This window comes from Burkholderia alba (assembly GCF_034721475.1).
Classification (GTDB): domain Bacteria; phylum Pseudomonadota; class Gammaproteobacteria; order Burkholderiales; family Burkholderiaceae; genus Burkholderia; species Burkholderia alba.
Window position 1 is genome coordinate 1 of record NZ_JAWJWL010000009.1, and the last position, 52,994, is coordinate 52,994.

Here is a 52,994-nt window from a genome sequence, read left to right on the forward strand (position 1 = left end):
GTCGCCGGATTGACGATGTCGCGCCATTCGGTGCTGGCCGACTCGACGAATTCGCCGTCGATCAGCAGCTTGACCGTCGGCACGCTCTGCCCCGCGTGGGGCGTCGGGATTGCGTTCATCGTGCAACTCTCCTTGGAGTGGCTGCCGTGCGCGGCACGCGGGCGGCAAGCCGGTTCATGTCGGGTAGCGCCCGGGGCCGCCTCGGCCCCGGTCACTTCGATTCGGCGGCGAAATCCTCTTCCCAGTACTCGCCGGGCATCCGCGCCGACGCATCGTCGCCGCGCTCGAGTTCGCGGCGGCGCAGCTCGACGCGGCGGATCTTGCCGGAGATCGTCTTCGGCAGTTCCGCGAACTGCAGCCGGCGGATCCGCTTGTACGGCGCCAGCTTCTCGCGCGAGAAGCGGAAGATCTCGCGCGCCAGCGCCTCGCTCGGCTCGTAGCCGTCGCGCAGCATGATGAAAGTCTTCGGCACCGACAGCCGCAGCGGGTCCGGGCTCGGCACGACGGCGGCCTCCGCGATCGCCTCGTGCTCGATCAGCACGCTTTCCAGCTCGAACGGGCTCAGCCGGTAGTCGGACGACTTGAACACGTCGTCCGCGCGGCCGATGTACACGTAGTAGCCGTCGTCGCGCCGCATCGCGATGTCCGACGTGCGGTAGTGGCCGTCGCGCATCGCGTGCGCGGTCGCCTCGGGATTGTTCGCATAGCCGTTCATCAGTCCCACCGGGCGCGGCACGTCCGCGCCGACCGGCAGCGCCACCTCGCCTTCGGCGGACGGCGTCCCGTCGGGATCGAGCAGCACGATCCGGTAGCCCGGCATCGGCCGCCCCATCGCGCCGGCCACCACCGGCTGCCCCGGCGAATTGCCGATCAGGCAGGTGGTCTCGGTCTGGCCGTAGCCGTCGCGGATCGTCACGTCCCACGCCTTCTTCACGCGTTCGATGATCTCGGGATTGAGCGGTTCGCCCGCGCCGACGATCTCGCGCAGCTTCACGTCGAACGACGCGAGCGGCTGCTGCACCAGCATCCGCCACACGGTCGGCGGCGCGCACATCGTCGTGATCCGATGGCGGACCAGCGCATCGAGCACGACCTTCGGCTCGAAGCGCGCGTAATTGAACGCGAACACGCACGCCTGCGCATTCCACGGCGCGTAGAAGCAGCTCCACGCATGCTTCGCCCAGCCCGGCGAGCTGATGTTCCAGTGGATATCGTCGGGCTGCAGCCCGACCCAGTACATCGTCGTCAGGTTGCCGACCGGGTAGGTGCGATGCGTATGCTCGACGAGCTTGGGCTTCGACGTCGTGCCCGACGTGAAGTACAGCAGCATCGGATCGCTTGCGCGGGTGACGCCGTCGGGTTCGAATTCGGCGGAGGCGGCGTAGCCGTCGTTCAGCGTGAGCCAGCCATCGAGCGGCGCGCCCGCGACGATCTTCGTCAGCGCGAGGCCGGGCTGCTCGAACTTCGCCGTTTCGTTGTCGTCGACGATCGCGAACTGCGCGCCGCCGATCTGCACGCGGTCGCGCACGTCGTCGGCGGACAGCTGGGTGGTCGCGGGCAACACCACCGCGCCGAGCTTCATCGCGGCCAGCATCGCGTCCCACAGCTCGACCCGGTTCGGCAGCATCAGCAGGATCCGGTCGCCGCGCCGCACGCCGATGCCGCGCAGGTAGTTCGCGATCCGCGCGGACCGCGCCGCCATCTGCGCGAACGAGTACTGCGCGCCGCTGCCGTCGGCTTCGACGATCCACAACGCCGGCCGGTCGTTGCCGCGCGCCATCGGGTCGAAATAGTCGAGCGCCCAGTTGAATTCGTCGAGCGCCGGCCACTGGAACTCGCGGTACGCGGTGTCGTAGTCGCGGCGGTGACGCAGCAGGAAATCGCGTGCGCCGAGGAAAGCCTGTGCCGTCATCGTGTCGTCTCCATCCATGTTGCGCGAGCGCGGATCGCGGCCGGGCGCGCGGCAGCGGTCAAAGCTGCCGCGCGATCACCATCCTCTGCACTTCGCTGGTCCCCTCGTAGATCTGGGTGATGCGCGCGTCGCGATAGTGGCGCTCGACTTCGTAGTCGACGAGGTAGCCGTAACCGCCGTGAATCTGGATCGCATCCGAGCATACGGCCTCCGCCATCTCCGACGCGAACAGCTTCGCCTGCGACGCTTCGGACAGGCACGGCAGCCCGGCCGTGCGCAGCCGCGCCGCGTGATGCACCAGCAGCCGCGCTGCGTTGATCCGGGTCGCCATGTCGGCGAGCTTCTCCGCGATCGCCTGATGGCCGGTGAGCGGCTTGCCGAACTGCACGCGTTCGCCCGCATAGCGGCGCGCCCGGTCGAACGCCGCGCGCGCGATGCCCACCGCCTGCGCGGCGATGCCGATACGGCCGCCCTCGAGATTCGACAGCGCGATCTTCAGCCCCTCGCCGCGCGCGCCGAGCAGGTTCGCCTCCGGAATCGCGCAATTCTCGAACGTGATCGGGCAGGTGTCGGACGCGCGGATGCCCATCTTCTTCTCCGGCTTGCCGACGATGAAGCCGGGCGTGCCGGCCGGCACCAGGAACGCGGAGATGCCGCGCTTGCCCTGCTCCGGATCGGTCATGGCAAAAACGATCGCGAGACCGGCCCGCGCGCCGTTCGTCACGAACTGCTTGCTGCCGTTCAGGATCCAGCTGCCGTCGCGCAGTTCCGCGCGGGTCCGCAGGTTGTGCGCCTCGGAGCCGGCCTGCGGCTCGGTCAGGCAGAACGCCCCGATCGTCTTGCCGGCCGCCAGATCGCGCAGCCAGCGCTCCTGCTGCGCGTAGCTGCCGAAATGCAGCAGCGGCCCGCAGCCGACCGAGTTGTGCACGCTCATCATCGTCGCGCACGACGCGCAGCCCGCCGCGACTTCCTCGAGCGCGAGCGCATAGGCGACGTAGTCGGTATAGGAGCCGCCCCATTCGGCCGGCACGATCATGCCGAGCAGGCCCAGTTCGCCCATCTGCGCGACGATCTCGTCGGGCAGGTGCGAGTCGCGGTCCCACTGCGCGGCGTTCGGCGCGAGCACATCGGCGGAAAACGCCCGGGCGGCGTCGCGGATCATCCGTTGATCTTCGGTATAGAGATCGTCCATGGCCAAGCGTGTCTCCTGGGCGGCCGCGCGAGTGCGGCGCCATCATCTGTCAATACGTAAAGTGTAGGCAACGTAGGGGTTCTGTTCGATGCTCGCTCCGCTCAATTACACTGATCGTTTTTGCCACAACCGCGCCGCGCGCAGCTTGACGATGAACAACGAGGAAAAAGGGACGGTCTCGATCGCGCTGGTCGAGACGAGCGTTGCGCTGGCGCGCCGCCGAGGTATCGACGGCGCGGCGCTCCTCGCGCAGGCGGGCATCGCGCCCGCTCTGCTCGCGGCGCCCAAGGCGCGCGTATCGGCCCGCCAGTACGGCGCGCTGTGGAACGCGATCGCCCGCGCGCTCGACGACGAATTCTTCGGCCAGGATCCGCACCCGATGCGCTGCGGCAGCTTCATCGCGATGAGCCAGGCGGCGCTCGGCGCGCGCACCGGCATCCGCGCGCTCGCCCGCGCGGTGAATTTCATGCACTGCGTGCTCGACGACCTGCACGCGGAAATCGACGCGGATCCGCATCGCGTGCGGCTGCGCTTCGTGCATCGCCACGGCGCGCGCACGCCGGAGATGTTCACCTACGCGACCTATTTCATCATCGTCTACGGCTTGACCTGCTGGCTGATCGGGCGGCGCATCCCGCTGCTGCACGCGAGCTTCCGCTGCGACGAGCCGCCGGCCGCGCACGAGTACCAGCTGATGTTCTGCGACGACATGCGCTTCAACCAGCCCGCGTCGTACGTCGACTTCGAACCGGATTTCGCCGGACTGCCGGTCGTGCAAACCGCCAAGACGTTGAAACCGTTCCTGCGCGAGGCGCCGGCGAGCTTCATCGTCAAGTACCGCAACCCCGACGCGCTCGCCGGCCGCGTGCGCGCCGTGCTGCGCGGGCTGCCGCCCGCCGGCTGGCCGACCGCCGACGCGCTCGCGGCGAAGCTGCACGTGGCGGAGGCGACGCTGCGGCGCAAGCTCCGCCAGGAAGGGCTGTCGTACCAGTCGATCAAGGATGCGCTGCGGCGCGAACTCGCGTTCGACGCGCTCGCGGAACCGGGCCGAACCGTCGCCGACATCGCCGCCGCGCTCGGCTTCGCCGAACCGAGCGCGTTCTACCGCGCATTCCGCAAATGGAGCGGCATGAGCCCCGCCGACTACCGGCAGCGAACGACCGGCTTCGCGCTTTCGCCCGAAAGCACCTAATCTTTAAGCACCGGGCAACGCCCTTTCTTCGGTTCGTCCGACGCGGCTGCGGCGCCGCAACATCGCGTCGCGACCGCCCTGGACGCCGCGATGCGTTCCAATCGTCCTCCGTCGTGGCCGCCGTTGCTGCACCACGGCACGCAGCGCCACAGCAGGCTTCCCGCACGGCTCGCGCGAGCGGTGCTGTTGCTGCTGGGCCTGTTCGCGGTGTGCGCGGCGCTGGCCGCGCCCGCGCCGATCGTCGTGATCCCCGTCAACGGCGCGATCGGCCCCGCGAGCGCCGATTTCGTCGTGCGCGGCCTCGCCCGCGCCGAGCGCGAGCATGCGCAGCTCGCGGTGATCCAGCTCGACACGCCGGGCGGCCTCGATACGTCGATGCGGCAGATCATCAAGGCCATCCTCGCGTCGCCGGTGCCGGTCGCATCGTTCATCGCGCCGAGCGGCGCGCGCGCGGCCAGCGCGGGCACCTACATCGTGTCCGCGAGCCACATCGCGGCAATGGCGCCCGGCACCAATCTCGGCGCGGCGTCGCCGATCCAGATCGGCAGCGGCGGCGGCCCGATGCCCGGCGCCGCGCCCGGGGCCGCCGGCCCCGCATCGGGCGCGCTGCCCGCCGACACCGCCTCGACCGAAGCCCGCAAGGCCACGCACGACGCCGCCGCGTACCTGCGCGGCCTCGCCCAACTGCGCGGCCGCAATGCCGACTGGGCCGAACGCGCGGTGCGCGAGGCGGTCAGCCTGCCCGCCGCCGATGCGCGCGCGCTCCACGTCGTCGACCTGATCGCGACCGACACCGGCGACCTGCTCCGGCAATTGAACGGCCGCGGCGTCGCGACCGCGTCGGGCCTGCACCGGCTCGACACCGCCGGCGCGCCGCTCGACCGGCAGGAAGCCGACTGGCGCAACCGCTTCCTGTCGGTGATCACCGATCCGAGCGTCGCGCTGATCCTGCTGACGATCGGCATGTACGGCCTGTTCTTCGAATTCGCGAATCCGGGCTTCGTGCTGCCCGGCGTCGCGGGCGCGATCTGCCTGCTCACCGGGCTGTTCGCGCTGCAACTGCTGCCGGTGAACTACGCGGGCCTCGCGCTCGTGGTGCTCGGCCTCGGCTTCCTGATCGCCGAGGCGTTCCTGCCGACTTTCGGCGTGCTGGGCGTCGGCGGGATCGTCGCGTTCGCGATGGGCGCGCTGATGCTGATCGACACCGACGTGCCCGGCTACGGCGTTCCGTGGCAACTGATCGCGGCGCTGTCCGCGGCGGGCGCGCTGCTCGTGCTCGGTGTGTCGAGCGTCGCGCTGCGCGCCCGGCGACGCCCCGTGGTGGCGGGCGCCGAAGCGATGGTCGGCAGCATCGGCGAGGTGCTCGACGACGGTCTGCTGCCCGACCAGCCCGCGAGCGGCTCGCCGGCGGGCAGCCCGGACGCGCCGTCGGCGGCGGGCTGGGCGCTGGTGCACGGCGAACGCTGGCGGGTCGCCAGCACCGCGCCCGTGGCGGCCGGCCACCGGGTGCGGGTCACCGGCCGGCACGGCCTCACGTTGACCGTCGCGCCGCTGTACGACCCGGTCCATCCGCATGGAGATCCATCATGATCGGCTTCTCGTTCGGCTTCGGCAGCTTGCTGTTCCTGCTCGCGCTCATCCTGATCGCGTCGTCGATCCGGATCTTTCGCGAATACGAGCGCGGCGTGGTGTTCATGCTGGGGCGCTTCTGGAAGGTCAAGGGGCCGGGGCTCGTGCTGATCATCCCGATCGTCCAGCAAGTGGTGCGGATCGACCTGCGCACCATCGTGTTCGACGTGCCGCCGCAGGACGTGATCACGCGCGACAACGTGTCGGTGAAGGTGAACGCAGTGGTGTATTTCCGGGTCGTCGATCCGGAGAAGGCGGTGATCCAGGTCGCGCGCTTCTTCGAGGCGACCAGCCAGCTCGCGCAGACGACGCTGCGCTCGGTGCTCGGCAAGCACGAACTCGACGCGCTGCTCGCGGAGCGCGAGAAGTTGAATGCCGACATCCAGAAAGCGCTCGACGCGCAGACCGACGCGTGGGGCATCAAGGTGTCGATGGTCGAGATCAAGCATGTCGACATCAACGAGACGATGATCCGCGCGATCGCGCGCCAGGCCGAGGCGGAGCGCGAACGGCGCGCGAAGGTGATCCACGCGGAAGGCGAACTGCAGGCTTCCGAGCAGCTGCTGCAGGCGGCCCAGCGGCTTGCGCTGCAGCCGCAGGCGATGCTCTGGCTCACTCATTTATAATCAAAGACATAAGTGTCTTTGTCTAACTTGGTGCGTAAACATTGAGCAGGCCCTGGCGCGGGTTTGCGGGCCGTTCGGAGCGCAAGTTAGACAGGAAAAACCGCTAATCCGCTCGCTCGACCAGACTCTTTCGCCAATCCCCAATGAACCCAAACCGCGGCGCCGGAACTGGCTCCGAGAACCAGAAGTCAGTACGTGGCGCGACGTTCGGCGCGAGGAACCAATACGCGTGCCCATCGGCATCAATCGCCCACCAGCGTGCGCTCTTCGGTGCTTTCATCCAGTCGACCTGCGGCGCATCCATACAGAATCTCCGATAAGACAATAGGAAAGGTCATGTCCGCATGGTACACACCGACTTCGGGGCATATTTGCCCAGCAAGAAATGCGGTAGCATGTCTCACCCCACCCTCCCAGGAGCGAGACCGATGCCGGTTCAATGTCTATTCACGCTCAACAGCCAACGCACGTCCACCCTCAATTGCGCTGGCTTCGGCGGCGTTCTGGCTTTCTCTGGCAACAAGCAGTTTGTTGACCGCCCAGATTCAACCGACGTAGTGGGAGCCGGCGCGATCCCCAAGGGGCGCTACTACATCGTATCGCGACAGACTGGCGGCCGACTTGGCCCGCTTCGCGACTTCGCATTAGATATTTGGTCGAACAGCGAGCGCGCAACCTGGTTCGCGCTGTATCGCGCAGATGGAAAGATTGACGACGAGACGATCGAGAAAGGCGTGAAGCGGAGCGCCTTTCGCCTACACCCTAACGGTCGATGGGGCATTAGTGACGGATGTATTACCGTGACAACGCAGCAGCAATTTGATCAGCTTCGGACGTATCTGCTAAAACAGTCCACGGCGACGATTCCAGGCACCAGCATCCAATATTACGGAACCGTGGACGTGAGATGAAAACGCTCATCCGGCTCATTATTTCGATCTTCCTTACCATACCGGTATTCTTTGGGCTGTCTCGCATTGATCCGCTCGCGCGTTGGGTGGGAAGCGATCAAACATGGACCTTACTTACTCCAGTATTTCGCTTATTCGGCGCAACCGGCATCGAGGAGGAGGAAGATATATTGCTCGCCATTCTGCTCATGGTCAGCTTCATCATTGCCGCCGCCCTCGTTTGTGGTGCTGAGAGATATTTCAAGCGAAGATCGGAAACTTGAAAGGTCTGGAATCTGATTTCAATCGAACAATTTCAGAATACGCTTAACGTCCTTGCATGTTAGAGGCGGATGGACGCCGCTCATGCATGGACGGGCTTCATCGGAACGGGCTCGCGGAACGCTTTCACCAATTTATTGTTGGTGATCCCGTGCGCACAACGTGCAAGGTAAAACTGCGCCCAATATTTAAGCGGTGCGCGTCGGTGCAGAAGATCGGCCGCATGCTCACGATCCAGCCCTATTAAAGCATCGTTCAGGTAGGCTGAAATTTGAGAATCGAGAAGCTTCCGAGCCTCATCGAAGCTCTCAGTCTGCTCCGCGAGCGAAAAATCCAGGCACATCACAACCCATTGATCGCCATCTTTCCTTCCCAAGCAATGCAGAATGAGCTGGCTGGGTTTCATATAACAGCCAGCGCACGTCCACCCTCACCCATCCGTATCGACCTCGTACTGAGCCACACTCGGATCGTTCGGTAACTCTGCTTCGATGCTACACGTGTAAGCGCGCTTGCTCATAGCGCTCACCACCCGCTTGACGATCCAGTTGGTCGGGACGTTCGAATTGAACTCCGCAAGTATAAGTGGTCCCTCCGCCGTCAGATCAGGATGACCGGGGCATTCTGCGGTGAACTCAAATACCTCCCGCTTGCGCCGCTGCAACTCTGCCGTCGCCGCGGCGAGCGCTTCGGCCTGGTTCGTGAACCAATAGCGGATCCTCTTGACGGGCTCGCCCTGCCCAACCTTCACCTCATGCCGCTTGCCCTTGTGGGCCATGTGGTAATAGGCGGCCACGGTGCCCGCAGACTCGCGCGCCACTTCGTTGCACGTCCAATCGGTCAGATCGCTTTTACGCAGCGTCACCGTCGGCAGCTGAACCCCGCCGACCGTCTTCGCGTCGCCGCGACGAGCAAAGATCAGCTTGCCGCCCACGGGCTTCGCTATCGCATCGTACCGCTTGCCCAACCGCAGCAAGAGGTTGATGTCGGATTCCGCGTCCTGGTTGAGGTGCGGCAGTTGGACGCTTGCGAGCGATGCCGAAACGGATGCGGTCATGCCATGTTCTTTCGCCATCTTCGCCACCATGTCGCCGATCCGGGTACCGGACTTCCACGTGCGCGTCTTCTGCGTCTGGAAATCGGATTTCCCTTTCGGAGTCTCGGCATACACCGCCGCACGCGCACGAATCGTCATACGATCGGGCGGCCCGCCCATCCGTATTTCGTCGACCACGAACAGGCCTTTCCGGGTATTCTGCCCATCGTAGCCTAAAAACACCTGCAGTTCCGCACCCTTCCTGGGTTTCGTGATCGGCCGCTGCGGATCCTGATCGCTCAGTTCGATTTCCAGCGTATCGGACTGCTCGCCCGTCTCGTCTGTCAACGTAATTCCGATCAATCGATCCGCGATCGTCGCAGTCACATCAGCATCATTCGCCAAGATGTGAAACGTCGGCTGAATACCCAGCGCGCTCAATCCCATAGCTTGACACCTCGTACCGTCTGCGCAGCAGCAGCCTGCTCGGGTAGCACGATCATCACGCCGGCGGGAAGCACAGGGCCATGATCGGCCAGCCCTGGATTCACAGCGAGGATCGCTTCAACCTGGCCGCTGTCGGTCGCTCCGTAATACTTCCAGGCGATTTCGTCGACCATATCGCCGTCGCTCGTGGTGTAACGTGTCGCCATCAAAACAATTTCCCTATCGAACTTGTGATGCTACCGACGGCGTTGCCAGCGGCAGATTCGGCCGACGCGATCGCGCTCTGCGCCGACGTCACCAAGCCGCCGGGATTGAGCGCGCTCACGATCCCGGCCAGCAAGTTCATCGGGCCACCGTCGAACCGCCGAAGGCTGATCGTGAATTCCTGCTTACGCGGCTGGCCGAGCGCAGCGAACAGGCTCTGCCTCTCCTCGACGCCCTCAATAACCCAGCGCCCATAGACATTCCCGGCGCCGTCGACCAGCAACTGCGGTAGACGCTGCCCCGCCAGCACTCGAATTTTGTCGAGCTGCCCACCCCCACCGCGAAACCCCGGATAGATCACGCCTGGCAACGAAATTGTGTCGCCGCCGGGCCCAACATACTGCAATGCCGGATCCTGACCGATGCGGTCCTGCGCGACCCAGCGATATTCTGTTCGGCGATTCAGCTCCTGAAATGCCGCCGTGTTGAGGCCGAAAATATAGCTCCCCAGCATCATCATCGGCATGAAGCCCGTGACAAAGGAAGCCGCGTCCGACGCATTCGTGTTGATTCCCATGATCACCCCGCCATCGCCGGATCGTAAAGCATCCCGCGCTGCGAGACGCCTGCGCGTTCCTTTAGTTTGCGGTGGATACGCTCCGCCAGCGCGTCCGCATTTTCGCCAGGTTGTTGATGAACCTGAATCGTCGTCTGGCTATTGTCGTGAATCACCGTGCCGCCAGAGCCGCGCGCGCTCGCCATCGGGGGCGCGTCGCGCGGGCCGTTCGCCGGACGCCCAGCTGACGGCGAGGTATCCAGCGCGCCCCCGTCTCCCCCGCTCCCTGGATCCCCCCCACCGCTTGCGAATTCCTTGACCTTCGCCCACGCCACTCCGATCCAACTGAACTTGTCCTGAATCCAACCTACGAACGGCAAAAAATCAGCCTTGATGCCAGCCCACAGCCCCTTGAACCAAGGCTTCAGCTTGCCCCAATTTTCGTAGATCAGGTACGCAGACACGGCAAGCGCCGTAATCGCCAGTCCGATCGGGTTCAGCAACAACGCGCGGCCGACCCATAGCATCGACGAGCCAATGAAGCGCAATCCTATGCCGAACGCTTGAGCCGCAAAGCCGCCTGTCGACAGCCCGACCGATGCCATCACCGCCGCAGCACCGAACCGGATAATCGGGGCGATAAGGGACAACACACCGCCGCGAACAAGATTCGCCGCCAAGCCGAAAGCGAGCGTCGCAAAACGCAGGCCGACCAAGGCCCCGATCGTAAATTCGATGTTACGGGTCAGCTTGGGATGCGCCTCGACCCATGGGATCAACGTGTGGCTGACAAACTGGTTCGAGCGGTCGAGGATCGGAATCAACGCCTTTCCGAGCGGTTCGGCCGCTACGCCGATAAAGGTTTCGATCGAACCAGTCAGGGCCGTGAGCTTATTCGTTAAACTTCCCATCGATACCGAAATGCGCTGTTGAATCGATGCCTGTTCGTCTTCCGCCTTCAATGACGCTTGATACCCCGCGACACCCTTTCGCGAAATCAGTTCGGCCGGGCGGGCAGCCTCCTGCCCGAACAGCGCCTTCAACACCTGCGAACGCTGCTCGTCGCTCGCGATATTCTGCAACTTGCCGAGCTGCGCGACCATGTTATCGATACCGGCGAAGCTCCCCTTTTTATCGAAGAACTGCAATTCGATGCGGTTACGCTTGAGGATCGCCCCGACCTCGCGCATTTGCGGCGAATGCTTCTTAAGCGTCATCGACAGCGTGGCGATGCGCGTAAGCATCATGCCGAAATTCGTACCAAACGTGGAGCCGTCAATTCCGTTTTGAGCAGCCTGTCCCTGCAGGGCGTAGATCTTGCGGACTGCATCCGCGCCCTGAACCTTCAGACCGCCAAGGCTACCGCCGTAATACTTGGCTCCCAGCAACAAATCGTCAGGTTTCAAGCCGAAAGCGAAGCGCGCGCGCTGAGTCAGATCCGCCATGCGCCCTAGTTCGTGCTCTGAAAGCTGGAAGGATTCGCGCAGCTTCGCCGTCATTTCGGCAGCTGACTCGATCGGCATTTTCAAGACCACGCCGAGCTGGGCAGCGGCCGTCAATGCGCCGCCCGCGATCATCTCCGCGCTTACCCCGTTTTCCTTCAGCGCGATCGCGACGTTGTGGAAATCGGCCAGGGTACCCGGTAACACGTTATGCAATGCGATCGCCTGTTTACGGATTTCCTCGAACTGAACCGGCACTTGACCGCGTGAATCCAGCATCGCAACCTTGAGGTCCGTCTCCGCGTCGTTGATCTTCTGATAGGCGTGCAGCGCGCCAATGACGCCCCCGACCGAGGCGATTGTGCCAAGATGATGGCCGAACGGGATTTTCCCAAGCAGCGCTTCGCGCCGCTGCGCGTTCCTTTCGCGCGCGCGCTCGACCTCGAGCAAACGGGATTGGGCAAAGCGTAACCGGTCAGTCTGCTGGATGAGCGTGCTGTATTTCGCTTGCAGCCCCGTCACGTCCATCCCGGCTTTGCGGAACACATCGATGGACTTCCCCAACAGCCGCTGCCGCTTATCGAGTTCGCGAATGGAGTCGCCAATACTCGACAGCCCCTTGCTTGCGCTGGAAAACGCCGTGCGCAACCCACTCGACACTGCTCCGCCGATGGTGATAATCGCATTCAGACGTTTATTCGATGACATGGATCAGCTCTTTGGCAACCCGTCGAGCCACCACAGGAAGCGATGAACAGACATGGACAGGATCGACGCTTCCGACCAACCTGTATGGGACGCGAGCGACAACGTCCCGTCCCGCACGAATTTCTCGCTCAGTCGAGAAAACCCAGGAACGCCGCCTGCAGGCGCTGGTAATCGCGCAACCGAAGGCCGTGCAGGTCCGACGGCACAATCTCGCACAGATTGGCGAGCAAGGCCAATTCGCTTTCGCCTGCGCCCAGGTCACCGATGGCAAGCTGATCGGCGACCGTCGGCGCGCGCATCCGCAGTACGGCGGTCTTCGTACCCGACAGCTCGGCCGGATGCGACAGCGTAATGTCGACGTGGGTATCGCTATATTTCAGGTAATCGGGGATTTTCTTCGGGGCCGCCATCTTGCTTACTCCTGGGAATAGAAAAAATCAGAATTTGGTGCCGGCGCGACGATTACATGCCAATGGCTTTTCGGATCGCCGCCAACGTGTCGCTACCATTGATGATCTGCGTCATATTCAAGACATCGATTTCGTGAATGACTGAATCGCCGTGCTGTAGCTTGTAGTAATGCAGTGCCAGGGACACTTTCAGTTTCGGCAAATCCCCCGGCTTGCTGGCCCCCGGGTCAATTTCTTTGATTTTGCCGCGCATGGTATGGACAACCGCGGTCACCTTGCCATCGAACGACTCGAGCGCTTCACGCAAGATGAAGGGCACGGTATTGCCCTCCGTGACACCGAACAGTGCCAGCACATCTTTGTTATACGAGACCATCGTGAAGTCGGCGTTCAGTTTCTCCATGCCGAGCGTCACTTCGATCGGGGCGTTCATGCCACCGCCGCGAAAGTCCTCGTTCTTCTGCGTCAGCTTCGGCGCGTTGACTTCCTCGACCTCGGCTGCAAACCCCCGCCCGTCGACAAACAAGTTTAGATTTTTGCGAACATCTTTGGCGACCATGATCAGAAAATCTCCGCGATATAATCGTTAACCAAGTGACTGCGGAATGTGATTTCTTCGGCCGGGAAAACCGGTGTGAAATCAAAGTCGAAGAAAATCTTCCCAGCCGAAATATTTGCGGCCGTGTTAATGTCAGGATCGATCCAGCACTTGCCCCCGAGGATCGCTCCTTGTGCCTGAAGCCCCCGCAGGAAGTTACTGACGCCCTCAATCACTGCATCCACATATCCTTTCGTGATGCCTCGATCGACAGCCCATAAATGTGCCGCCTCGAGGCTGTCGTTGATGATGTCCGAAGTACGGGACACACACAAAAACGCCCACTTTGGGTCGCTCGACAACGTGCGGTTTCCCCAAAGACGAAACCCGCTATACCGGATGATTGTCGTGACGTTCTGGCTGTTGAGGATATTGGCGCGGCTATTCGAGTCTCCCATCGCGAAATCAATCGCGCGCCCGGTCCCCGTGCACCCATTCAGCGTATTGTTCGACGGCGACCACCACCAGCCGCGTACATTGTCGACATACGCAATCAGGCCCGCGACAGCCGCGCTCGACGGGCGCGTCACAGTGTCCCCTGTGCGCGCGTCTGTCGTCGTCCACCACGGGTCGACCAGATAGATCCGGCGATCGCCAAAATCGCCGGCATAGGCTTGTGCGTCGGCGTCGGTCGTACTCGGGCCGTCTGCAATGATATGAGCGCGCAGGCTTCGTGCAACGCTCAACATCGACGACACCACGGCATTAGCCGACGCCCCGACTGTCGCTTTGAATGTCGCGTCCGTCGTGCCAACGCCCGCCGCTGCCGGCAGCGAAAACGTCGCGCCTCCCTGGTAACCATAGCCAGGCGACGCCAACTGGACCGTCGTGACCTTTCCGCCGGCGACCGATGCGGTGGCCATTGCCCCCAACCCCGGCGCGTCCGTCGTCATCGTATACGTCCCATCCGTATAACCCGCTCCCGGATTGTCGATCACGATCGAATTGACCCCATCCGTGACACGCTGATGCGTGAACCCCGGTGCGATCAAGAGCCGCGGCTTGACGCCAAGTCGTGTCTGCGACGACAGAAATGCTCTCGACCCGGTGTAGCTGCCGTCCGCCGCGACACCACCGATGACGTTGGCGCGTTGCGTCGCGCTGTCAAGCGCTATGTCGACACGAACCACGACAACCGCAGCACCGATGCTCTGGAAGATGTCATCGACGGCCCCCGGCAACGTGCCATAGTCGAGCGTGCCAGCCGGCGCTTTAGACACCAGCTTCGCCGCCAGGCTTTGCGAGCCTGCAATCAGCACCGGCGTATTGAGCGGAAATACGGTTGGATCGGCGAAGGGCGCCGTTCCGACCAGTCCGATCACGCTTGCGGACGATACAGTAATGGCGCGCGTCCCATCGTCGATGTCGGTGGACTGCACGCCATGCAGAAAATCGGTAGTCATGTAAGAAGGTCCGTCAGCCGTTCATCGTGTCGCCTATACTCAACGCAAAATTCAGATCGTTCCTCTTGCGGTTTTACGGCCCCGATCAGTCGCGTGGTGCCTGCGGCCAGGTTGCGTTCGCTTGGGTCAAATCGACGGCCTTGACTGCCCGACTAAACGCAACCCACGCCTTGGCGAGGACAGTTTCCGCATCCGTCGCCTCACCGAGCGAAACTGCCATTTGCAGCGGCGCAAGTGCAACGCTCGCCTGCTGAAGCAACTGATCTCGCTTCGCCGTATTCATGGCAACGATTTGATCCTGAGTCGGCGGCAATGGGTCGAGCAGGATCGGTGTCAGATTGAGATCAAGCGCCATGCGCTTGCCCTCGGACTGCCCAGCAAGCAACATCTGCCACTGATCATCCGTAATCGCGACAGCCTGCACGCCGGCAGGAACCGGGCTGATCTCACCATCGTAAAAACCAATGATGTTGCGTTGGATGTCATATGCAGCGTATTTTTGTCCCATGTCAATTACCTACCGCGATGTATCGAAAAATATTGTTCGTCGGAGCTGTACCGCTTGCGCTAAACGTACACCCCGTCGCCGAAATTCCGGAAATCCCCCACGAGTAGTACGCATTCGCCATCCCGGTTGCATCGATCACACCCGTGACCTGGCGAAATCCACCGTTGGAAAATGCAATGGGGAAGGTGATCGCAGAACCATTGCCGGGAGACCATACGGCCCCCCACTGTAAGATCAGGCCACTGGGTAGCTTCTGATACCCGTTTGCGCCCAGAAGCGCGCCGAACGCGGCAGACTTACCCCATTGCAATGAACCGCTCATGATGTTCCACGCGTCCCCGCTCGATACCGCGATGGCCGAGTCGCCGCTACTGAGCACGGGCGTCATCGCGCCCGATTGCCCGAACATATAGATGACATCCTTGCCGGCCGGTATCAGCGTCGTCGTCAAACTCTGCATCCCGCTGTTCAGCGAAATGGCGGAGCCAACCGGCACGCTCCCGAGCGGCGGCAGCGTGCATACGACGGACTGCGTGGCGTTGAGATACAGCAGACAGCCAATCGCCGAGCCGTCCAGCTTGGGAGCCGGATCGGCGATAATCTTGAATGCGCTGAAACTCCCCAACGCACGCTGCACAAAGGCAGTGGTTGCCAAAATCGTCGTGTTGTTGCCTTGGGCTGCAGTCGGGGCTTGCGGCGAACCCGTAAACGCCGGCGAGTCCTTCTGGGCAAACTGGGCGAAGATCTCCGAAATCCGATTGAACAGATAGCGCGTGCGATTGGCGAGATTGACGGCCTGCATGTTCGCAATGCCGCCGACGCCGCCCAAGACAGGGTCTGTTTTCTCAATCTGATACACGCCGTTATCGAACTGATCGACTTCATTGATATTTGCCATTTACGAAACAATCCCGTAGTTGAATTTTCCGGCGTAGTCGATCGCCGCGTTATAGGTCGCAGCGACCCGATCGAATTCCAGCGCAATCAATACGCAACGCGCTGGAGCAGTGTTCGCTAGGATTCGCTTAACCTGATCCGCCTGTGTATTGGAAATTGGCCGTTCCAACCGAACCCGGTAATAGGCCCAGTTCCGGTCATCGGGTTCGCCGTAGGTTGCAACACCGTTGTGGGTAATCGCGCCGTCGTAATTGTTCGATGACTCGCCTTCCAGAATCACAGCACCGGGATAACCGGCGGACGACAACGCCAGTCTGATCGATTTCAAGGTCCCTTTCGTGCGGTGGACCGCGGCGCTTGACGCAATAACGGCGCGCTTGGTCGACTCGGTCCATTCGCTGTCCCATTCGTCCACGCCCAGCGCCCATGCCAACCACGGCAACAACGCGACATCACATGTCTGCGCATTCCACACGGTACGCGCTCTGATCGGCACGTCGCTAATGCGTGCGATCACCGACGCCAGCGCTTTTTCTTGACGCGTCGCGTTAGGAGGAAGCAACGAAACATCAGTCACTGCTCCCCCCGATGGTGACTGACAAGCTCGTACAGTACGACGCTTGAATCGGTGAAATCATCAGATTCGCGACCAGGCCAGGGGCTTGGAATGCCACATCTTCAACCCCTGCGACGCATAGGGCGCCATACCAACCCGCCAGAGAGACAGGGCGGCCGTTCTTATGCCGAGCGAGCGCATAGCCTGCGCCCGACGCATTGGCATTAGCGAGAACCGTCGTGGCGTCCGCCCCGTTGAGCAGTGTCAGCACGGCGGATATGCTGTATTCGACAATCTGGGCCGACTCAACCCGAACCGTATCGCATAGCGGTCGAACACTATCGGCATTGAGCACAAGTCGGACCGCCTGAATCGTCGCGTCGGGCGCCGCCCCATTCCCCGTGCGCGACAAAATCGAGACCAACACGGTCCCGCCGCTCGGCGTGGTCACGCTCACATCCAACACATCGCCCGACGCACTCTTGGCAAAATACTGATACGCGCCCATCGGACCGGCACAACTGAACCCTTGCATCGATAGTTGGATACGCGCTCGATACGGATCATCGTCTTCCATGACAGCAGGAGCGGGCGGGATCGTCGTATTGTCTTCGTGCTGGATCGTCAGGCGCGCACAGTCATAGTTCGCACCGATATTGTCGAGATCCTCTTTTTCCGCGTAGGCCAGCATGACGGCCGACGCGGAATCGTTCGCCCGCTGACGGAGTAGCATCTCGCGGCATGCACACACTTCGAGCACTTTATAGGCGGGATCGCTTTCGACCAATGCAGTGAATGACGGCTCGCGCTTTTGTAAATCTACGATCATGTCGACCAGAATCGCCTCGTAGTCGATAATCTCAACGACTGACGGCTTGGGTAGCTTCGACAGATCGATAGGTGTAAAAGAACCAGCCATCAGGATACCTTAATTCCCATGAGCTTTTCTTGCTTACCAGTCGGCACGTAGAGCCCCGTCAAATCCAGGGTAATCGATCCTGGCGCCGCGCTTGATGCGTAGACCCGTTGAATCTGAAACCGTGTTTCCCATCGCTGGATAGCATCGGCCGTCGCCACGAAGATCTTCAACAACGTCTCGCGATTCATCGGGGCGTCGATCAAATCGGGCAGATCACTACCGTAGTCACGGCGCATCACCCGCGCCCCCTTTCGGGTCGTGAGAATGTCTGTAATGCTCTGCCGAAGATGGAGCATGTCACCCAGGGCCTTCCCCGTCGTCGCGCTGATGCCGTTCATGGATCGATCACCACCAGCGAATCGCGTGGAAGAAGGCCGCGGCGGCAAAGAAGTACACGGCGACGAGCCCGGCGTAGTAGGCAACGCGCAATGACCTGTTTTCGCAGAAGAGTCTCATCGCTTCGAAAATTTCCTTGCTATATTTCCTTTCAAGCCGTCCTTCTGTCTCTATCAGAGGGTTGCGCTAGAAAACCCCAGCCGTTCGCCCGGTTTGGGGTTTTCGCTATTTAGCAATGTAAATATTTGCGCACGAAAAGCATCTTCTGGCTTTCATGAACAGAAAACCTCTTGCGGATTTACGGCTTGGCGTTGCTGGTCGGCGGGCCGTCGTGCTCGATGTGGTGATGGCCTTTCAGCGTGATGCCGTCGGCATCGACATCGCCATTCGCCACCTTGACGCCGCCCTGAATCGTGTTCGTGCCACCCTCGGTGCCGGCATTGCCCGCCACGCCCGAAAGCCACGACAGCAGTTTTTTGACGATGGCTTGCCCATCAAAGGTCGCTTGGTCGCCAACGTGCTCGAACTGTTGCGCCGTCAGCGTCGCTTTCCCATCCTGCAAGATCAGTGACGTACTGCCAACCTGAAGCGTGATGTTGCCCCCGGATGGGACGCTGATGAGATACGCATGCGCGGCTCGGTCATAACTGACGAGCGCCCCATCCTTGTATTTCCGCACATGCCGCTCCGGGTTGGTCTCGGGCATCGGCATCGCATCTTGCGCGATTCCGAACAGAACAAAGCCTTGCGCCTGTTCTCCAAACGGGGAGAACACCACCGCTTGCTCGCCGATCTCTGGCGCCCAGAATTCCGAATCATTGCCCGCCCGAGGCGAAAACCATGGCAGCCAGTCGGTTTCCAGGCTGCCCATCGCGACCATACAGCGCGGAGCGCGCGGGTCCGCCGCGTCCACCGCGGAAACCTGTCCGACCCGGATCATCAGCGCAAATCGGCGTGACAGTTCAGCCAGCGAATAGCTCAAGGTGTCACCTGATGATAATCAGATTCATGCGCGGGACCGATGTCAGGCGCGAAGCCCACGTAAACCGTATGTGGCGCGATGGTGTCGTCCGGCATCCATATGTCCGTACCGAAATAGGCGAGCTGAGACCATTCGACACGCCACACCTCGAACTGATCAAGGCCCGGTTCGAACGCGTCCTGATACGCACCGATCAAACGGGCTTCACCGACGGGTTGTCCGAATCGCTGGAATCGCAGAAAGGCGCTAAATTCGGCAGCAAGCTTGCGCACCCGCCGGCGCATATGTGGCGTGCGCAACCCGAGGATGATCCGTGCGACGACTCGCATTTTCATCGCCTGTTGCTCCGTGCCCGGATCCTCTGCGTCATCCCCGTCCATCTCTTCGATCTCGATCAAGCATGCCGGCGTCGTTAAGGGCTTGCGATCTTCGGGGTAGTCTTCCACGGTTTGGAAGATCGGAAACTGATTCTTGATCGCGGACACTACGGCGCTATGGTACGAATCTAGGTCGATTGCTGGGATCTGCGCCATTTCAGCTCATGCTCGAAGATTTGAAAGAAACGATCGAAAAACGCCGGTTCGACGAGTAACCGGTCCTCAATGAACGTGTCGGCCTTATCCTTGATGTCGAGCGCCTGTTTCTCGATAGGCAACCTAGCATTTCCCTTTCGCTTAAAAACGAATTTCTTTCCGTTCGGCGCCTTAGCAACGAAACCACCTTCGATGTAGAAGCGGCCCACGCTGACGCCTTTCGCGGTCTTCTGGGGCTCGCCCAAATAGATATAGGCGATCGGATCGAGACCGAAGAAAATCGAAATCTGGCTACCATTCGCGCCGCGAAGGACCGGGCGCATCTTGAGGCGGCGAAGCTGCAGAATCTGACGTTTAATTCCCAACTCTTTCGAGAGGCCGGCAATCGCCCGTCCACGTAGCCAACGACCCATCTTCGACAGGGTTGATGCGAGCGCCTGCCGTACCTGCCTCTCTGTCGCCTGTAGGTCGATCGCAATGCGTTCCAACCCTTGCGCGTCGATCTGGATGTCAACTAGGCTCATGGGATATACCTGTCGGTCTGCGGCGACAGCTCTAGTACCGCCAGACCGTTACCGTTCGGCTGCGGCCCGGTTCGCACATCGTATTTAACGCCGGACACCAGCGCGAAGCAACCGCGCGTCACGCCGGCGAGGTCAGTTTCCTTGCAAAGCACGTGCGGCAGCGTCGTATCGAACTGGAATTCCCCCGACGACTTACCGTTCTCGTAGGGGTCACTGAAAATCCCGTTGATCGTGCGTGTGGCGCCATCTTCGAACGTGACGCCGATCACCGATGCAAAACCGCCCTCGTCTTCCGATTCGAAGAATTCGTCCAGATATTCCCAAGACGGCGCGGGCATGATTACGCCTTCGCCGCATGCTCCGCCGCATCGGCGACAGCCTGCTCCTGTGTATCGAACGGTCCAGCGAACGCCTCGGGTTCACTCGAGTCATCCCCTTTGACCCACCCCCATTTTCCCTCACTATCCGATACGACATAACCGCTCGGTACACCGGGCGGTTGCAGCGGCGCGGTGGTCGGGGTAGTGCCCACGCCGCCAACCTCTTCAGGCGTCGCCAATTCCGCCTTGCCGCGGTTCAGCAAATCTTTCGCTTCGTGTTCCAGCAACTCAACGATTTCGCCGGGCTGGCAGATTTCGCCGGCGATCGCCAGGCAATGCGTCAGTTTCAGGAAAAATGTCTTGGGCGTACTCATATCTGTCAATGACTCCCGGTACGGTTTCAACAGGGCCGGGCTACTTCTCGGCCCATCTCGCTAGATCACTGACCGCCAGAGGCACCCGCCTTCCGACCCAACGTGAAGGACTGCACACGTCGCACCGCAAAATCCACGTCCTGGAATACGATGGTGCGAATGCGGCCCTTCGTACTGTTGGTGAACGGATCGACCTGCATTTCCAGACCGCCCCACATGCCGATAAGAAGATCAGCGAAATTCCCCATGAACACGTCGCCGGTAGCAATCTGGTTCGTGATGGCCGCGCCATAACCATTAACGGTGCCACCCGGTTCCCAGATCGTCGCCGCGCTCGCGCTGCCCGGGAACTTCAGGGTGGTTTTCGCGTAACCGCGGAATGCGGCGTTCGCGACGTAGGCCATCGTGTCCACGTCCGCGTTGTCCAACGCGACCGCTGTTTCCATCTGGACCAGCTCCGCGAATGTCGGGTCCGCACCCGCGAACGCGACCGCATGAATGCCTGTTACCTTGGAAATGCCCAGCGGCTGGTTCGCCGTGCCGGTACCGTAGTAGCCGGCCAGATCCAGCGTCAACGCGAGCGACGCGGCCAGGTCGTAGCGCAGCAGCGCTTCAGCATCCGGCGTGCCTTGCTTCAACAGCTTGCGCGTCACGTCACTGTACGCCGCGGCCGTCTTCGGCGACAACGCGATCTGACCGAAATCGATATTGTTTTCCGGTGCTGAATCGTCTTCGCCGATCCAGTATCCTTGACCCTTGGTGTTCTGCTTCGGAATATCGATGTTGCCGACTAGGCCACCCAGGACGCGCCCCATCTGCATGATCGTCGTCTTGTTGCGCAGGATGTCGATGAACGATGCGGCCAGCAGGTTCGTCGCGATCAGGTTCGAACCGGAGCTGCCAGCGCCCTGCTGTCCGTTCGTGCCGGCGCTGACAACGCGCGCGGCCATCGTGCCACCGATGGCGCTGCGCAGCACGTCTGCCGGGATCATGAACTTGTCGCCCGGCTTACCCGATTTGTCGCGTGCGGCTTCCGACGCCTCGAATTCGAACGCAGCGGCCTTGCGTGCGCCGATGTCGCTCGGGTCGGCCATCGCGCGAACAACCTTGATGAACGAATACTGCTCGCGTTCGCGATCGCTCAAACCCACGTCGGCGCTACGCGTCTGCTCATTGAGCGGCTGCGACGTGCGCTGATTCAGTTTCTCGAGCAAATGCGCTTGAAATGCTTCCGGCGTCTTGCCAGCGTCTCGGGCGAACGTCATTGCATCCTCGACCGCGCCGAATTTCTCCCCCATCTCGAGAATGGCGGCAACGCGCTTCTGGTTATTCTCGCCACCGCTACGCGTCGCCTGCTCGATGTGCTGACCCGCCCGCTCGATGACTTCGAGGGTGTCGACAATGGCTCCCTTTTCATCTACCTTCGCGCGGACAAGATCACCTTGGGCGTTTCGCAGAAATTTTTCGCTCATGTTTTGAATCACCTCGATAACGGGTTCAGTAGGTCCTTGTCCGGTAGTCTCCAACTTGCTCGACCGCAATTCCTCTTGCGGTTTTACGGCAGATCGCCCCACGCCGACCGTAATGTCAGCCGGTACGCTGACAAAGGAAATCTCGTAGGGCTGCCAGCGCGTGATGAGCCACACGTCCATCTCGCCGCGCTCTTCGATCAGTCGCGCATCGAGGATTTGATAACCTACCGAAACGTGCGAACGAATGCCGTCAACAACGTCCTGAAAAATTTCTTGCGCGCGTGGGCTTCGACCAAAGCGCGCGACGGCACGCCCTCGACGGTCTGCGTCTATCGATGCGCTGTCGACAACACCAACCTGGTCATCCCACTCGTGATTGACCAGGAGCGCGGCCTGATCCGACAAGCGCGCCATGTCCACGGCACCCGGCGAGTGATCAAGGATTTCAATCCCGAACCATTGCGGTACTTCCGACTCGGAACTGAACGCCAGCTCAACCGTGCGCTCTTCGATGTTGACCGAATCACGCACCACGCGCGCAGAGCGAACGACCTTACCGCGCTCTCCGATCAATTCCATCAGGCGCGTGGACTGCGCCGCAGTAAGAGTCTTCGGTGGCATATTGATTGCCTGATTAGCGTCGCGGCGCCCGCGACTACCCTTGATTTTTTCCAGTTTCGCCAGTTTTTCCGCCGGTACCGACTGCGTCGGCGGACTTGCCGGCCGCGGCGTCTGCTGCACCCACACCTTGAGGGGATTCATCGACGTTGATTCTCCAAGTTTCAGGCAGGAACGATGCCTTGATAATTTCATCCGGGATGCCAGCAGCCTGCATTTCGCGAATGTCTTCGGAAATTTCCCGATAGACCAATGATGGATCTTTGCCGCCCTCACGAATGATTTGCCCCGGACTGCTCATCAGATGGTTCTTACTGTCGATGGCGGCCTGCACGTCGGCCCGCGGGTCGATCCACGCCCATCTCCGCGCCTGCCATTGCACATCCTGGTAGGCGTCGATTCGCTCCGGCTTCAGCGAGCGGCCAGTGTCAAGCTTAATGTGTCCCGCGAGCAAGCTGTACGGCAGCCAGGCTTCGTAAACAGGCGCAATCAGCGTCTCAATTAGGAATTCTTGCAATTCCTTCCACGTCTCGCGCTCGTCAAGCGTGCCCTGTCGGATACTGCTGAAATTCACGCCCTCTAGATCGCTGGCGAGGTTGTTGTAAAGCACGCCAAACCCAGCGGCAACCCCACGAAGGTGCCCCTTTGTGAAGACTGCCGTTTCGCCGTTCGGGAATTGAGAATCAAACGTCTCAAATCCAACACCCTGCGGCAATTCGTGAAATGTGCCCGGCACTGCGTCGATCTCGATCGGGCCGCTATCCTCTTCGCGATCGTCGGGGACGGGTGCATCAGCGTCACGCGTGAAGAACCCCATCTTCGATGCAGCAATGCGCGCGTTGACCAGCGCCGCATCCTCAAACGCACCGAGATTGCGCATCCTGAACAGGCTGGTCGCCATCCACGGAAGCCCACGCTTCTGACCAGCGATGTCCTCGATATAGCCGTGCAGAATTTCATCGGCGGGGATCTCGATGAATTTGCTGTTGGTTCCGTAAAACAGATAGCCGTAGTACGGTGCCGATTCGTCTGCGACCGTGAAAAAATACGAAATCGGCCGACCGAATCGATTGAATTTGACGCCGTGTCGCACGAATGCGCCATCGCCAAGGTTGTATTCGTCGTACTCGACCGGGCAGCGTTGTGCGTCGATCACCTGCAACGAGAATCCCCACGGCCCGGCGTCCTTCCCGTACACTTTGCGCACGAAGAACTCGCCATCCGTTACCAGACTGTTAACACAGACCGCTTGAATGGCACGCCAGGATTTTTTCCCGGCGACATCACTATTTTTCTTCCTTCCCCACTCCGTGAATGCACGTTCGAGCGCTTGGTTCGCTGCGGTATCTAGCGCCCCCTTGCCGCGCTTGCTACGAGCCTGTAGCAGCACCCCTTTAGGCCCTACGATATTGGAACGGCAAATCCGTTTGAACGCCTTGCCGTAGTCGTTGTTGTTGCCTTGCTCACGGGCCCGAGCGACGAGTGCCATCTGATTGCGCCGAATCACGTCATCGGCGGTGACCGGCACAGTCCCCCAAGAGGCATTCAGGCGATCATGCTCCGCCGCACGAAAAAGACCGGTCGACATGCCATAGGGTGAATGCATTGAGCGACGCCGACCCGGCGTGCTCGCCTGGGGCGCAGAAAGGGCCGGCTCAACTCGAGCCGCCGCAGTTGCAGTGGTTCGCGATTCACGTTGAAAAAATTTCAGTGGATTCAGCATGAGGTATTACAGCCAGGTTCGAACGGTACGGCCGAACAGCGAATTGCCGCCGTTTTGCGCGGCCAGCATGGCTCGAAGCTCTTTCCGGTATTGATTGCGCAGTAAAATCAAATCGGCGATGGGCGTGCGATATAGCTCGCGGTCCTGGATGCGATACCGCTCCTGATCTTTGCTCGCACGCCTTTCAATGACGGCCTCGATCGCGTCCAGCACCTTCTGAAGGTGCCCGCGCGTATCGATCGGTGTTTCGATAGCCGACAGATCGCGCTCGATCTCGATCTGGCCACCGACAATCTCGACCACCGCACCGCCTGAATCGATCGCGCGCAAGCTGAACACGTACTCGCCTGCGGCCCATGCTGCGGTCTGAGTGGCCGGCACAGCGAAGACATGCTGCGCACCGGCCGCAGTGCTCGCCAGATCAATCGCGGAAGGACCACGCAACAGCAATTTCAGCGTCCATCTGGGAGTCGGGTGCGCAGGTAGCGTCGTTCGCCATCCGAAATCCACGCCAGCCGTGATCGTGTGGGGCAATCTGTCGTAACTCTGCATTCGCTCGCTCAGTAATTGAAGACATATCCCCGCTTGCGCGCCTGGGTCAAGGCGTGCGAACGCCGAATACGCCGAGTTTGCGGGTCGGGGGCCTTCAATTCCTCTTGCGGTTTTACGCTCACCGAAACGGTGGGATGCGCTGCGCCCGGCCGAGTGGCCGCCAGTTGCCGCTCAGCCGCGGCAATGGCAGCAGCACGCGCCCACGCGGGTATTTCTGGCGATACGGCCGTAACGGCGACCGTCTTCCCCGGCCTCTCTTGGTCCGCGCTATTAACTGTCGCGCGCGGCCGAGCGACATCGATTCCTAGGCGCTTGGCATAACCGGCCAGACTCGGATTCATGATCTTGAGCGCGGCGTATGCATACACGCGACAATCTAGAACTTCGTTACGGGCCTTGTCGGGTTTCGTCCATTCGCGTACCGGAAAGCCTTTCGCGAACTTCGTTCTCAACTTTTCCGCTGTAAGCTGGGCGAAGTACGATTCATCGTGTTCATCGTTCTTGGGAAAGTGGCAATAGCCTGGGCCGTCCTTCTGCAGTTCAAGGCGTCGCATGATCACTAGTTTCGCCTCGTCAACACCGACCAGAAACAGGTCAACCTTCCGGCTACGCTTGCCGGATTGCTTGCGCTTGGGCTTCTCTACCACGGGGCGCCCCCAACCTGCGATGCCCTTGATCGCGAACCTTCGCCCAGATCGACGGCTCCGGATGTACTCGTATGCACATTGGGTATAACCCGACGTGCCGCCCGTATCGACGCAGGTAGCCTGCACCTTCAGCATGACTCCGCTTTCGTGTCGCCACTCTTCGGCCAGCAAGTCGTCCAAGTCATTCCATACGTCGCCGGCAAGAGGATCGCCCCACAGGACGCGGTGCGTCACGGACCACGACCGTTCGAACATTCCCCATGCAATAATCGACACCTCAAGGCGATCCGGCTGCATGTCGACGCCGGCCGTCAGATACAGGCCACCCATCGGTATCGTCGCGGCGTAGACTTCACGTCGCTCGAACAAGTTGTCGGCGTCGACTTTCTCAGCGGTTTCCTCGAATGTCTCTGCCAGCGACACGTTCACGAACGATTGCAGGTCACCCGCCGCCATCTTGTCGAGATACGATTGCACGATGTCTCGCAGCTTGCGGAACGTCGACAGCATCTCCGGCGCATGAAACGATGCGTGACCCTTGAACCGCTCGGCGGCTCGCCAGCCTCCGCCCTTGCGTTCAGCCGAACGAATCGCATCAATGCGTTGTCCGTCGTTCCAAAGACTGCCGCAGTGCTCGCATGCGTAGCGAGCGCTGTCCGGATCCTGCTCGCCCTCCGGGGCGTCACGCCCATTCCAAACGACTTGCGACCATTTCAGGTACTGCGCCTCGCCACAATCCGGGCATGGCACGTAATATCGTCGTTGGTCGCCGGCCAGAAACGATAATTCAATACGTGATGCGCCCTTGATCGTCGGTGTGCTGCTCTCGGTGCGTAACTGCAGGTCGCCGAAAGTCGCCCCGCGCTGCGCCAACAGTTCGAGCGGGTCGCCCTCGCCCGTGCTTCCCAGCATCCCATCCACTTCGTCGGCATGCGTGACTGGCGCCGAGCGACCGCGCAAGGTGCGTGGAGAACCGGCCCAGCCGAACATCAACCATCCGCCGATGTACGAGATAATCCGGCTGTTGTTAACACCATCGCGTCCGCGCGGCTTCGCCATTCGTCGCGCGATCGTTGGATTCGCCTCCAGCATCGGGCGCAATTTCGTTTCGAGGAACGTTTGCACGTCTCCCTGAGTCGGCTGGATGAAAATCTGACTGCGTGGATCGTGCTCGATGAAATAGCCGGCGATACACTGCTGGATGGTAGTTTTGCCGAGCTGCGCGCCGGTCTGGTACGAGACCCGCCGCACCCCCGGTTCGACGACGCAATCGAGCATCCCGCGCTGATAAGGCGCATTGTCGAAATTGATCGGCCCCGGAATCGCATTGCCGATTGAGATATGAATGTTCCTCTGCGCCCATTCGCTGGGAAGAAGATGCGGCGGCGGAACCAGATTCAAAATAACTCGACGGACCGCACCCCTGATCGCTTGATCGTTCGCAAATGGATGAATCTGGCGTTCAGCCATCGCCTTCATAGTCGACATCGGAATCATCGTCGCTTGGGTCGAAGTCCGCGTCCGCGGACTGCTCGAGCGCCGTCACGATCTCGTCCCGCAAAACGGTTTTGAATGCAGCTTCGTCTGTCTCGCCAAGCAGGCGGAGCACTGTTCGGGCAGGCACATTCAGCATATTCGTGCGAATTGTGGTGAGCAACTTCGCGGTCACGCGCTCGAAGTCGGCGACCGGCGCAACTTCTCCGCGCGCCTTCGAAAGGTCCAACTCAGCAGTCAAGGTTTCGGCCGCCAGCTTGCGGCACCGCAACTTGCCTTCATCATCGGGCACATCGCCGGCCATCTGGCGCACACGCTCGTCTTCACGCCAACGGACTACATCAGCGGTATTAAATTGCCACTCGACACCGCGCCCTCCACGCTGGATAACGGGACAGCCAGCCCTGACCCAGGCGTCGACAGTAGTCAGCGCGACCCCAAACACATCCGCGACGCCGGCCCGGTTCACCACTTGACCGCTTCCATTCCTCGGCATAGCGTTAACTACTTCCCATTCGACGGTTAACCGTTAACTTTCAGCGCCTTAAACAGACCGATATAGTCGTAGTCCGCCGTTTCGTTCCCCACCCAGATTTGAAAGAGCGCGGGGGCCTTGCCTCCGCAGGGCCCCGCCCCCGAGGAAGGACCCAAGTGTTGTGTGTTTGCAACACACTTGACTTCGCCATATCCTCAGTAGTCCAAATCGGATTTTTCGTGGCTCGCAGACAGCATCGAGAGACTGAACGCTGGAACATCGAGCCTCGAAGTACCGGGCGAACCCATCGGATCGACGTAGATACCCTTCTGTCCACGGATTGCATCGATCAGATTCGAGTGTGTTGCTCGGCACATGTAATACAGCTTGGCGACCTCGACATGATTGGCGAGCAATGTAGCCATCATCCCATCACTGGCTTGCGGAAGTGGGGGGCATGTCACCAACAGGTTGCTGGGAATGCTCGCCACTGGCGCCACCGGGATTAGCATCGGTGCCGGCGTTGGCGGCATTCCAGATTGACAAGCCGACAGCATCGAGACCAGCGCCAGCAGTAGCGGCAGAGGGATGCGATTGAACATAGCGCGTTACCTTCGTTTCGATCGGTTTGAAAGTGGCCCGGACACGCTCCTGGTCCTGGCTTTGCCGGACAGCGGCAGCGATCGCATGTTGCGAATTCGTTTCACTCGTCGTCTTTGCGGCGATAGTTGCCTCTGCGACCGCTGCGGCCTGCTTGACCTTCTCTGCATTCCACGCGGCCTGAATCTGCTCTTGCCCATCTTGAAATCCGTTTTGATAGATCTCATGATGGGCATACAGCAACGCTGCGACGATGACGCACCCAGCCAGGGCATAACTGCCAAATTTCTTGAATACATCAATGATGAAAAGCGGCATGATTGATTTTCCGTTGTTCACGCGCTCGCGACGCAGCCGCCTGCCGCGACGAAATAACTTTGCAGCGTCGTAACGAGGTTCTGATGCTGGCCGTAGCTATTGCCGGGAAGCGATGCCCAGATATTCGAGCAAGCAGTCACTGCGGCGGCGAACTGCCCAGCGAGGATCAACGGTATCGCTCGACGTTCGCGAATTTGCTGGATCGCGATGCGGTCCTGCGAAACTGGCCCGAAGTCAGGAAGCCGAAGCGATGCCATATAGGCAACTGCAAACCGATTCAGTGCTTGATAGCGGCCTGCGGCCGTCGAGTTCAGCGACGCGTTGTATATGTTCGGATGGGCCGCGTAGCTCGGGAACGTCATGACTTTCGCCGGGATCGACTGCCCATTGCGAACCATCGGGCCATGCGAACCAACCAGCACGTTATAGCCATCATCGCTATGCGCCAGCGTATATGCGTCGATTTCGCTCCGGGCGATCATGTCGAGAAACGCACAGACGTTTTGCCCCCCAGCAACATCAGCCGCTATTCGAGGCATGGGGCTTCCTCCACTTGAAATACGCATACAAGATCGCCTCACGGACGAATAGCAGACCGGCAACGCCGACCATCCCTGCCGCGTTGAGACGCGCAACATCGAGCGGGTGACGGCCAATGAAAATCGCCGCGCAGGCAAGCGCCAGAAACGACCAACACAACTTACCCAGAACGCCGTCGCGAATACGTGGCGAAAGGATCGCGTAGGCCGAAATAGTGAATAGTGCGGCGCTTGCCGCCTGGACGGTAGCGTTGATCATTACTGCCCCCCACCGAAGCGCTGACGAATCAGCGCCCACAAGTCCGCATTGGACAATCCGCGAATGACAGCCTGAACCATCGACAAACCGAACAATCCGATAAGGAAGGCTACGGCCCCGGAGTGCATCGGAGAGATATGGAAATGATCGATCGCCAACGGCGTGATGTAGTTCGCCCCGGTGGAACTGGCGGCAATGGCGAACGCGCGCTTGGGCAGGCTGTCAATATCCTTATGGAATGGCAACGACACGACGGAGCCCAAGGCCGCCGCCGCGATCATGCCAAGATAGGGAGAAAATTTGTCCACAGATACCGCCTGCGTTTGTCGTATCCGTAACGTAACGTCACGCGCCGGCCAATTCCTCTTGCGGTTTTACGGATAGGACCTTCTCGACCGTGCTGTCCGATACGCCGATCTGAACTGCGATCAACCGGCGTTTAAGGCCACGTGCCGCCATCCCGCGAATCGTGGCGTTCCGAAACGCCTTGACCATCGACGTACAGGCGGATGGTTGCAAAATTTCGCCGCCGAACGCCTTAACCAGCTTACTGGCATCACCCCAGCCAATAATCTCGACCAGAACATGGTCTGGCTTGAGTGTCTTGGGAACGTATAGGATCGGCGTGCCACTCGGATGCTCGCGCGTGTATGCTCGAGGCAATCTCCCGAGCAGAACGAGAGCTTGTTCCCGACCGATGACCTCGGCGATTTCGCGCACGCTATGCGGCAGATCGTTGATCGGCTCTTGCGGCAAACTCATGGCAGCACCCTCCATGGGATACCCCAATACATTAGCCAGTTGATCATTGCCGCTCGAATTTCGTCGCTACGCGGAAACGAAACTTCGATCTCGCCTGCCCCGCGATCTCGGCAACTGACCGGGAAGCCGACAAAGGAAACTCGATGTCCGCCGGATGGCTCCGGCAGACGAATGCAGGCGATTGACACGGGTTCCGGGATGGCCGCGGCGTCAAAGTAAAGGTGCGCGCTCATTCCTGCGCCACCGTGGGGAGCTTAGCGTGATCGATCGTGATCTCGATGACAGCCTCTTTGCGCGGGCCGATGCTGCTGTCACTCGTTGAAATGTAGCCGGTTGTACTGACAGCTAAGTCGCTCAGACTCACACCGCCAGCGGCAGCCACGGCCTGGGCAAGGATGTCCACAATTTGAGCTTCGCCGATCACGGCGCGAAGCGTGCGCGTGTCCGTCCGGGTCTCGACTATCTTGAAGACAGGTTTCATTGTTCTTCCCTCACGTACCATTCTCTATCTCCGCTCCCCAGGAACGGCGCGAGCGACTTAGCGTTGTGCGCTATCACGACCTCCACCGGATACGTCCCGTCCGTGTTCCACGCCCCCTCGACTGCGAACCGGTGATACTTTTCAGGGAGGATCACATCCGCATAGATCCAACCGCCGCAAGTTTTGCCGTTTCGCCAGCTATGCACCGGGCTGCGGATCTTGACGACGACACATTCGAACGTTATGTAGTTCTCGCTGTAGTACTTTCCTCGCCATGTCCCCGGCAGCGTCAACCTGACCTTCAATCGCATTCGCCCTCCGACAAACCCATCTTGCGTGCGCGCACGGACACCCACGCCTCATATGCTTGATCCCAAGCGTCAAATTTCTCTTGCTTCGCCGTGCCGACGCGGTTCTGATCGATCCACACGTGGCAAGACATACAGCCGGGAACCGTAAATTCGTTTTTCGCCTTGAGGCTCGCCCCCTTCCCGTGTCGTGCCTGGTTGGAGTGACACGGCACGACGGTCGGATCACTCGGATCAAGACGACAAACACCGGGCACGCGGAGATAGCAGGGTTCGCCACGGCACGCCGCGAGATACTTCGCACCCTCGGCGCCTGTCGGCCTTTTGATCCGGCGAACAATCGCCTTCTGGTGTTTCAGTGTCGATCCGCTCGTCAGGCTTCGGAACGGTGAGGGTTTTCGGGAGTAGCCTCCGGATTTGAGCGGCTTCTTTCGCATGAGCGGAGCAGACCGTTTCATGCGACGGCACCTCCAGCTGTCGCACCTTCACCGCCACGCATCACTGCGCAAACCATTTGCTCTTTCGAATATTTGTTAGTACAATAATTGATATGGAAATCGAATTCGATCCAGCCAAAAGAGACAGAACGCTCGCCGAACGCGGACTGGACTTTACGCGCGCGGTCGAGGTGTTCGCCGGCATCCACTACACCATCGAAGATGCTCGCGAAGACTACGGCGAGACGCGCTATATCACCGTCGGCAAGCTCGATGACCGAATGGTCATCATGGTATGGACGCCACGCGGCGAAGTTCGCCGCCTCATCAGCATGAGGAAAGCAAATGAACGCGAACAGAAGCACTACTCCCACCGAGTGGGTTGACCCAGACGATGCCCCCGAACTGACCGACGAGTTTTTCGAAGAGGCCGACCTGTACCACGGCGACAAGCTCATTCGTCGAGGACGCCCTAATGGCAGCAACAAAACATCAACAACCATTCGATTTGACAACAGCATCCTGGAAGCCTTCAAGGCAGCCGGGCCTCGTTGGCAAACACGGTTGAACGCAGCGGTACAAGACTGGCTGAAAACGCATTCGCCGAAAGACCTTGAGGTGTGACAACGTCTCACGACATCTCCACGCTTGCCCGGACCATTCGGTCTACCGCGACCACCGCAACCGCGATAGCCGCGTCTCGCGCGTGTTGCCGCTCCGCCGCTTCCCGTAGCTGGCGCACTTGGGTCGACTCGACTGGCGGCGGCAGCTTGCGAACCTTGCAGCGATACGCGCTCGGGCGCGTGCCCTCGATGCGAGTGATGAGTTTCGCATCGAGCAGATTTCGCACGCGTCCTTTGACGGAATCTTCCGATATGCCCAGATCACGCGCGATTCGTTCGAGTGTCATCCCGAGTCGGCCACCATTGCGCAATATGTGATCGCAGACCTGCCAGCACGCCGGATTGATGCCCTTGTCCGTCTTCATTTCACCTCCACGATGTCAATGCCGAAAATATGCTTCATGAGGTGCCGCTTGATGCGATACCCCTCGGTAATTCGCCCCTTCACGTCTTCCACGACAATCTTGCCATCGCGGGTGTAGACAAAATCCGCTACGTACCTCAGTGCGGGCCGCTTACGGCCGCCGATCACCACCGGATCGGCAAGAATGAACGGCACCTGCAACGCTAGGTCGCTGATCAACCCCGCCGACTGCTGCCGAGCCAGATCAAACCAGCGCGACCGCTCCCGCTTGCTGTCGAATTTGATCCCGTCGTGCTCGCATCTCTCGTTTCGATATTTCGATTTCTTCGCCGTAATCATCGGCGGGAACAGCGAGCGGTCCAGATCCCCGGACGCGATGTCATCGAAATCAGAATTCGGCAGGCCGCCTGTCCGACGCTCGATCTCACGCTCGGCGAAACTGCGCCCCACCACCCTATCCTCCCGAACACGGGCAGTCCCGACTGCTACAGTTCCGGCCGGGACTACCATCGGCCATGCAGATCGCTTCGTCATGCCGGCTTCCCGCTCTTGATGTAGGCCCAAAGCTCCCGCTTCTGGTCTTCCGCGGCCTTCTCGCCAAACTTCACGCGGACGCGATGGACCAGCTGCTGCGCAAGGCCGTAGTGACCGTTCCGACCAGCGATGACCGCCTCACGGAACGATTGTCGGCATTCGGCAGCCGTCATGCAGCGTCCGCGGCAGAGCCTGCGTCTCGCGGAATGTCGTTGAAATATCGGTACAGCGCCTCGTACTGCTCATCGCCAAAGCGCGCCGCGTCTCGGAGCATGTCTTCCATCCATTCGCCCGGGCCGGCAGCTTTCACCACACGGGCCTTGAAGCGCATGAACACTTCACCTTCGCGCTGCGTCACGCCGAGCGACTTACCGCGCTCAACAACCCCCGCCGTCGTCTTGTGCCAGTCAGACGGCACCGACCCAGCCCCGCCGCTCTGCGTCGAGTCGCCCTTGACCGGGAACAGCCCGGTCCAGCCGCGAAGCACCGCCTCGTCCACCGTGACCTCGACCGGCTGGCCAGCGTCGAGCAGCTTCCTCAGCCGCTTGACCGACACCTTGGCCGCCGCCATCGTCCAAGGCGCATCCTTGGCCTTCGCCTCGCGGTGCTCGCACCAGGCATCCCACACATCGAACGGCAGCCAGTCGGGTAGGTCGAGGCTCAGAATTTCCGAATGCAACGCAACTCGCGGCGCACGCCGCGCAGGTTGACGGTTCAATGACGGTTCTTCTGGTGGTTCTTTACGGTTAGACGGCACCTGGTGCGGGGGTGGGACGCACGCCGTGCGGGGGTCCCCCGCATCTCCTGCGGGGGTGGGGTGCATTTCCTGCGGGGGTGAATCTGCTGCGGGGGTGCATTTGGTGCGGGGGTGAATCTCCTGCGGGGGTGCATATGCTGCGGGGGTTATCGTGTAGCTCGTATGGCGCCCGTTTGTTCGATTCGCCTTGACGATCTTCGCCTCTTCCAGCCACTTGATCGCGTTCTGCACCGCCCGCTCAGACGCGCACGTCCGCTTAGCGATGGTTCCGATCGACGGCCAGCACACGCCCTGGTCGTTCGCGTTGTCTGCCAGCGAAACGAGCACCGCCTTCTGAGCGATCGACATGCCGCCCAACGGCCAGCACTGGGACATGATGAGAGTACTCATGCGGACTCAACAAGCGCCATCTGGCGGGGGTCCACCTCTACCGCCGCCTCACTTTCCTCGTTGAGGCCCAGCACCCAGCGCAATGCTTCAGCGCGCTCGCCCGTCGATTCCGCCAGCTCCGCCTCGATCTTCTTCCGCGTCTTCATGGACGGCTTGCTACCCTCCATCACGGCGCGTTGCGCACGACTCCGCGCATGCCCCTTTGCCCCGGCACCCGCTTCGATCAGTTCCTTGAGCTTCACTCGCTGCTCGTCAGGGGGCAATGTCACCAGTCGCTTTGCGTGGCTCACGTTGACTTGCCCGCTCTCGACCGCTTCTTGGACGGCCGAGCAGCATTCAAGTAACTGGATGGAATTGCGGACGGTCTGAGCCGAGACGCCGAACAGGATCGCGATTTCGTCATCGGAGCGGCCGTAGCCCTGTTGCTTTGCCATCTTCTCGGCACGCGAAATGGGTGTTTCTTGCTGCCGGATAGCGTTTTCGCTCGCCGTCGCCGCCGACAAAACGAGTGCGCGCTCGCGGATGCCTAGCCTTCGAATGAACCCCTTGACAAGACGTATCGGCTCTCCGCGCTCTTCCCGCCGTCGATTCGCTTCGATAGTATTCTTTACGCGCTGACGCCCCGTCACCACCTCGGTATCGCCAGTCTCCGGGTTCTTCGTCACTTCGATGGGAACTAGCACGCCCTGAAAATCGATATTGCGCACCATGCTCTCGTCAAGCGGCAGGTGAACACGTGAGTCGTACAGCGGATGCGATTCGTCTGTAACCAGAACCAAATCCCTAGGATCGAAATCCATAAGGTTTCCCTTCCCCTTCGCTCCGTATGCGTCGATCGAATTCTTTGCCATAACCTTCTCCTAAGCCGCTTCCCTGAGCGGCAATTCGTTTTCGTCAAGCTCGGCACGCCGTGCGGCGACGAGCGCGTCGTGATCGTCTTGAGTCATGTCGCGGGTCCAGAAATCGACATCGCCGGGCAACCGATCGCTGCCATCCGGCCGGTGCCAGCAATAGAAGCTCCCCATTCGATGCGGAAAGTGGTAGCCAGCGCAGTCACATCGCGTCGCGGTCGTGTCGCGCTTCATCATCCAAACGTCCAGTCGCCAGTCCCGTGCGCCGCACTGCACGCACTTTGGATACGCGGCCTGCTCGAACGTGTCCGGCTTCATGTGCAGAACACGGCGCGCCTCGCAATGCCGGCATCGGACGTGATAGCGCGCCATCTCACGCGACCGGCAGCCCGAGCAGTTCTTGCGATTTTCCGGTAGCGATGCACTTCCGCGTGCCGCGCTTCTGTAGCCGCCCATCGTCGAGCAGTTCTCGCACCCGCCCACACACACTGGAAAGTTTGAGATTCGTGCGATCCGCGATGTCCTCCCGCGTCAGCAATGTCGCGCGCGAATGGAAACAGTCGAGAACCATGCGTTGCTTTGCCGATAGTTCGGGCACGGCAATCGAGTGATAGCTGTCTTGCTGCGTCGAAGAAGCGCCGCTGGCAGACCGCGGGGCGAAATGATTTTTCAAGTGGTTTCTCCTGCGGCCGAAGCCAATTAGGACTACGAATTCAAATTGAAATGACCTTCGGAACGATTCTTCTCAGCGGGGCTCACGCGCCGACCTTTCGGTCGGTGCTCGGCTAGTGCCTGGTTTCCTGCAACGACCGGAGAATCAGATGCCCCGCTAGGGCGAAGGCTTCCAACCTCTCCGGGTCCGACTCAATCTGCCGCCCGATCTCCTCCATCAGTGCGTTTCGGTCATCACCCACCCGTCGCCGGGCGTCCTCAACGGCTTTCCGGCCAATCCGAAGCGCATCCTCGTCCGTCATTTCATAGTCGCCCTCGTGTGAATGACCTCCTCCATCAGCGTCAGCATGGCCATGCGGGCGAGAAACTGCGAAACCGCCCGGTTGCCGACGATCCGCTCAAAATCCGCAATGTGCCGAGCCGGCAGGTCCTGTCGCGCCTTTCCATGTCTGTCAATCGGATCACGGTTGAGCATGTTCGAAAGGTGCGACGCCGGGACATCCATCAGCTCGGCGAGCGTCCTTTGCGTCATGCCGCGGACTGCTCGCTGTTCCCACGCGAGACAAACGGCATCACGGAAAGAAGCGCACTCGGCGATCGATTCTTGAGGTACAAATTCAGCCGGGTTCGGCTGCACGCCCGTGTGGGCGCGGGTGTCAGCCTGTAAGTGCATTTGGCCTCCATAGAAAAATTCAACTGGGTTACGACTGGAATTACGACTCAACCAGGGCGCAAAATTTTTTGCATCAACCGGACAACTGGATGCGAACCACCGCTATGCGAGAATTGAAGCTCCTTACTTCCTCAACCACCGCACAACAGGGTTCGCATGGACGACAACAAACTGAATCAACTCCTCGCCCTGCTGGAAAAATATCGCAGCGGCCTGATCAGCCAAGAGGCGCAAATTCTGCGTCTGCATATGCAAATTTCGCATACACAGCACGCAATGCAGGGATTCATTTCCGCGTTGCCCGAGGACCAGCAGACAACCATCGTTGCTCAGATCCGCGCTCGGTTCGAAGTCGCCAGGGACCAGCTATTGGGTACCTCGATCGACGACGCATTGATCGACGACATGCTGGACGAAGCAATTCGGCGAATACTTCCCGGTCAATAGGGTCCGGGATGCCAGCAGCCTTCATTTCGCATATCTCTTGTGCGATCTCGAGATATACCGCCTCCGGGGGTCGGGCACTTGCACGGCGCACCTCGGCATCTCGAGCCGCCTTCACCCACATTAAGTTGATCGCCGGGCGAATCAGCCAGAGCGCGAGACGGGCGTACAGATACCTCACCTGGAAAGTGTCCGGCGTCACGCAACCTCCTTTGCTTCGGTAGGGGGAACGATCTCAGGCCATATGAGGTGCCCATCATCGGGTCGAAGCTCGATACGCGACACCGCCCCTTTTGTTGCGCGCTCAATCGCGACGCATCTGTCGACGGCAACGGGTCTTGCCCCATTCGCCCACTGCTGAACTGTCGGAGGCTTTACCCCAAGCAGCCTAGCTAGTGCCGCTTTCCCGCCGACGAGATCGCAAGCTTTCCGGATGGCAAGGGTGGTTGGCGTGTTCATGGCGCAATTATATGGCAATGCCTGTTTTTTGCAAGGAGGCATTGCCACATCGAGTGCTTACCAGATTTAATGAGGCAATGCTTACAGGCAATCAACTAGGCGCCGCCATCGAGCAAGCGCGGATCAAGAAGGGCGTCACTAAGGTCGCCCTAGCCGCCGCTATGGGCGTGAAACCTGCCTCGGTTCAGGACTGGGTGAAGTACGGTAGACTCGCCAAAGAGCGGATCAACGATCTGGTGGAATATTTTTCCGACGTCGTGGGCCCTGACCATTGGGGGCTTGACTTTTCCGCAGCAACATCTGGGATGATGCAGTCGGCAAGTCACGAGGCATTAGATAGCGCACTCCCTGACGATGCCGCAGTCGAGATAGTTAAATTTGTGAAGAAAATGACTCCACGTGAGCGAATACAACTTCTTGGCGCGGCCAAGATGATCTTGAGCATTCGAGTCGACAGAAAAGCTAAGATTGGGAAGGACGCGGCATAAACTGGAAGCCGACATTGGAAGCAAGGCGTTCGCGTATTCCTATGCACGCATAAATATTCGTATTTATATCCGGACGAAATCTTATGCCAGACGTGCTCCCCCCAATGCAAAGTCTGGTTGTCTTTGATTCCGCCGCAAGACATCTGAGCTTCACTCGCGCCGCAAAGGAACTCAACATTACACAGAGTGCGGTCAGCCGACAAGTCTCGCGTCTGGAGCAATTCCTAGGCCGGGCTCTATTCACTCGCAAACGTCAAAGATTGGCCCTAACACCCGCCGGGGAAAAATATGCAAATGACATCCGCGGAATCTTGGGGAGTTGCGCGTCGGCCACTCACGATTTGATGAAGCAAAAGGGGACGCAGAATATCACCATCGCATGTGGCGCCGGCACTTCTACTTTGTGGCTGGCACCGCGGCTTCCTGAATTCATTAAAGCCAATCCCGAGATCTCACCCCGCGTGATTGTAGTTGACGATCCGAAGCGGCTACAGCCTTCCGAATTCGATGTCGGAATTTATTACACCAACGATTCACAGCATCATACGGGCATGAAGACGCAGCGGATCACAGGCGAAGAAGTTTTGGCCGTCTGCTCCCCGTCCCTGCTTAAGGGCCAGCTGATCACCCCTGACCAACTTGCACAGATGACTTTGCTCAATCGAGCAGACTCGCCAGCCCTCTGGATGACTTGGCAGAACTGGTTTCAGTTGTGCGGCGCAACGTTGAAACCAAGAAAATTCATCACGTCAAACAACTACCCGTTTCTAGTCGAACTAGCTCTTCGGGGGCAAGGCGTCCTGCTCGGATGGAGCGCGCTAGTGAACGAATTGCTTGAGTCAGGCGAGCTCGTTAAAGCCTGCCAAGAATCCGCCAGTCTGGGCGGAGGATACTATGTCCTATGGCCACGCGACAGGATGGAATCTGTTGCCGCTCAGACATTCAAACTATGGGTGTTTTCTCAGTTCAAACCCCAGAGTGCAGACGGCCAAGATCATGCCGAAAAGTCATCACCCCATGCCTAAATAGCTATTTCGGTTTCCTTCGCTCTCGCTGACAATGTATCTAACGATGTTGTAAGTTCAGCACGATATGCCAGCTGAAACCACATCATTCTGAGATGACTGGACAGAAATGTAAACAATCATCTTGAATAGTGACATTTTTTGGGGGCGAGCCATCCATGATAGATTTTGCCGCACAGATAAGTGCTACCCAAGCACATCCTAAAACTAGATCGCTGATCGTCGCGACCATCATAGGCAACGGGCTTGAGTGGTTTGATTTCACCATATATAGTTTTTTTGCGATAATAATCGCGAAATTATTCTTCCCAACAGGTGATTCTCTAACCTCACTTCTCGCTGCTTTTGCAACATTTGCCGTCGGATTTTTTGTCCGACCCATTGGCGGAATTATTATTGGTGCATATGCCGATAGGGTAGGACGAAAGGCGGCTCTCTCGGCAACCATATTGATTATGGCGACTGGGACCATCCTAATTGGATTAGCCCCAACATACGACTCCATCGGCTATTGGGCTCCGATCATCATCATCATTGCACGCCTGCTACAAGGCTTCTCTGCTGGCGGCGAAATGGGAAGTGCCACGGCGTTCCTAACTGAACATGCTCCGGCGGACAAGCGCGGCTATTATTCCGCATGGATTCAGAGCAGCATTGGAGTTGCGATTGTCTTAGGCACGACCGCCGGAACAGTGTTGACCACGCAACTATCGGAGAAGGATTTATACAATTGGGGTTGGCGCCTACCTTTTTTGTTCGGAGCAATTATTGCCCCTATTGGTTTCTATATACGTAGTCAATTGAGTGAAACCCTACCTCTCCATGATGCGCAATTCAAAAAAGAAAAATCCCCCTTCGTTGACGCGATACGAAATTTTCCTCGGGAAACATTCATCAGTTTTTTATTAGTCGTATTGTGGACGGCTACCTCGTATGTAATTTTATTTTACATACCGACCTATGCCGTTCGGGCACTGCAACTCCCTCCATCCGTCGGCTTTACCGCCGGAATAGCAGGAGGGTTGTCAATCATGTTGTTCACCCCAATCTTTGGAGCAATTTCTGATCATTATGGAAGAAAGCCACTGCTTTCTCTATCATCCGCGTCTATTTTCATAGCAAGCTATCCGTTATTTTTATACATAAACAACAATCCTGATCTGCGTTCACTCTTAATATTTGAGGTTTTATTTGGAATATTGATAAGTGCGTATACCGGGCCAATCCTAGCCGCATTCTTCGAGATATTACCCGGTCGAATTTTATCGACAGGCATAGCAATCGCCCATAATTTCGCCATCATGATATTTGGCGGTCTCGCGCCGATGATCGTGACTTGGCTAATCGCTAAAACCATGAGTAATCTGGCCCCGGCCTACTACCTTATGGCTGCCGCAGCCATAAGCTTCACCGCCACTTTGTTTTACAAGAAGTCCGCCCACATCTGACCATCGTGGCATTGCCGCTAAATTTCACAAACCAGTGATGCAAAAAAAAGCGCTCCATCGGCGGCAACCGATAGGGCGCTTGTGTTGCAGTCATCCCATACCTGATAAATATACGAGGTTGCAACGTGTCAAAGCATAGCACGACAGAACGCGAGGTCGCGAATATTTTGAGCGACCGGCGGTTTTTCGCGAAGCGCACCGGAGAGCGTGCGCAGACCGCTGTAACGGGAGGCGCCGTCACCAGCCTCGAAGAAGTACGTCGCAAGAAAGAGCAGCCTTGCTTTGACCCACTTCCAACCAATCTGACGCAAGCATTTGTCATGCTACTTGAGTCCTACTCGAGGCACGACATAGGCAATCTCGATGTCTAGCATCGAGCAGACAGCGCCATACCAATGAAACCGAAGGTCAAGCGCAAAAATATGGTATTGCCTCTTTACAAGATATGAGGCATCGCCTACTATTCCATCAACGCGCCACCCTACCGGCGCCAAGACGGAGCCACGATGGACGCAACGAGCCTCATTTTGGGATTTACCGCTGGCGCGACTATCGGAGCGCTCTTGCTGATGGCTGCTCTTGCCATCGGGATGCATAGCAAAGGTCAAGACGGCGACGAGTAGAAATACCGTTTGAGCGGGGACGCTTGAAGTCGGCGCGGCGACTCTAAATAGCCCGTACTCCTTCAGGTGTGAATGCAGGCGTCCTCGCTCATCGTTTTGTAGTCCGTAACTATAAATGCAGCTCCAGGTAATCCAGATGGACATGATGAGCTTCATTCTTGGTTTCGCTTCTGGCGTGGTGACGGCATGTCTGGCGTTCTATCTCGGCTATCTGGTTGGTTCTTCTATTGGGGAATGACATGTATCGAATGTTTCGCTGCACCCGCTGCCGATGCACGACGCCGAACAGTCACGACGGAGACGGGTGTCACAACTGCGGCGTCGGCGTAATGCGTCCGGTCTCCACTTCATGAAAGCCCTGCCCCTCGTCGGCGGATTCCACGTCGGGCCGCTTTTCGAATTTCGAAAGACCCGTCCTGCGAAGGCGCCGGGTGGCAAGAAACGCAGCACCTTGCGCAGCCGGCACGAGCGACGTGCAACGCCGCCCTGGGCGGACCGCGATTCCATCGAAAGACTTCACGCTGAGGCGCGGAGACTCACGCGGGACACCGGCGAGCTGCACGTCGTCGATCACATCGTGCCGCTGCGCGGTAAGACCGTATCTGGACTGCACTGGCACGGAAACATGCGCGTCATCCACTGGCGCCCGAACGCAAGCAAGGGCGCGCTCGTGTGGCCGGACATGCCTTTCGAACAGATGGACCTGATATGACCAACAGCAAAGAGAGAAATCGAATTTTGGAATGGGCCAGGGGCTACTACGACGCCATTCACGGCGTTGCCCCATCGTCACTGACCATCGAATACCAGCTCGGCTATGCCGATGCCCGGCGAGGTTGACATGAGCGGTCTAAAAGTTTGGATCGGCGCCGCTGTCGCCGTCGCGATTTTCCTGATCTGGGGCTCGCAGGCGAATGAACGCGGCCAGAAGTTTGAAGTGCAGGCATCGGTTCACGGCTGAGTCCTGCTGATCGTGTTTTACCCCGCCGCACATGGCCCTCGGATAAGTGCGGCGGTCTTGGTGGGTGGCTTGGAAAGCACCCTTTTTTTTGGTTGTCTCAAGAGCGGATGTTCGGCGGTGGTCGGTGGGCTCGGCCACATCCCTACGCGGTTAAACGGTGTCTGCAAATCTCATGCTAAACGCTGCCTCATGCGAGCGTCGAGCATCCGCCCTTGAGATTTCCCCCTGGCGAGTGCCTACGGCGCTCTTGATGCTGGCGCCTGTACGGGCCAGCCTCTTTTTGGAACCTTCCATGCGACTGACTTCCTATCACCGCGACGCATTCGTCACGGCCGTCCTCGACGACGTGCCAATGGTCGACTACGACGAGCAATGCCGCGTACTCATGCAGAAATGGGCAATAGATCGGCTACCGCCAAAACTGCGCGCGATGTTCAAAGAGTTCGGCCACTTCTTCAAGACCGGGTACGTGTCCCCGCCGGGCGACCTGAGCAGCGTCTCGGTCGTGACCGCTGACAGCGGTTCCCACACTCGCGCCGCGATGACCTCTGATACCGATTTCTGGTCAGATCTATCTGATCTTGCGAAGGCGAAAAAAACACAGGCAGATGTCCGCCTCGGTATTCGCAATCGTGTCGTTTCCATCATCAACGCTTGTTCAACAGTTAAACAAGCACATGAACGTCTGCCCAAGTTCGCGAAATACCTTCCTGACGCAGACGCGCCAATCGACCGCACCGTGCCCGTCGTCGCGAACCTCGTAGCGGATCTGACCGCCGCCGGCTGGCCGAAAGCGGCGAAAGCACGTGCTCGACGCGAGGCTGCGTAACCCGTCCTCGATTTTCACTGAGCGGTGTTCGGATTCAAGGCAACGCAACTGCTTCATGCTGATTCACCACTCGCGTTCGAGCCCCGGCCAATGCGCCGACTGACCTACAGCCATGCCTGCTTATTACAACGAGATTGACCCGTATGCAGCTCAGTGGCTGCGCAACTTGATAGCCGCCGGGCACATCGCCCCTGGCGATGTCGACGAAAGGAGCATTGAGGATGTCCGACCTGATGACCTGCGAGCCTACGACCAGTGCCATTTCTTCGCCGGAATCGGCGTGTGGTCGCACGCACTTCGACGCGCCGGCTGGCCCGACGACCGTCCCGTGTGGACCGGCTCTTGCCCCTGCCAACCTTTCTCCGCGGCAGGCAAAGGAGCTGGGTTTGATGACAAGCGGCACTTGTGGCCTGACTGGTATTGGCTCATCGGCGAGTGCCGACCTCCAGTCATCTTTGGAGAGCAGGTTGCGAGCTCAGCTGTCGAGCCTTGGATCGACCTTGTACACGCTGACATGGAAGCGCTGGACTACCCCTTCGGGTGTGTCCCGTTTCCGTCTGCGGGCGTCGGTGCGCCGAACATCCGCGATCGAGCTTTCTGGATGGCCTACGCCAACGGCCTGCGAAGCAGGCGGAACGCCCGAACAGTTCATCGCGCGCAAGCTCAAGTCGATCGCGAAGGGTTCGCGGATGGGTGCCAGCTTGACGGATCTCGGACTCGTCGCGCAGCTCGCCGGTTGGCCGACGCCGACAGCAGCGCTCGCAGACAAGGGTGTGCGCTCGACGGAGGGAGGGATTCGCGAGGCGATGCGGTCGCACGGTCCCGATCTGGCAGCGATGGTCTGCCTGACGGCTTCGAGCGAATCGAGTCAGCCGGCCCGACTAACGGCTTCTGGCGAGCTGCTGACTGGCTCCTCTGCCGGGATGGAAAGTGGCGGCCAGTTGAGGCCAGAATTCAGCAGATGGTTGATGGGACTCCCCTCCGAATGGGACCTTTGCGCCCCGATCTCGAAACCAAAGTCGAGGAAGCGATAGATGAAGCGGCGATCAGACTACAAGACGAAGCCAGAGAGATTTTGCGAGCGCTGCGGCAAGCAGTTAATTCCCCGAGTCTATTCCAGTGGGGAGGAGGAGTACGGCATGTTCATGAAGCGCAGATTCTGCTCGCTTACCTGCTCGAACACACGAGGGAAACTCGGGGAAAGCAGGACGCAGCGGATGGTACAGGCCCGCGATCTCGCGCTGAAAGAGATGTGCGAATGCTGTGGCGGCAAACACAAGTTGGCGATCCATCACGTCAACGAAAACTGGCAGGACAACAGCATCGAGAATTTGCAAACACTTTGCGTCTACTGTCATCAGCAGTGGCACGGTTTGCATCGGAAGCTGGGTATCCCGGCATCTACGAGGATGCCCCCGCTAGTTTTCCTCTCGGAGAGTTTGGGACTTACGGTAGTTCACAAGATTCATTGGGGGAAGTTCGACCCAAGAACCGAGTGGGACGACTGCGCGCCTATGGCAACGCGATCAACGACGAAGCGGCGACGCAATTCATCCTCGCCGCGCAAGACATCCTGATCTACTGAGACCTACACCATGACCACCATCGACATCACCACGCTCACGAAGACCGAGCACAGCATCATCCTCTACGCCGAATCCTGCAGCGTTGAATACGGCGGCCTGCTCGAAGGCATGCGGATGAACGACGACGATCTGACGGCCCTCCGCAAGTTTGCGGACGCCGGCATTCTGGCCTTCGGGCGTGTTCCCGCCAAGCTGCTCGGGCCGCTTTCCGATTTCGGCGGGAAGCCGACGCACTGGATCACGTTCACGGACGAAGCATGGCAACTAGCGCACGCCCTGCGTCGCCAGCGCGCGGCTCGGGGCTCGGCGTCGCGCACGAAGGTCGATGAAGCGCTCGCCGAGCGCGCGACGGAGGCAGCATGACCACCGAAAATAGCCGCGCTGATGCGCTGACGGTTCAACAGCGCCAAGCGATCAATCTCGCGCGCAGCTTCATGCCGAACAACACGCGGGCTCGCGAAGAAGCGCATGCAGTTTTGGAGACGCTCGCCGCATCCCATGTCGAGCAACCCGCAGCAGCGCCGATCGGCCGTATCGACCGCATTCGCGTCGAGGTGCATGACATCCTCGCGAATTTCGGCCAGATGCCGCCGGAAGAAAACGAAACGTGGGAAAGCTGGTACACGGCTGCGTTTGACATGGCTGCCGAACAAATCATGAACGCCTTTGAGTCGACGACACCTGCTCATTGGTACGACGATGAGGCGATTCGATTCTTTGTCGAGCATCAACGGCATCGACAAGCTCTGCGGGCAAAGCCCGGAACCCAAGCCGCCCCCGCGCCGGTGGACGAACGGGCGGCGCAAGAACTTCTGCCCAGAGACCGGAAGTGGGTAACGGCAAATGCTGTCGGCTTCCTCGCGGAATACCGGAACTGCAAGGCATCGGAAACCGAAGAAGTGATGCAACAGTTCGTCGCCTACATCCAGGCCGCGCTACAAGATGCCGCAGCCCGCGCCGCATCTGCCAGTGAGACGGGGGCGGGGACGGAAGCGGCAGCATCGCACGCTGCGGAAGTATGCGCCCATCAATGGACATGGGTCGATGGTAAGTGCGCGGATTGTGGCGCGAGTACGCAACAACCTACGCCGACAACTGGTATGACGCTGAGCGAGCGGATCGCACATGTTGGCGGACGCGTCACGGATGGCGGAACCGTCGAGTTCGGTAGTGCAATGGCTGTCGATGCGCTGATCAAACACGTACTCCGAGACTCCCGCTCGCCCGCTATGGCGGCGAACGAACTGCCGCACTGGTTCGATATGTTCCTGACGAACGTGTGCGAGATCAGTGACCGAAACAGCCCCGAGGGCGAGCCAGACGCGATCGTCGCGACGCTCGACGAGCTGCGCAACTGCGCGCTGAACGCGATCGAGCAATGCGTTTCCTATGCCGTACCCGTGCCCGCGCAGGCCGACGCACCGGCAGAGGCGCGCACGACGTGCATGTGCAGCGGGCTCGGGCCGTGTGAGAAGCGCACGGATGGGATCTGCCGTCTCAGCGCCCCCGCTGATGCAGGGGAGGTGGCGATCGGCTTCCGCAGGAGAATTCCGGGCTTTGCCTGGGTGCCGTGGCTGACCGACGACCAAGACACTATCCGCCAAGCGCTTGCAGACGCGCGTTCGATCGGCTTCGACGCGGGCGAACTGTATGCCGCCCCGCCCACCGCGAAAGTGCCGAGCCTGACCGACGAACAGCGCAAGGGCGTTGAGTTCGCGCTCGGACTTGCTGAGTCGTTGACTGTACGCGACGACAAGCTCGCTGCGTCGCTCCGCACCCTTCTCCAGGGAGACAGCAAATGAGCAGAAGCGGATATAGCGACGATTGCGGCGGCTGGCCGTTGATTTGCTGGCGTGGCGCAGTCAACGCAGCAATCAAGGGCGCACGCGGACAAGCGTTCCTGCGTGAACTTGCGGCCGCTCTCGATGCCATGCCGGAAAAACGGCTTATCGCCAACGAACTTCGGTCGACAGACGGCGAGTTCTGCACGCTCGGTGTACTCGGTGCTGCGCGCGGCATCGAAATGTCGAAGCTCGATCCTGGCGACAGAGATTCGGTCGGTGCGGCCTTCGACATCGCGCCAGCCCTAGCCGCCGAGATTGTTTTCGAGAACGACGAAGCATGTTGGTACGACTACGACGAGAAGCCGGAGGCCCGCTGGCAGCGCATGCGCGCGTGGGTCGAATTGAATTTGAAGGGTGAAGACCATGCCTGAAATCAACAACACGCCGACGCACGAAAACGACATCCCGATCGAGTGCTCGAAGGTTCGTAAATGCGGCTGGAAAGGCATGCACTCCGACCTTGCGGATGGCGGCCCGGCAAAGGGCTATTCCGCGAAGCTCTGCATCAAACAGATGGTTTGTCCGAAGTGCGGCTGCAACACCTATTACAAGCGCGAAGTGATCATCGGAGCCGACCATGACTAGTAAGCTGACTGACGAACAGCGGTCGCTGATTAACCGCGCCGCAAACATCTGCCAAGTCGCGGAGTATCGCGACACTGCCAACCAATTGCGCGCTCTTCTCACCAGTCGGCCGGAGCCGCGCGCTGGAGACTGGCTCCAGTCTGGCGGACTGCTCTACCGTCTCACCGACAATCAGGTTCCGACGAACCGAGACGAGATCAAAGTCACGGTGGCCGAGGGCTCGCGTGACGATCGAGCGCTCGCATGCCGCGCAGCGGAAATCAGGGAATGGCTCAACGGAGAGCCGCGCGCCGAGGTGACGGACGACAAGCAAGGCAAGACGAATGCGCTCGTGCCAATTGATCCGACACCCGCGATGCTCGACCGTGCAGTTGCCTTCGCGCTGAACGTGAAGATCGGCGGCGAATACCGGTGGACAAACTACATGGTCGACCTGTGGTCGAGCTTTCTTGCGGACGCCCCGCAGTTGGATGTTCGAGAGAGACTGACGGACGAACAGCGAAAGGCAATCCAGAACGCGATCGACTGGTGCTATGCGATGGCATTCGAAGCCGACGAGCAAGCACTCCGCACCCTTCTCGCGACCCGCACTTAAAGAATAAACAATCTACGCAAAGGAATTTTTCATGAAATATTTCGTACTCCATATCTGTTTTATCGCTGCGATGTTCGCGACACCTTCGTTGTCCGCAGCTCAATCCACCTGCCCGCCTACCGGAAATTGTTCTAGTCAGAACATGGGCGACACGACGAGTCAAGCAAACAACAATCAGAACCATGCCGATCAGGTTGGCAGCACGGCGAACAACACGGTAGCGGGCGTCGGCATCACGGGTCGTAACGATCTACAGCAATCCAACAACGCCGCTAACAATTCGCTGAACGCTGCCGGCGGTGGTGGTGGCTCCGCGAATTCGATCGGCAACACGTCGAACAACGACAACCGCTCAAGTGTTGGAAACACTAGCTCGAACTCCGGCGGCAATACCCTGAGTAACGGCAATAACGGCAACGGAAACGGCTCGAACAACACCACGACCGCCAGTGGTGGCGCCGGCGGTTCCGCGTCGCAGGCCGCGAGCAGCGGCTCAAAATCCGGTGCGCAGAACGGACAAAACATCGGCACGGGAAACACCAGCGTCCAGGCCAACACCACAAGCAGTTACAAGGCGATCTACATTCCACCCGTCGTCCCGCCGACACCCGCATCGCAACTCGCAGTTGGGAACATCGTCAAAGAGACGTTGGCGTGCGGCCCGATTGTTAGAAAGCGGTCGATGCCAGTCAAGGGGACGTATTTCGGACTGTTCCTGAACTCGCAGATCGAGCAAGGCCACGATGACCTGATTGAGCCCCTTCTCGACCAGAATGGGAACGAGACGTACCGCGACGTACCCATCAGCGACGAACGCGGCACAGGCTTTCATCGGTACGGCTCGCAAGTCGTGATGTTCACGGCCATTGTTGGCCTCGCTGGCGCGCGCAACATCGCGATCGGCGGCGGTGGGTCCGAGGGTGCTTGGGGCCAAGGCGGCGGCGGCTCGTCAGGTTCGATTCAGCAGATGGTGACGACTGTTCAGATTGTCCCGTGCGATATGGGAACGTACATCACGCCCGTCATCGCACCTCTCGTTCGGGTGCATGGATGACCGACATCATTATCCATCTGGCCTCTGCGGTCATCTGCTTCTCCGGTAGCTGCTATCCCGCGCTGGTCGGCCCGAAAACTCCCATAGGCGAGTTTCAAGCCCAACCTCGGCAGGTGGCTGCACCGGGGTATGGCGGCGATGTGCTCGCGTTCGCGGAGGACAGCTCCGGCGTGTTTGCGATTCACCGTGTATGGCTTCGCCAGCCCGCCGAGCGCCGCTACTACCGCCTGACCCGAGGATCTGTTTCCGAGCGCCGGAGCATCACAAACGGTTGCGTCAACGTCATGCCGGACGTCTATAGCCGACTCGTGGACTGTTGTTCGCGGGCCCGTGTTGTCGTTGTTCGATAAACCAGACCAAATTCGATTCGAGCTACGTGGCTCGATTACAATGCCGACGAAAAAGCAGCGCGCCTCATCGGCAACAAACGAGGAGAGGTAAAATGGAGTCCTTGACCTTGACCGAGCGGGAAATTGTCGAGGCCACCGGATACCGGCAGCCATATAGACAACTGCAAGCGTTGCAGAGCGCGGGCATCCCAGCAGATCGCCGCCCCGATGGCAGTGTGCGAGTCTGGCGACATCATCTGACTGGCCGCCCGAGTGCGGAGCGCAAATTGCACCGGGAGCGCCCGCGACTTACATCAGACATGAAGGTGGCCTGACATGATCGGTCGACGCAAGACCCCATCCTACCTACCCGCCCGTGTATATGAAAAGCACGGTTCATGGTGGTTCGTCGATAAAGATAGAAAGTGGCACAAACTTTGCCGAATCAACGACGGAATTGCGCGGCTATATGAAGTGCTCGCTCAATTTACCAAAGACGGTGATAAGAGTGGCTTATCTGCCGACACTATGCCAGCGCTTGTGGATGACTGGGTAAGCAGTCGCCTGAATGGTTACACGTCGAAGACGCGGGGCCAGTATATTCGTATGGCAGCCTTTATCAAATCCGAGTTTGGCCCGCAATGGATGATCGAGGATGTGCGCCCTGCCGATGTCGCTCGTTTTTTGGACAAACATTTTTCGTCAAAGCCGAACACATCGAACAAATACAAAGCGCTATTCTCCCTGATTTTTTCGCACGCGATTCGCAAGGGGCTTCGAGACCGCAATCCGGCGCGAGAACTTTCTGGCGCGAAGGAGCAGAAGCGAGACCGCTACATCACCGATGACGAATTTAATGCAGTCCGAATTGCTGCAATGTATGACGGGCACAGGCGCCCCGCAGCGTCCGGTGCCGCACTAGTTTGCTTGTTGGACCTCGCATATCAGACGGCCCAGCGCTTTGGCGATCTTTTGGCATTGAATTGGCAGGATGTTTCCGAGGATGGAATCTATTTTCGCCCCAGCAAGACAGTGAACAGTAGCGGCATCAAACTTCTGATTGAGATGAACCCTGAGTTGAAGGCAACGCTGGATGCAGCGAAGTCTGGAAAAGTGAAGGCCATCGGACCGGTAATCTGCACTAGAACGGGCGGCCGCTATAGTTATTTTGGGGCGCAAACAGCATGGAAGCGGACGGTTGCGCGCGCCAGGAAGTGGTATGAGCAAGATTGCGCCAGAGCCACGCCACCCGTCGCGCCAGATCCAGCCTTTCTCGCGGGCATGCATTTCCACGACTTGCGGGCCAAAGCATTAACTGATAAGCGGCGCATCGACGGGGCGGACGCTGCGCAAGCGTTGGCCGGTCATACAACCGCCGAAATGACTGCGCACTACACCAAGGCTCGTGAAGTCGAACGTGTTTCGCCCGTCCCGATTCGACGCGCAAGTTAGACACTCGCTCTCAAGTTAGACAGGTTGACGCTGCGAAAACCCTCGAAAACCTTACCAGTTAAGGCTTTCGAGGATCGTGAAAATATAGAGCAGCCGCAGGCGATGCAGCTGCGCTATCTGCAGACCCTCACGACGATCGCGGCGGACAAGAATTCGACGATCGTGTTTCCGCTGCCGATCGATCTGGTCAGCGCGGTGCTGGAGCGCTTCGGCCGGCCGCCGCAGGGGTGACGCGGGCCGCAGCCGGGCATCCCCCGCCCGGCACGCCGTTCGCGCCGACGCGCCGACGCTCGCCGCCGGCCATCGCCGCGCCCATGTTGCCGCCCCAATTCCGGATTAGGAGAAACACTCATCACGAAAGACTGGCGTGTCGCGCTGACTCGTATAAGATATTTACATCAATCAATGTAACAGTTAAAGCTGACTGGTTGTGACGGGCCGGACGAGCCCGCCCCATCCGGACCGGCCGCGACCAGGAGACGACGCCCCATGGCCGAGCACCCGCTACCCGAAGTCCACCTCGAAGAGCTGGCGCAATTCCGCGCCGTCCAGCAGCTTGCGTACCGCTGCGTGGAAACCGTAGGCGGGATGCTGTATCCCGGCATCACCGAAAAGGACGCGGCGCGCCTGATGATCGAATGGGCGCAGGACCACGGCGTGCGCGACTGGCTGCACAAGCCGTTCGCGTGGTTCGGCGACCGTACCGCGTTCGACGGTTTCGACGGCCTGCGGCACATGGGCGGCTTCAATCTCGCATTCTTCCCGAGCGCGCGCCGTCTCGAGCCCGACATGCCGGTGATTCTCGACGTCGCGCCGGTCGTCGACGGGGTGGTGGCGGACGTGGGCTACGCGCTCTGCGTCGGCCACAACCCGATTCTCGACCAGTTGCAGGACGACCTGATCGCGCACCGGGAGCTGATCGTGCGGCTCGTCAGGGAACGCCGCACGCTGGCCGACGTCGCGCGGGAGGTGGACGCGCTCTGCAAGCGCCAGGGGGTGGCGCCGCGTCACAAGGCCTATCCGTTCAAGGTGCTCGCGCACCGCGTGGCGAAACTGCATGGCGCCGCGAAGCCGCGCTTCGTCGCGCGCTTCGGTCTCAACTCGACCCGCAACCTGATGCTCGATCAGGTGCGCGCGGGCAAGCAGCAGGGCTGGTCGCCGCTCTGGTCGATCGACGCGCGCTCCGCGCACGCGCCGACGCCCGGCTTGTGGGCGGTCGAGCCGCACCTCGGGTTCGCGGGCGTCGGCGCGAAGTTCGAGGAGCTGCTCGTCATCACCGACGACGACGCGTACTGGCTCGACGACGACCTGCCGCACGTGCGGCGCTGGAATCAACGCCAGGCAGCCGCGCACGACGCGCACGAACAGGTCGCTTGACGCCGCGACCCACGCCTTCGCCATCCCTTTTCTTCGAGCCGATCCACGACGATGCAGCCCCTCTCCGACGAAGCGCCGCTCGCGCTGTTCGAATCGGTCCATACCGAAACCGCCGTGACGTCCGGCGACGTCACGCTCGCCGTCAAGACCTGGGGCGACCCCGCGCATCCGGCCGTCGTGCTGGTGCACGGCTACCCGGACAACAGCAGCGTCTGGCACGCCGTCGCGCCGCTGCTGGCGAAGCATCACTACGTGATCGCGTACGACGTGCGGGGCGCCGGTCTGTCCAGCGCCCCGCCGCGCACGTCGGACTACCGGCTGGCGCGGCTCGTCGACGATTTCAGCGCCGTCATCGATACCTTCAGTCCCGAGCGCGCCGTGCACGTGATCGCGCACGACTGGGGGTCGATCCAGGCCTGGGAATGCGTCACCGAGCCGCGGCTCGCCGGGCGCATCGCGTCCTACACGTCGTGCGCGGGGCCCTGCCTCGATCATGTCGGCTACTGGCTGCGCCACCAGCTGACGCATCCGTCGCCGGCGTCGTTCGGCCGGCTCGGCGGCCAGCTGCTGCGCTCGTGGTACGTGTACTTCTTCCACCTGCCGCTGCTGCCCGAGCTGAGCTGGCGCCTGTGGCTCGGCCGCGCGTGGCCGCGCCTGCTGCGCAGCATCGAACGGACCGCGCTGACGCCGCGCCCGACCCAGGCCGACGACGGCGCGCGCGGCGTGCGGCTTTACCGCGCGAATTTCATCCGCTGCCTGTTCGCGCCGCGCGAACGTTACGCGCAGGCGCCGGTGCAGGTGATCGTGCCGCTGCGCGACAAGTACGTGAGCCCGGCGCTGTCGGAAGACCTGTCGCGCTGGGTGCCGCGCTATTACCGCCGCACGGTCGCCGCGCGGCACTGGCTGCCGATCGCGGATCCCGATCGCTTCGCCGCGCTCGCGCACGAACTGATCGACGCGGTCGATACCGGCGTCGAGCCGCCCGCGCTTGCGCGCGCACGCCGGCGCGCCGGCACCGGCCCGTTCAGCGGCAAGCTCGCGGTGATCACCGGCGCGGGCAGCGGCATCGGCCGCAGCGCCGCCGTCGAATTCGCGAAGCAGGGGGCGGCGGTGGTCGCCGTCGACATCGACCCGGCCAGCGCCGAACGCACCGCGCTGCTCGTGCGCCTGCTGGGCGTCGACGCCTACGCGCGGGGCGTCGACGTCGGCGCCCCGGAGGCGATGGAAAGCCTCGTCGACTGGGTCGGCACCGAACTCGGCGGCGCGGACATCGTGATCAACAACGCCGGCATCGGCATGGCGGGCGGCATCCTGGACACTACCGCCGCGCACTGGGAGCGGATCCTGCACGTCAACGTGTGGGGCGTGATCCACGGTTCCCGGCTGTTCGCGAAGCAGATGGCCGCGCGCGGCACCGGCGGGCATATCGTCAACACCGCGTCGGCCGCGGCGTTCGGCCCGGCGCGCGACCTGCCCGCCTATGCGACGACCAAGGCGGCCGTGCTGATGCTGAGCGAGTGCATGCGCGCGGAACTGGCCGACCACGGCATCGGCGTCACCGCGGTGTGCCCCGGCTTCGCCGAGACCGGCATCATGGCCGCGACGCAATACGCGGGCGCGAGCGCCCAGGACGAGGCGCGGCTGCGCCAGCGCGCGACGAAGCTCTACCAGATGCGCGGGCTGAAACCCGAGACCGTCGCGAAGGCGATGACGGACGCCGTGCTGCGCAACCGGCCGCTCGTGTCGGTCGGTGCGGAAGCGCATGCGATGCGCTTCGTCGGCCGCTTCGCGCCGTGGCTCGGACGGCTGATCGCGCGCATCAACATGGCATCGCATTGAGCGGCGGCCAGGACATCCACGGAGACACCCA

General features: G+C 60.3%; 71 protein-coding genes and 3 pseudogenes (1 of these 74 running past the window's edge). 30 read left to right on the plus strand and 44 right to left on the minus strand.

All coding sequences use genetic code 11. The features are described 5' to 3' along the window. Positions 1-211 precede the first annotated feature (211 nt). A complete protein-coding gene (locus RZR99_RS11890; protein ID WP_323119963.1) occupies positions 212-1,912 on the minus strand; it encodes an AMP-binding protein in 1,701 nt (566 codons plus the stop codon). 58 nt (positions 1,913-1,970) lie between these two features. Next, positions 1,971-3,104 carry an acyl-CoA dehydrogenase family protein gene (locus RZR99_RS11895; RefSeq protein WP_323119964.1) on the minus strand — a complete coding sequence of 378 codons (1,134 nt, stop codon included), beginning with the start codon at positions 3,102-3,104 and terminating at the stop codon, positions 1,971-1,973. A gap of 151 nt (positions 3,105-3,255) precedes the next feature. Here RZR99_RS11895 and RZR99_RS11900 point away from each other — a divergent pair, with 151 nt between their 5' ends. The 3 genes and pseudogenes from RZR99_RS11900 to RZR99_RS11910 form a co-directional block, all read left to right on the plus strand. Then, the gene (locus RZR99_RS11900; protein ID WP_407655439.1) at positions 3,256-4,296 is read left to right on the plus strand and encodes an AraC family transcriptional regulator; all 1,041 of its coding nucleotides are present in this window, start codon (positions 3,256-3,258) and stop codon (positions 4,294-4,296) included. Positions 4,297-4,386: 90 nt separating this feature from the next. Further along, positions 4,387-5,886, plus strand: coding sequence for an NfeD family protein (locus RZR99_RS11905; RefSeq protein ID WP_323119966.1), 1,500 nt, complete (start codon positions 4,387-4,389; stop codon positions 5,884-5,886). Continuing rightward, a pseudogene (locus RZR99_RS11910) lies at positions 5,883-6,530 on the plus strand (slipin family protein); the annotation flags it as partial. The gene RZR99_RS11905 and the pseudogene RZR99_RS11910, both read left to right, overlap by 4 nt. Positions 6,531-6,654: 124 nt before the next feature. Here the strand turns inward: RZR99_RS11910 and RZR99_RS11915 are convergent. Further along, positions 6,655-6,855: a hypothetical protein gene (locus RZR99_RS11915; RefSeq protein WP_323119967.1), complete on the minus strand. Its 201-nt coding sequence runs from the start codon at positions 6,853-6,855 to the stop codon at positions 6,655-6,657. Positions 6,856-6,979: 124 nt separating this feature from the next. On the opposite strand from RZR99_RS11915, the gene RZR99_RS11920 reads away from it, so the two are divergent. Continuing rightward, positions 6,980-7,462 (plus strand): DUF2778 domain-containing protein, encoded by a 483-nt coding sequence (locus RZR99_RS11920; protein ID WP_323119968.1) that lies wholly within the window; start codon positions 6,980-6,982, stop codon positions 7,460-7,462. Continuing rightward, positions 7,459-7,725 carry a hypothetical protein gene (locus RZR99_RS11925; protein WP_323119969.1) on the plus strand — a complete coding sequence of 89 codons (267 nt, stop codon included), beginning with the start codon at positions 7,459-7,461 and terminating at the stop codon, positions 7,723-7,725. The genes RZR99_RS11920 and RZR99_RS11925 overlap by 4 nt, the downstream gene beginning before the upstream one ends. Before the next feature lie 80 nt (positions 7,726-7,805). On the opposite strand, the gene RZR99_RS11930 is transcribed toward RZR99_RS11925, so the two are convergent. From RZR99_RS11930 to RZR99_RS12080, 31 genes are all read right to left on the minus strand, one after another. Beyond that, positions 7,806-8,129 (minus strand): hypothetical protein, encoded by a 324-nt coding sequence (locus tag RZR99_RS11930; protein WP_323119970.1) that lies wholly within the window; start codon positions 8,127-8,129, stop codon positions 7,806-7,808. A 24-nt stretch (positions 8,130-8,153) separates the two neighbouring features. Next, entirely contained in the window at positions 8,154-9,206 is a 1,053-nt protein-coding gene (locus RZR99_RS11935) for a phage tail protein (RefSeq protein ID WP_323119971.1), read from the minus strand. After that, on the minus strand, positions 9,197-9,412 hold the full coding sequence (locus RZR99_RS11940) for a tail protein X (protein ID WP_323119972.1): 216 nt from the start codon (positions 9,410-9,412) through the stop codon (positions 9,197-9,199). The genes RZR99_RS11935 and RZR99_RS11940 overlap by 10 nt, the downstream gene beginning before the upstream one ends. After that, positions 9,412-9,987, minus strand: coding sequence for a phage tail protein (locus RZR99_RS11945; RefSeq protein WP_323119973.1), 576 nt, complete (start codon positions 9,985-9,987; stop codon positions 9,412-9,414). Before RZR99_RS11945 ends, RZR99_RS11940 begins: the two co-directional genes overlap by 1 nt. A 2-nt stretch (positions 9,988-9,989) precedes the next feature. After that, positions 9,990-12,116 carry a phage tail tape measure protein gene (locus RZR99_RS11950; protein ID WP_323119974.1) on the minus strand — a complete coding sequence of 709 codons (2,127 nt, stop codon included), beginning with the start codon at positions 12,114-12,116 and terminating at the stop codon, positions 9,990-9,992. 128 nt (positions 12,117-12,244) lie between these two features. Further along, positions 12,245-12,526 (minus strand): phage tail assembly protein, encoded by a 282-nt coding sequence (locus RZR99_RS11955; RefSeq protein ID WP_323119975.1) that lies wholly within the window; start codon positions 12,524-12,526, stop codon positions 12,245-12,247. Between the two features lie 52 nt (positions 12,527-12,578). Next, a complete protein-coding gene (locus tag RZR99_RS11960; RefSeq protein ID WP_323119976.1) occupies positions 12,579-13,085 on the minus strand; it encodes a phage major tail tube protein in 507 nt (168 codons plus the stop codon). A gap of 2 nt (positions 13,086-13,087) precedes the next feature. Then, positions 13,088-14,527: a phage tail sheath C-terminal domain-containing protein gene (locus tag RZR99_RS11965; RefSeq protein WP_323119977.1), complete on the minus strand. Its 1,440-nt coding sequence runs from the start codon at positions 14,525-14,527 to the stop codon at positions 13,088-13,090. 85 nt (positions 14,528-14,612) lie between these two features. Further along, positions 14,613-15,035: a tail fiber assembly protein gene (locus RZR99_RS11970; protein WP_323119978.1), complete on the minus strand. Its 423-nt coding sequence runs from the start codon at positions 15,033-15,035 to the stop codon at positions 14,613-14,615. Position 15,036: 1 nt separating this feature from the next. Next, positions 15,037-15,933, minus strand: coding sequence for a gp53-like domain-containing protein (locus RZR99_RS11975; RefSeq protein WP_323119979.1), 897 nt, complete (start codon positions 15,931-15,933; stop codon positions 15,037-15,039). Then, the gene (locus RZR99_RS11980) at positions 15,934-16,509 is read right to left on the minus strand and encodes a phage tail protein I (RefSeq protein ID WP_323119980.1); all 576 of its coding nucleotides are present in this window, start codon (positions 16,507-16,509) and stop codon (positions 15,934-15,936) included. After that, entirely contained in the window at positions 16,502-17,407 is a 906-nt protein-coding gene (locus RZR99_RS11985; RefSeq protein WP_323119981.1) for a baseplate assembly protein, read from the minus strand. The genes RZR99_RS11980 and RZR99_RS11985 overlap by 8 nt, the downstream gene beginning before the upstream one ends. Continuing rightward, the gene (locus tag RZR99_RS11990) at positions 17,407-17,745 is read right to left on the minus strand and encodes a GPW/gp25 family protein (protein ID WP_323119982.1); all 339 of its coding nucleotides are present in this window, start codon (positions 17,743-17,745) and stop codon (positions 17,407-17,409) included. The genes RZR99_RS11985 and RZR99_RS11990 overlap by 1 nt, the downstream gene beginning before the upstream one ends. A 296-nt stretch (positions 17,746-18,041) precedes the next feature. Continuing rightward, on the minus strand, positions 18,042-18,725 hold the full coding sequence (locus RZR99_RS11995; protein WP_323119983.1) for a phage baseplate assembly protein V: 684 nt from the start codon (positions 18,723-18,725) through the stop codon (positions 18,042-18,044). Further along, positions 18,722-19,258 carry a hypothetical protein gene (locus RZR99_RS12000; protein ID WP_323119984.1) on the minus strand — a complete coding sequence of 179 codons (537 nt, stop codon included), beginning with the start codon at positions 19,256-19,258 and terminating at the stop codon, positions 18,722-18,724. Before RZR99_RS12000 ends, RZR99_RS11995 begins: the two co-directional genes overlap by 4 nt. Beyond that, the gene (locus RZR99_RS12005; protein ID WP_323119985.1) at positions 19,231-19,782 is read right to left on the minus strand and encodes a phage tail protein; all 552 of its coding nucleotides are present in this window, start codon (positions 19,780-19,782) and stop codon (positions 19,231-19,233) included. The genes RZR99_RS12000 and RZR99_RS12005 overlap by 28 nt, the downstream gene beginning before the upstream one ends. Further along, positions 19,779-20,120, minus strand: a complete 342-nt coding sequence (locus RZR99_RS12010; RefSeq protein ID WP_323119986.1) for a head-tail joining protein — start codon at positions 20,118-20,120, stop codon at positions 19,779-19,781. The genes RZR99_RS12005 and RZR99_RS12010 overlap by 4 nt, the downstream gene beginning before the upstream one ends. A gap of 2 nt (positions 20,121-20,122) precedes the next feature. Next, positions 20,123-20,476 (minus strand): hypothetical protein, encoded by a 354-nt coding sequence (locus tag RZR99_RS12015; RefSeq protein ID WP_323119987.1) that lies wholly within the window; start codon positions 20,474-20,476, stop codon positions 20,123-20,125. A gap of 65 nt (positions 20,477-20,541) precedes the next feature. Next, positions 20,542-22,710 carry a phage major capsid protein gene (locus tag RZR99_RS12020; RefSeq protein WP_323119988.1) on the minus strand — a complete coding sequence of 723 codons (2,169 nt, stop codon included), beginning with the start codon at positions 22,708-22,710 and terminating at the stop codon, positions 20,542-20,544. Continuing rightward, positions 22,604-24,289, minus strand: a complete 1,686-nt coding sequence (locus RZR99_RS12025) for a phage portal protein (protein ID WP_323119989.1) — start codon at positions 24,287-24,289, stop codon at positions 22,604-22,606. Before RZR99_RS12025 ends, RZR99_RS12020 begins: the two co-directional genes overlap by 107 nt. Positions 24,290-24,295: 6 nt before the next feature. Then, entirely contained in the window at positions 24,296-24,841 is a 546-nt protein-coding gene (locus tag RZR99_RS12030; protein ID WP_323119990.1) for a hypothetical protein, read from the minus strand. An 8-nt stretch (positions 24,842-24,849) separates the two neighbouring features. Continuing rightward, the gene (locus RZR99_RS12035) at positions 24,850-26,976 is read right to left on the minus strand and encodes a phage terminase large subunit family protein (RefSeq protein ID WP_323119991.1); all 2,127 of its coding nucleotides are present in this window, start codon (positions 26,974-26,976) and stop codon (positions 24,850-24,852) included. After that, the gene (locus RZR99_RS12040) at positions 26,951-27,454 is read right to left on the minus strand and encodes a terminase small subunit (RefSeq protein ID WP_323119992.1); all 504 of its coding nucleotides are present in this window, start codon (positions 27,452-27,454) and stop codon (positions 26,951-26,953) included. The genes RZR99_RS12035 and RZR99_RS12040 overlap by 26 nt, the downstream gene beginning before the upstream one ends. Positions 27,455-27,889: 435 nt before the next feature. Next, positions 27,890-28,375 carry a hypothetical protein gene (locus RZR99_RS12045; RefSeq protein WP_323119993.1) on the minus strand — a complete coding sequence of 162 codons (486 nt, stop codon included), beginning with the start codon at positions 28,373-28,375 and terminating at the stop codon, positions 27,890-27,892. Positions 28,376-28,392: 17 nt separating this feature from the next. Next, entirely contained in the window at positions 28,393-28,914 is a 522-nt protein-coding gene (locus RZR99_RS12050; RefSeq protein ID WP_323119994.1) for a glycoside hydrolase family 24 protein, read from the minus strand. Then, complete coding sequence (locus RZR99_RS12055; protein WP_323119995.1) at positions 28,895-29,173, minus strand: hypothetical protein; 279 nt, start codon at positions 29,171-29,173, stop codon at positions 28,895-28,897. Before RZR99_RS12055 ends, RZR99_RS12050 begins: the two co-directional genes overlap by 20 nt. Further along, positions 29,173-29,481, minus strand: coding sequence for a hypothetical protein (locus tag RZR99_RS12060; RefSeq protein WP_323119996.1), 309 nt, complete (start codon positions 29,479-29,481; stop codon positions 29,173-29,175). Before RZR99_RS12060 ends, RZR99_RS12055 begins: the two co-directional genes overlap by 1 nt. Positions 29,482-29,518: 37 nt before the next feature. Next, positions 29,519-29,935, minus strand: a complete 417-nt coding sequence (locus tag RZR99_RS12065; protein ID WP_323119997.1) for a hypothetical protein — start codon at positions 29,933-29,935, stop codon at positions 29,519-29,521. A gap of 229 nt (positions 29,936-30,164) precedes the next feature. Next, positions 30,165-30,416, minus strand: coding sequence for a hypothetical protein (locus tag RZR99_RS12070; RefSeq protein WP_323119998.1), 252 nt, complete (start codon positions 30,414-30,416; stop codon positions 30,165-30,167). Continuing rightward, positions 30,413-30,727: a hypothetical protein gene (locus RZR99_RS12075; RefSeq protein WP_323119999.1), complete on the minus strand. Its 315-nt coding sequence runs from the start codon at positions 30,725-30,727 to the stop codon at positions 30,413-30,415. Before RZR99_RS12075 ends, RZR99_RS12070 begins: the two co-directional genes overlap by 4 nt. Then, a complete protein-coding gene (locus tag RZR99_RS12080) occupies positions 30,718-31,182 on the minus strand; it encodes a nuclease domain-containing protein (protein ID WP_323120000.1) in 465 nt (154 codons plus the stop codon). The genes RZR99_RS12075 and RZR99_RS12080 overlap by 10 nt, the downstream gene beginning before the upstream one ends. Positions 31,183-31,274: 92 nt before the next feature. Here RZR99_RS12080 and RZR99_RS12085 point away from each other — a divergent pair, with 92 nt between their 5' ends. Together RZR99_RS12085 and RZR99_RS12090 are read left to right on the plus strand one after the other, a co-directional pair. Beyond that, the gene (locus tag RZR99_RS12085; RefSeq protein WP_323120001.1) at positions 31,275-31,547 is read left to right on the plus strand and encodes a BrnT family toxin; all 273 of its coding nucleotides are present in this window, start codon (positions 31,275-31,277) and stop codon (positions 31,545-31,547) included. Continuing rightward, a complete protein-coding gene (locus RZR99_RS12090; RefSeq protein WP_323120002.1) occupies positions 31,507-31,785 on the plus strand; it encodes a BrnA antitoxin family protein in 279 nt (92 codons plus the stop codon). Before RZR99_RS12085 ends, RZR99_RS12090 begins: the two co-directional genes overlap by 41 nt. A 7-nt stretch (positions 31,786-31,792) precedes the next feature. Here the strand turns inward: RZR99_RS12090 and RZR99_RS12095 are convergent, their stop codons facing one another. The 8 genes from RZR99_RS12095 to RZR99_RS12130 form a co-directional block, all read right to left on the minus strand. Next, positions 31,793-32,149, minus strand: coding sequence for a helix-turn-helix domain-containing protein (locus tag RZR99_RS12095; RefSeq protein WP_323120003.1), 357 nt, complete (start codon positions 32,147-32,149; stop codon positions 31,793-31,795). Then, positions 32,146-32,682, minus strand: a complete 537-nt coding sequence (locus RZR99_RS12100; protein ID WP_323120004.1) for a DUF1064 domain-containing protein — start codon at positions 32,680-32,682, stop codon at positions 32,146-32,148. The genes RZR99_RS12095 and RZR99_RS12100 overlap by 4 nt, the downstream gene beginning before the upstream one ends. Further along, positions 32,679-32,855 carry a hypothetical protein gene (locus RZR99_RS12105; RefSeq protein ID WP_323120005.1) on the minus strand — a complete coding sequence of 59 codons (177 nt, stop codon included), beginning with the start codon at positions 32,853-32,855 and terminating at the stop codon, positions 32,679-32,681. Before RZR99_RS12105 ends, RZR99_RS12100 begins: the two co-directional genes overlap by 4 nt. Beyond that, positions 32,852-33,829 carry a helix-turn-helix domain-containing protein gene (locus tag RZR99_RS12110; protein WP_323120006.1) on the minus strand — a complete coding sequence of 326 codons (978 nt, stop codon included), beginning with the start codon at positions 33,827-33,829 and terminating at the stop codon, positions 32,852-32,854. The genes RZR99_RS12105 and RZR99_RS12110 overlap by 4 nt, the downstream gene beginning before the upstream one ends. Continuing rightward, complete coding sequence (locus tag RZR99_RS12115; protein ID WP_323120007.1) at positions 33,826-34,680, minus strand: ParB/RepB/Spo0J family partition protein; 855 nt, start codon at positions 34,678-34,680, stop codon at positions 33,826-33,828. Before RZR99_RS12115 ends, RZR99_RS12110 begins: the two co-directional genes overlap by 4 nt. Before the next feature lie 9 nt (positions 34,681-34,689). After that, positions 34,690-35,052, minus strand: coding sequence for a hypothetical protein (locus RZR99_RS12120; protein ID WP_323120008.1), 363 nt, complete (start codon positions 35,050-35,052; stop codon positions 34,690-34,692). Between the two features lies 1 nt (position 35,053). Further along, positions 35,054-35,353: a hypothetical protein gene (locus tag RZR99_RS12125; RefSeq protein ID WP_323120009.1), complete on the minus strand. Its 300-nt coding sequence runs from the start codon at positions 35,351-35,353 to the stop codon at positions 35,054-35,056. Positions 35,354-35,650: 297 nt separating this feature from the next. Beyond that, entirely contained in the window at positions 35,651-36,025 is a 375-nt protein-coding gene (locus RZR99_RS12130) for a helix-turn-helix domain-containing protein (protein ID WP_323120010.1), read from the minus strand. Positions 36,026-36,181: 156 nt separating this feature from the next. Between RZR99_RS12130 and RZR99_RS12135 the strand changes: the two genes are divergently transcribed. After that, complete coding sequence (locus RZR99_RS12135; protein WP_323120011.1) at positions 36,182-36,472, plus strand: hypothetical protein; 291 nt, start codon at positions 36,182-36,184, stop codon at positions 36,470-36,472. Between the two features lie 195 nt (positions 36,473-36,667). Here the strand turns inward: RZR99_RS12135 and RZR99_RS12140 are convergent, their stop codons facing one another. Then, complete coding sequence (locus RZR99_RS12140; RefSeq protein WP_323120012.1) at positions 36,668-36,970, minus strand: transcriptional regulator; 303 nt, start codon at positions 36,968-36,970, stop codon at positions 36,668-36,670. On the opposite strand from RZR99_RS12140, the gene RZR99_RS12145 reads away from it, so the two are divergent. The 3 genes from RZR99_RS12145 to RZR99_RS12155 all read left to right on the plus strand — a co-directional run bounded on the left by RZR99_RS12145 (position 36,940) and on the right by RZR99_RS12155 (position 39,889). Continuing rightward, positions 36,940-37,416 carry a helix-turn-helix domain-containing protein gene (locus RZR99_RS12145; RefSeq protein WP_323120199.1) on the plus strand — a complete coding sequence of 159 codons (477 nt, stop codon included), beginning with the start codon at positions 36,940-36,942 and terminating at the stop codon, positions 37,414-37,416. The two genes, RZR99_RS12140 and RZR99_RS12145, sit on opposite strands and share 31 nt — an antisense overlap. Before the next feature lie 104 nt (positions 37,417-37,520). Next, on the plus strand, positions 37,521-38,441 hold the full coding sequence (locus tag RZR99_RS12150; protein WP_323120013.1) for a LysR substrate-binding domain-containing protein: 921 nt from the start codon (positions 37,521-37,523) through the stop codon (positions 38,439-38,441). Positions 38,442-38,599: 158 nt separating this feature from the next. After that, the gene (locus RZR99_RS12155; RefSeq protein ID WP_323120014.1) at positions 38,600-39,889 is read left to right on the plus strand and encodes an MFS transporter; all 1,290 of its coding nucleotides are present in this window, start codon (positions 38,600-38,602) and stop codon (positions 39,887-39,889) included. 128 nt (positions 39,890-40,017) lie between these two features. On the opposite strand, the gene RZR99_RS12160 is transcribed toward RZR99_RS12155, so the two are convergent. After that, positions 40,018-40,200: a hypothetical protein gene (locus RZR99_RS12160; protein ID WP_323120015.1), complete on the minus strand. Its 183-nt coding sequence runs from the start codon at positions 40,198-40,200 to the stop codon at positions 40,018-40,020. A gap of 661 nt (positions 40,201-40,861) precedes the next feature. Here RZR99_RS12160 and RZR99_RS12165 point away from each other — a divergent pair. The 19 genes and pseudogenes from RZR99_RS12165 to RZR99_RS12255 form a co-directional block, all read left to right on the plus strand. Further along, positions 40,862-41,224, plus strand: coding sequence for a hypothetical protein (locus RZR99_RS12165; protein WP_323120016.1), 363 nt, complete (start codon positions 40,862-40,864; stop codon positions 41,222-41,224). After that, positions 41,221-41,352, plus strand: a complete 132-nt coding sequence (locus RZR99_RS12170; protein WP_323120017.1) for a hypothetical protein — start codon at positions 41,221-41,223, stop codon at positions 41,350-41,352. The genes RZR99_RS12165 and RZR99_RS12170 overlap by 4 nt, the downstream gene beginning before the upstream one ends. Further along, positions 41,336-41,473, plus strand: coding sequence for a hypothetical protein (locus RZR99_RS12175; RefSeq protein ID WP_323120018.1), 138 nt, complete (start codon positions 41,336-41,338; stop codon positions 41,471-41,473). The genes RZR99_RS12170 and RZR99_RS12175 overlap by 17 nt, the downstream gene beginning before the upstream one ends. Positions 41,474-41,765: 292 nt before the next feature. Then, the gene (locus RZR99_RS12180) at positions 41,766-42,302 is read left to right on the plus strand and encodes an Nmad5 family putative nucleotide modification protein (RefSeq protein WP_323120019.1); all 537 of its coding nucleotides are present in this window, start codon (positions 41,766-41,768) and stop codon (positions 42,300-42,302) included. Positions 42,303-42,414: 112 nt separating this feature from the next. Continuing rightward, positions 42,415-42,873, plus strand: a pseudogene (locus RZR99_RS12185) (DNA cytosine methyltransferase); the annotation flags it as partial. A 423-nt stretch (positions 42,874-43,296) separates the two neighbouring features. Continuing rightward, the gene (locus RZR99_RS12190; protein ID WP_323120200.1) at positions 43,297-43,887 is read left to right on the plus strand and encodes a hypothetical protein; all 591 of its coding nucleotides are present in this window, start codon (positions 43,297-43,299) and stop codon (positions 43,885-43,887) included. Between the two features lie 10 nt (positions 43,888-43,897). Continuing rightward, positions 43,898-44,251, plus strand: a complete 354-nt coding sequence (locus tag RZR99_RS12195; protein ID WP_323120020.1) for a hypothetical protein — start codon at positions 43,898-43,900, stop codon at positions 44,249-44,251. Beyond that, positions 44,248-45,690 (plus strand): hypothetical protein, encoded by a 1,443-nt coding sequence (locus RZR99_RS12200; protein ID WP_323120021.1) that lies wholly within the window; start codon positions 44,248-44,250, stop codon positions 45,688-45,690. The genes RZR99_RS12195 and RZR99_RS12200 overlap by 4 nt, the downstream gene beginning before the upstream one ends. Next, on the plus strand, positions 45,687-46,103 hold the full coding sequence (locus RZR99_RS12205) for a CXXC motif containing zinc binding protein (protein ID WP_323120022.1): 417 nt from the start codon (positions 45,687-45,689) through the stop codon (positions 46,101-46,103). The genes RZR99_RS12200 and RZR99_RS12205 overlap by 4 nt, the downstream gene beginning before the upstream one ends. Further along, on the plus strand, positions 46,096-46,317 hold the full coding sequence (locus tag RZR99_RS12210; RefSeq protein ID WP_323120023.1) for a hypothetical protein: 222 nt from the start codon (positions 46,096-46,098) through the stop codon (positions 46,315-46,317). The genes RZR99_RS12205 and RZR99_RS12210 overlap by 8 nt, the downstream gene beginning before the upstream one ends. Beyond that, positions 46,310-46,912 (plus strand): hypothetical protein, encoded by a 603-nt coding sequence (locus tag RZR99_RS12215; protein WP_323120024.1) that lies wholly within the window; start codon positions 46,310-46,312, stop codon positions 46,910-46,912. Before RZR99_RS12210 ends, RZR99_RS12215 begins: the two co-directional genes overlap by 8 nt. Positions 46,913-46,943: 31 nt before the next feature. Next, positions 46,944-47,966: a hypothetical protein gene (locus tag RZR99_RS12220; protein WP_323120025.1), complete on the plus strand. Its 1,023-nt coding sequence runs from the start codon at positions 46,944-46,946 to the stop codon at positions 47,964-47,966. Then, entirely contained in the window at positions 47,963-48,316 is a 354-nt protein-coding gene (locus tag RZR99_RS12225) for a hypothetical protein (protein ID WP_323120026.1), read from the plus strand. Before RZR99_RS12220 ends, RZR99_RS12225 begins: the two co-directional genes overlap by 4 nt. Positions 48,317-48,408: 92 nt before the next feature. Further along, on the plus strand, positions 48,409-48,630 hold the full coding sequence (locus RZR99_RS12230) for a DUF4224 domain-containing protein (protein ID WP_323120027.1): 222 nt from the start codon (positions 48,409-48,411) through the stop codon (positions 48,628-48,630). A 1-nt stretch (position 48,631) separates the two neighbouring features. After that, positions 48,632-49,747: a tyrosine-type recombinase/integrase gene (locus RZR99_RS12235; protein ID WP_323120028.1), complete on the plus strand. Its 1,116-nt coding sequence runs from the start codon at positions 48,632-48,634 to the stop codon at positions 49,745-49,747. Positions 49,748-49,837: 90 nt separating this feature from the next. Continuing rightward, positions 49,838-49,978 (plus strand): annotated as a pseudogene (locus RZR99_RS12240) (slipin family protein); the annotation flags it as partial. Positions 49,979-50,236: 258 nt separating this feature from the next. Beyond that, entirely contained in the window at positions 50,237-51,124 is an 888-nt protein-coding gene (locus RZR99_RS12245; RefSeq protein ID WP_323120029.1) for a M24 family metallopeptidase, read from the plus strand. Positions 51,125-51,175: 51 nt separating this feature from the next. Further along, positions 51,176-52,963, plus strand: a complete 1,788-nt coding sequence (locus tag RZR99_RS12250) for an SDR family oxidoreductase (RefSeq protein ID WP_323120030.1) — start codon at positions 51,176-51,178, stop codon at positions 52,961-52,963. 30 nt (positions 52,964-52,993) lie between these two features. After that, a protein-coding gene (locus RZR99_RS12255; RefSeq protein WP_323120031.1) for a metal-dependent hydrolase crosses the window boundary here: on the plus strand, position 52,994 shows a 1-nt sliver of it. It continues 908 nt past the right edge of the window; just 1 of its 909 coding nucleotides falls inside the window; only part of the start codon is in view: it crosses the right edge, with 1 base visible at position 52,994; its stop codon lies off the right edge, out of view.

Bases quoted from the DNA above. Each gene is read 5' to 3' on its own strand.
- RZR99_RS12245 (WP_323120029.1), top strand. From the start codon at position 50,237: ATGGCCGAGCACCCGCTACCCGAAGTCCACCTCGAAGAGCTGGCGCAA.
- RZR99_RS12220 (WP_323120025.1), top strand. From the start codon at position 46,944: ATGAAATATTTCGTACTCCATATCTGTTTTATCGCTGCGATGTTCGCG.
- RZR99_RS11960 (WP_323119976.1), bottom strand. From the start codon at position 13,085: ATGGTCGCCAAAGATGTTCGCAAAAATCTAAACTTGTTTGTCGACGGG.
- RZR99_RS12115 (WP_323120007.1), bottom strand. From the start codon at position 34,680: ATGGCAAAGAATTCGATCGACGCATACGGAGCGAAGGGGAAGGGAAAC.
- RZR99_RS12145 (WP_323120199.1), top strand. From the start codon at position 36,940: ATGGCAATGCCTGTTTTTTGCAAGGAGGCATTGCCACATCGAGTGCTT.
- RZR99_RS11895 (WP_323119964.1), bottom strand. From the start codon at position 3,104: ATGGACGATCTCTATACCGAAGATCAACGGATGATCCGCGACGCCGCC.
- RZR99_RS12150 (WP_323120013.1), top strand. From the start codon at position 37,521: ATGCAAAGTCTGGTTGTCTTTGATTCCGCCGCAAGACATCTGAGCTTC.
- RZR99_RS11890 (WP_323119963.1), bottom strand. From the start codon at position 1,912: ATGACGGCACAGGCTTTCCTCGGCGCACGCGATTTCCTGCTGCGTCAC.
- RZR99_RS12235 (WP_323120028.1), top strand. From the start codon at position 48,632: ATGATCGGTCGACGCAAGACCCCATCCTACCTACCCGCCCGTGTATAT.
- RZR99_RS12210 (WP_323120023.1), top strand. From the start codon at position 46,096: ATGCCTGAAATCAACAACACGCCGACGCACGAAAACGACATCCCGATC.
- RZR99_RS12000 (WP_323119984.1), bottom strand. From the start codon at position 19,258: ATGGCGCAGATCCCAGCAATCGACCTAGATTCGTACCATAGCGCCGTA.
- RZR99_RS11925 (WP_323119969.1), top strand. From the start codon at position 7,459: ATGAAAACGCTCATCCGGCTCATTATTTCGATCTTCCTTACCATACCG.
- RZR99_RS12225 (WP_323120026.1), top strand. From the start codon at position 47,963: ATGACCGACATCATTATCCATCTGGCCTCTGCGGTCATCTGCTTCTCC.
- RZR99_RS12135 (WP_323120011.1), top strand. From the start codon at position 36,182: ATGGACGACAACAAACTGAATCAACTCCTCGCCCTGCTGGAAAAATAT.
- RZR99_RS12120 (WP_323120008.1), bottom strand. From the start codon at position 35,052: ATGGCGCGCTATCACGTCCGATGCCGGCATTGCGAGGCGCGCCGTGTT.
- RZR99_RS12200 (WP_323120021.1), top strand. From the start codon at position 44,248: ATGACCACCGAAAATAGCCGCGCTGATGCGCTGACGGTTCAACAGCGC.
- RZR99_RS12130 (WP_323120010.1), bottom strand. From the start codon at position 36,025: ATGCACTTACAGGCTGACACCCGCGCCCACACGGGCGTGCAGCCGAAC.
- RZR99_RS12250 (WP_323120030.1), top strand. From the start codon at position 51,176: ATGCAGCCCCTCTCCGACGAAGCGCCGCTCGCGCTGTTCGAATCGGTC.
- RZR99_RS12215 (WP_323120024.1), top strand. From the start codon at position 46,310: ATGACTAGTAAGCTGACTGACGAACAGCGGTCGCTGATTAACCGCGCC.
- RZR99_RS12110 (WP_323120006.1), bottom strand. From the start codon at position 33,829: ATGAGTACTCTCATCATGTCCCAGTGCTGGCCGTTGGGCGGCATGTCG.
- RZR99_RS12140 (WP_323120012.1), bottom strand. From the start codon at position 36,970: ATGCCTCCTTGCAAAAAACAGGCATTGCCATATAATTGCGCCATGAAC.
- RZR99_RS12085 (WP_323120001.1), top strand. From the start codon at position 31,275: ATGGAAATCGAATTCGATCCAGCCAAAAGAGACAGAACGCTCGCCGAA.
- RZR99_RS11990 (WP_323119982.1), bottom strand. From the start codon at position 17,745: ATGAACGGCATCAGCGCGACGACGGGGAAGGCCCTGGGTGACATGCTC.
- RZR99_RS12205 (WP_323120022.1), top strand. From the start codon at position 45,687: ATGAGCAGAAGCGGATATAGCGACGATTGCGGCGGCTGGCCGTTGATT.
- RZR99_RS11935 (WP_323119971.1), bottom strand. From the start codon at position 9,206: ATGGGATTGAGCGCGCTGGGTATTCAGCCGACGTTTCACATCTTGGCG.
- RZR99_RS12070 (WP_323119998.1), bottom strand. From the start codon at position 30,416: ATGAAACCTGTCTTCAAGATAGTCGAGACCCGGACGGACACGCGCACG.
- RZR99_RS12030 (WP_323119990.1), bottom strand. From the start codon at position 24,841: ATGCAGAGTTACGACAGATTGCCCCACACGATCACGGCTGGCGTGGAT.
- RZR99_RS12095 (WP_323120003.1), bottom strand. From the start codon at position 32,149: ATGAAGACGGACAAGGGCATCAATCCGGCGTGCTGGCAGGTCTGCGAT.
- RZR99_RS12075 (WP_323119999.1), bottom strand. From the start codon at position 30,727: ATGCGATTGAAGGTCAGGTTGACGCTGCCGGGGACATGGCGAGGAAAG.
- RZR99_RS12050 (WP_323119994.1), bottom strand. From the start codon at position 28,914: ATGCCTCGAATAGCGGCTGATGTTGCTGGGGGGCAAAACGTCTGTGCG.
- RZR99_RS12045 (WP_323119993.1), bottom strand. From the start codon at position 28,375: ATGCCGCTTTTCATCATTGATGTATTCAAGAAATTTGGCAGTTATGCC.
- RZR99_RS12025 (WP_323119989.1), bottom strand. From the start codon at position 24,289: ATGCTGAATCCACTGAAATTTTTTCAACGTGAATCGCGAACCACTGCA.
- RZR99_RS12165 (WP_323120016.1), top strand. From the start codon at position 40,862: ATGAAAGCCCTGCCCCTCGTCGGCGGATTCCACGTCGGGCCGCTTTTC.
- RZR99_RS12230 (WP_323120027.1), top strand. From the start codon at position 48,409: ATGGAGTCCTTGACCTTGACCGAGCGGGAAATTGTCGAGGCCACCGGA.
- RZR99_RS11970 (WP_323119978.1), bottom strand. From the start codon at position 15,035: ATGGGACAAAAATACGCTGCATATGACATCCAACGCAACATCATTGGT.
- RZR99_RS12065 (WP_323119997.1), bottom strand. From the start codon at position 29,935: ATGAGTTTGCCGCAAGAGCCGATCAACGATCTGCCGCATAGCGTGCGC.
- RZR99_RS11965 (WP_323119977.1), bottom strand. From the start codon at position 14,527: ATGACTACCGATTTTCTGCATGGCGTGCAGTCCACCGACATCGACGAT.
- RZR99_RS12080 (WP_323120000.1), bottom strand. From the start codon at position 31,182: ATGAAACGGTCTGCTCCGCTCATGCGAAAGAAGCCGCTCAAATCCGGA.
- RZR99_RS12020 (WP_323119988.1), bottom strand. From the start codon at position 22,710: ATGAATCCCCTCAAGGTGTGGGTGCAGCAGACGCCGCGGCCGGCAAGT.
- RZR99_RS12195 (WP_323120020.1), top strand. From the start codon at position 43,898: ATGACCACCATCGACATCACCACGCTCACGAAGACCGAGCACAGCATC.
- RZR99_RS11940 (WP_323119972.1), bottom strand. From the start codon at position 9,412: ATGGCGACACGTTACACCACGAGCGACGGCGATATGGTCGACGAAATC.
- RZR99_RS11930 (WP_323119970.1), bottom strand. From the start codon at position 8,129: ATGAAACCCAGCCAGCTCATTCTGCATTGCTTGGGAAGGAAAGATGGC.
- RZR99_RS12055 (WP_323119995.1), bottom strand. From the start codon at position 29,173: ATGATCAACGCTACCGTCCAGGCGGCAAGCGCCGCACTATTCACTATT.
- RZR99_RS11945 (WP_323119973.1), bottom strand. From the start codon at position 9,987: ATGGGAATCAACACGAATGCGTCGGACGCGGCTTCCTTTGTCACGGGC.
- RZR99_RS12175 (WP_323120018.1), top strand. From the start codon at position 41,336: ATGCCCGGCGAGGTTGACATGAGCGGTCTAAAAGTTTGGATCGGCGCC.
- RZR99_RS11900 (WP_407655439.1), top strand. From the start codon at position 3,256: ATGAACAACGAGGAAAAAGGGACGGTCTCGATCGCGCTGGTCGAGACG.
- RZR99_RS11920 (WP_323119968.1), top strand. From the start codon at position 6,980: ATGCCGGTTCAATGTCTATTCACGCTCAACAGCCAACGCACGTCCACC.
- RZR99_RS12155 (WP_323120014.1), top strand. From the start codon at position 38,600: ATGATAGATTTTGCCGCACAGATAAGTGCTACCCAAGCACATCCTAAA.
- RZR99_RS12170 (WP_323120017.1), top strand. From the start codon at position 41,221: ATGACCAACAGCAAAGAGAGAAATCGAATTTTGGAATGGGCCAGGGGC.
- RZR99_RS11905 (WP_323119966.1), top strand. From the start codon at position 4,387: ATGCGTTCCAATCGTCCTCCGTCGTGGCCGCCGTTGCTGCACCACGGC.
- RZR99_RS12010 (WP_323119986.1), bottom strand. From the start codon at position 20,120: ATGCCCGCGCCGTCTTGGGAATATCTGGACGAATTCTTCGAATCGGAA.
- RZR99_RS12090 (WP_323120002.1), top strand. From the start codon at position 31,507: ATGAACGCGAACAGAAGCACTACTCCCACCGAGTGGGTTGACCCAGAC.
- RZR99_RS12100 (WP_323120004.1), bottom strand. From the start codon at position 32,682: ATGACGAAGCGATCTGCATGGCCGATGGTAGTCCCGGCCGGAACTGTA.
- RZR99_RS12015 (WP_323119987.1), bottom strand. From the start codon at position 20,476: ATGAGTACGCCCAAGACATTTTTCCTGAAACTGACGCATTGCCTGGCG.
- RZR99_RS12180 (WP_323120019.1), top strand. From the start codon at position 41,766: ATGCGACTGACTTCCTATCACCGCGACGCATTCGTCACGGCCGTCCTC.
- RZR99_RS11975 (WP_323119979.1), bottom strand. From the start codon at position 15,933: ATGGCAAATATCAATGAAGTCGATCAGTTCGATAACGGCGTGTATCAG.
- RZR99_RS11985 (WP_323119981.1), bottom strand. From the start codon at position 17,407: ATGGCTGGTTCTTTTACACCTATCGATCTGTCGAAGCTACCCAAGCCG.
- RZR99_RS11955 (WP_323119975.1), bottom strand. From the start codon at position 12,526: ATGGCGGCCCCGAAGAAAATCCCCGATTACCTGAAATATAGCGATACC.
- RZR99_RS12105 (WP_323120005.1), bottom strand. From the start codon at position 32,855: ATGACGGCTGCCGAATGCCGACAATCGTTCCGTGAGGCGGTCATCGCT.
- RZR99_RS12035 (WP_323119991.1), bottom strand. From the start codon at position 26,976: ATGTCGACTATGAAGGCGATGGCTGAACGCCAGATTCATCCATTTGCG.
- RZR99_RS12005 (WP_323119985.1), bottom strand. From the start codon at position 19,782: ATGAGCCTAGTTGACATCCAGATCGACGCGCAAGGGTTGGAACGCATT.
- RZR99_RS11915 (WP_323119967.1), bottom strand. From the start codon at position 6,855: ATGGATGCGCCGCAGGTCGACTGGATGAAAGCACCGAAGAGCGCACGC.
- RZR99_RS11950 (WP_323119974.1), bottom strand. From the start codon at position 12,116: ATGTCATCGAATAAACGTCTGAATGCGATTATCACCATCGGCGGAGCA.